We start from the raw sequence: 57,304 nt of genomic DNA on the forward strand, positions 1-57,304 counted from the left end.
CATGGCCAAACAGTTCCGACTCGATCAGATCCTTGGGAATGGCCGCCATGTTCAGGGCAACGAAATTCTTTTCCCGCCGCATGGAATGGCTATGCAGTGCCCGCGCCACCAGCTCTTTACCGGTACCGGACTGGCCATTGATCAATACGGTGACGTTGGAATGGCTGAGCCGACCAATAGCGCGAAACACCTCCTGCATGGCCGGTGCTTCACCGATAATCTCAGTGGACTCTTCCTCCACCGCGGCCGGCTGTTCACCACGGGATTCTTCCCGGTGCTTGATGGCGCGGCGCACCAGCGCTACCGCCTCATCCACATCAAACGGCTTGGGCAGGTACTCAAAGGCCCCGCCCTGGTAGGAGGCCACCGCCGAATCCAGATCGGAATGGGCGGTCATGATGATCACCGGCAGGTCCGGATTCTTGCGCTGCAGGATCTTGAGCATGCGCAGGCCATCAGTACCGGGCATTCGCACGTCACTGATCAGCACCTCCGGCTCCTGCGCTCCCTCTTCCAGGGTATTCAGCGCCTCATCGCCATCTTCGAAACAGGTTACCGCGTATCCTTCCTGGCTCAGTGCCTTTTCCAGCACCCAGCGAATGGAGCGGTCATCGTCGACTACCCATACGGTTACGCTCATGACCGGCCTCTCCCTGGATTTTCACTGTTGTCGTTACTCACGGCTACATAGGCGCTCATGACTGTTCGCTCTCCGTTACTTCCGGCTGCTCCATTGGCAGCAAAATACTGAATACGGTTTTGCCCGGTACGCTTTCGCACTCGATCAGCCCCTGGTGCTGGCTGATGATGGACTGGGCAATGGACAATCCCAGCCCGGTACCACTGGCCCGGCCACTGACCATGGGATAGAACAGGGTCTCCTGCACATCCGGAGCTATGCCCGGGCCGTTGTCGATAATATCCACCCGCAGCACCAGGCGGTGGCGCAGTGAGCCGATGGTGAACTGCCGCAACACCCGTGTGCGCATGATGATGCGGGCATCCTCGGTGTGCGATTCCAACAAGGCCTGGGTGGCGTTGCGGATAATATTGAGCAGCACCTGGATCATCTGATCCCGGTCGGCGATCACATCCGGCAGGCTGATATCGTAATCCCGCCAGATGGACACACCCCTGGGATGTTCCGCCAGCAACAATTGCCGCACATGCTCCAGGCACTCATGGATATTCACCGCCTTGAATTCCGGCGGTTTGCGCGGACCCAGCATACGGTCTGCCACCGTGCGCAACCGGTCCGCCTCATCAATGATGACCTTGGTGTACTCGGTCAGATCCGGGGTCGGCAGGGCTCGCTCCAGCAACTGTGCAGCACCGCGGATGCCGCCCAACGGATTCTTGATCTCGTGTGCCACACCGCGCACCAGCGCCCGGGTGGCCTGATGAGCATGGATCAGCGCCTCTTCCCGGGTAATGCGCAACAGCCGGTCCAGCGGTTGAAGTTCCATCAACAGACACAGCGTCTGCCCCGGCTCATTGATCGGGCTGACTGAGTAATCCACCGTTATTTCATAGCCGGGGGACACTGCCAGGCGGGCTTCCCGACGGGTAAACGGATGCTCGTCCCGAATGCACTGGCGCAGGGCAGCACGGGCTTCCTCATCATCAAAGAAATAGTCCGGTAACGGCTGACCCATGGCACGGCTGGCACTGGTCGCAAGCAGCATTTCCGCCGCCGGATTCAGGTAGCGGACCTGCAGATTGTCATCAAGCATGATCACTGCGGTACGCAGGTGATCGAGTAAACGTTTGTGCAAGGTGACACCACCCATCAACTGTTGGCCCATAACAGGGCATAAGCAATTATCAGGCCACTTGGGCTGGCACCTATAATGCGTACCTAACAGGCACTACAACCCGACAGGACTCAGAGCCTATAATGAGTTTAGGGGATGGCAAGGCAGAATTGCACCAAAGCAGTGCTTTAAGGGCGGGCCGAATAGGGGCGCAGCGGCTGAACAGGGCGCTGCGATGTGCCAGGACGTATGGCGGTATCACCCCCGTTCGAGGGCTGCTGCTGCCGTTTGATATCCCCCACCGTTGTCCTGTGGATATAGATCTCAACAATTTCAGATTCGATCAGGACCTCACCCTCGGCACTCAAAATCCGAGCCTGAATTTGATGCGCGCCTCGCTCTGGCCGATCCAGTGAAGTTCCTTCAAGAACCTGACCATTATGCGTCAACTCCAGCCGATCGCCTGGTTGTAGCTGTGGCTTGATGGCCACTTCAATGGGTATCGACTCCACCGGGTTACGGATGGTCGCACCCGGCTCAGGACTGGAGACCGCCAGACCGGCATACTCCTGCCGGGAAACTACCGGAGGCGCACTTTTCCGTAGCTCGCTGTCCACCGGGCGCACTGTCTTTTTCGCACCCTCCACAGTGTTCACACTACGGATATCAACGGGCTCTGCCCCTGAAGACAAAGGCTTATCCGTGAACTGCACCGAACCGTCCGGCATCGTCTGCTTGTAAATTCTGGATTGCGCGGCGGAAGCGCCCTCTTCGTCGACAATCCCGTCTTCAGCCTGCAACACAACCGTCATAAGCAGCACGGCAATACCCGCTATCAACCTGAGCATCTGGACACCTCCCTCTTTCTTTCGATTCTGAACAGCCTCTGGAAAGATGAAAAGGGCAAAATGCACAAAACACCATATGCATTACCGTCTTTCTTCAGACAAAAAAAGCCCCCGACTAGCGGGGGCCTTCTTTCTGCGAGCTTTCCCAGGGGAAATCAGCAGGAGTAGTACATATCGAACTCCACCGGGTGCGGGGTCATGTTGAGACGTTCAACCTCACCACGCTTCAGGGCGATGTAGCCTTCCAGCATATCCTTGGAGAACACGTCGCCTTCGGTCAGGAAGTCCATATCGGCTTCCAGGCAATCCAGCGCCATGGTCAGGGTATGCGCCACGGTCGGGATGTCCTTGGCTTCTTCTGCCGGCAGATCGTACAGATCCTTATCCATGGCATCGCCAGGGTGCATCTTGTTCTTGATGCCGTCCAGGCCAGCCATCAGCAGAGACGCGAAACACAGGTACGGGTTCGCAGACGGATCAGGGAAACGCGCTTCGATACGACGCGCCTTGGCGCTGTTCACAAACGGAATCCGGATGGAAGCAGAACGGTTACGGGCAGAGTAGGCCAGCATTACCGGGGCTTCGAAGCCGGGCACCAGACGCTTGTAGGCGTTGGTGGACGCATTGGTGAACGCGTTCAGGGCACGGGCGTGCTTGATGATGCCGCCGATGAAGTACAGCGCTTCGTCGGACAGGCCTGCATAGCCGTCACCCGCGAACAGGTTTTTGCCATCTTTACCCAGGGACACGTGAACGTGCATACCGGAACCGTTATCACCGATCAGCGGCTTGGGCATGAAGGTGGCTGTTTTGCCGTAGGCGTGAGCCACGTTGTGTACGCAGTACTTGAGAATCTGTACTTCGTCAGCCTTGGCAGTCAGGGTGTTGGCGCCAACGCCGATTTCACACTGGCCCGCAGTACCCACTTCGTGGTGATGCACTTCGATCTGCAGACCCATCTGCTCCATGGCGGAACACATGGCGCCACGCAGGTCGTGCAGGCTATCTACCGGCGGAACCGGGAAGTAGCCGCCTTTCACGCCCGGACGGTGACCGATGTTGCCACCTTCGAAGTCTTCGTGGGATACCCACGCTGCTTCTTCGGAGTGAATATTGTACATGGAACCCTGCATGTCGGATTTCCACTGCACGGAATCAAATACGAAGAATTCCGGCTCCGGACCGAACAGTGCGGTGTCAGCAATACCGGTAGACTTCAGGTATTCCTCGGCACGACGGGCAACGGAACGCGGATCACGCTCATAACCCTGCATGGTGGACGGCTCGAGGATGTCGCAGCGCAGGTTGACGGTCGCCACATCAGTGAACGGGTCCAGTACGGCAGACTCGTCGTCCGGCATCATCACCATGTCGGACTCGTTGATGCCTTTCCAGCCAGCGATGGAAGAGCCATCGAACATTTTGCCATCCTGGAAGAAATCTTCGTCGATTTCGCCCACGGGGAGGGTTACGTGCTGCTCCTTACCACGGCTATCGGTGAAGCGCAGGTCCACCCATTTCACATCATTTTCTTTAATCAGCTTGAGGGTCTTTTCAGACATTGTCGTGCGTCCTCCTAAGGAACAGCGGGTTTGTCTCTGGCTCATGGCCCCGCCCCGCATCAGGGCAGAACAGAGAGCCGGTATTCTCGGCCACCAGGCCTGCTTTGCCAATAGGGAGGCAAGTTCCATGCCAGCCCTTTTTTAGCGCATTTGACGCTAAAATACAGAATCAGGGGAAAGATAGCACCTCATAGTGCATTATTGTGGTGCGCCGCACCATTTTATGGCACTAAAATAGTGCACCATTGTCTTCGCCGACCCGCAGGACCACAAACACCTCGTTGCCCGCCTCGCCGGTTTCCAGCACCTGATGCCCGTTGATACGGCACCAGGCAGGGATATCGCTTAGCGCTCCGGGGTCCGTGCATACCACACGCAGGCAATCGCCGGTGGCCAGAGTGCGCACCTTATTCTGCGTCTTGATCACCGGCATGGGGCACAACATGCGGCGCACATCCAGTTCATGAACAGCTTCGGTCATCAGGGATCCCTGGGTTCTGGGTTCTGGGTTCTGGGTTCTGGGTTCTGGGTTCTGGGTTCTAGCTTCTAGCTTCTAGCTTCTAGCTTCTAGCTTCTAGCTTCTAGCTTCTAGCTTCTAGCTTCTAAAGAGGGTGCCGCGCCCCAAACGAAGCACAACCCCAGCAGCACTTTTTTGTTTTCCTCGCAGCCAACAGCTCATAGCTGCCTTTACCCCACATTCCAGGCCAACGGCACTGCATCCGGGTGAAATGGCTCTACAGTGACCTGGCGCGCCACACCATCCGGGCTGCGCACTTCCAGGGTAACCTCATCCGACGAACGCCCCTTGGAATAACGGGCCACGATCGCCGCCGCCTGCTGCATTTCCTCATCATTCTGGAAATTGCCATCCACCAAGGCCAAAGGCCCCGGGCAGCTCACTGTGGTAATGCTGGTAAACTGGTAGCGATACCCCTCCAGGAAACGGTTCTCGCCTTCCTCCCGGCTGATGATCAGCTTTAAATGGGGCTGCGGACGTATATGACGCCCCACCTTTAACAGCATGATGTCATCAAGCTCGTAGCGACGCTCGTTGCGGGACTTCCACAGATCCGCCAACTTGTTGGAATAGGATTCGTCGGTAAGAAAGCAGCAACCACCGGCAGGCTGGGCAAAGTCATCCAGCCCGAACTTCTTGGCCAGGGCCATTTGCGGCTTACGGCTGCGGCCGGAAAAATCGTGCAGGGATTCCCGGTCTACCCAGCCCTCACGTTCGGGCAGGGTAGCTGGCAAGTTCTTCGCGCATAGCGGCCGCAGCAGACGCTCGTCCGCGCCGGATTCCGCGCTGATAATCGGCATGGTTGCCTTGCGCTGGCTTTTCGGACGCTGGCCGATCACCTCGCCAGTGACGATAAAATCAAAACCCCTATCGCCGGCCAACTCCCGGGCCTTGTTGATCATCAGGGTGGCCTGGTTAACCATGAAAATCTTGCAGTCCAGACAAGGGTTGAGGTTGGCCCCGTAGCCATGTCTGGGGTTGAGCACCACATCTTTGTACTCCTCGGAGATATCAATGATGTGCATCTTGATGCCCAGCTGTTCGGCCACCCACAGGGCGTTATTACGCTTTTCCTTGTCCTTGTCCTTCTTGCGGATGGCATGGGTATGGCCTTCCACACAGAAACCGGTGAAGAAATTGACGCCCTCCACCTCAATCCCCTGCTCCTGCATCACCTTCACTGCCAGCATGGAATCCAGCCCGCCGGACACCAGTGCGATAGCACGGCGCTTAATCGGTTGGGTTGACTCAGTTACAGAAGACATCATGTGAAAAAACCTGCTGCCTTGATCGGCGCTCAAAAAATGGGCGGCGCAGTATAGCAATCACGCGCTCCTGACGCACCCTTCACCCCGGCCTGGCTGTCACCTGAAGGGCACGCAGGGCTCCTCAAGACAGGCAGCGTCCGTGCATAATCGGGGAATCAAAATGCCAAAACCTGGCCGGAGGGCACAGCACCAATCACTGATCCAAGCCCCGCTACAACTAATTTGAGCAGTGGCCTGAGCCTGTGAATTGAACCGGGTCTTTCCGCACAACCCCACGGTCAACGGCAGCTACCGCCTCTACTGTGTGCGAGGAATCCCAAAGACCTGCTGATCTTCAGCTATGGGAGGCAGATCAGCGCGCTCAGAGAATCAAGGCGTAACGGCGGGATCAGGTTCGCTAACCGGCACCGGTCCGGCCACGGCGAAATGCTTTTTGGAGAACGCGATACGTTCCGCCACCGGGCGACGGATATTGCCGAGGCTGTCCAGGTGGTCCTCAATAATACTGCAGCGACGCAGCAGACCATCATCCATGGCGATCTGGATGTTCAACCCTGGTCGGGCATTCAGCTCCAACATCATCGGCCCGAATTCCCGGTCCATCACCAGATCCACCCCCAGATAGCCCAGGCCGGTCAGATCATAACAACGGGCGGCCAGCTCCAGACACTCTTCCCAGTCCGGCACGGTCAGGCCGGCCACCGCATTGGCGGTGTCTGGATGGCGCTCGATTCTCTGGTTGTGCCAGGTGCCACCCAGAGTCACGCCGCTGGACAGGTCCAGACCCACACCAATAGCACCCTGATGCAGGTTGGCCTTGCCCTGGGATTGGCGGGTAGGCAGACGCAGCATGGCCGCCACCGGGTAACCCTGCAGCACGATGATGCGAATATCCGGCACCCCCTCGAAACTGATGCGATTGAACAGCTCGGTGGACCGCACCCGGTATTCAATCAGGGCCTGATCACGGTGGCCGCCCAGGGAATAAATACCGGAGATAATCCCGGAAATATGATGCTCCAGCTCCTCGGTAGTCACGATGCGCCCGGAGGCGGAACGGAAATAGTCCTCGAAGCGATCGGCAATCACCATGATACCGTCACCGCCCGCACCCTGAGCCGGCTTGATGACGAAATCCCGATGGGTTTCCACCACCCGGTGCAGGGTGCTGATTCCCTGTTCGGTGGCGATGGCACCGTACAGCTCCGGCACCCGAATGCCCGCATCCAGCGCCATCTGCTTGGTCTGCAGCTTGTCGTCCACCAGCGGATACAGACTGCGCTTGTTATAGCGGAGGATGTAATCACCGTTGCGCTGGTTAATACCCATTACGCCACGGGCACGCAGGGCCTTGCGGGTCTTGGACCAGAACATGTCAGCGCTCCACCATCGCCCGGAAGCGCATCAATTCAGTGAGGCGGTAGCCACGGTAATGCCCCATCAACACCATCACTGCGGACATGCACAACAGCACACCCGGGAAGGTAAAGACGAAATAGACCAGCGGCGGCCATACCATAAGCAAATGACACAACACCGCAGCCACTAGGGTACCCAGCGCCACTTTCAGGGACTGGGTTCCACCGCGCTCTTCCCAGACAATGGAAACCCGCTCGATCACCATGGTCAGAATCACCATGGGGAACAGTGCCACCGACAACCCTGATGACACACCCAACTTATAGCCAAACAGACTGATGACTGCCATCAGGATTACCACAAAGGTGAGCACAATGGACAGCCGCGCCAACAGCTGCAGTTTCAAATGCTCAAGATAGGAGCGCACCGACAGGCCAATAGCGGTGATGAAGGTAAACAGCAGCACCCCCCAGATCACCTGGGTTTCCCGGAACGCCAAGGCAATCAACACTGGCGTAAAAGTGCCCAGAGTTTCCATACCCACCAGGGAACGGATCAGCAGGACCAGCAGTACGCCCACCGGGATCATCATCAGAATGCGGAATAGCTGCTGAGAGGGCAGCGGCAACTCGTACAGGGAGAAATCGATAAAGCTGCTGGCATCCTGCAGCCGCAGGGACCGAGCCAGTTGCAGGGCACTCATTTCATTACGGTGCACGCTCAGTGTCATATTCGCCGAGCGCCCGCCTTCGACATTCAGCAACGACTCACTGCCGCTCCACCATACCACTCGGTCATCCGGCAAACCCTGCTGGCCATCCAGCGGGTTGAAGTACAGCCAGCGCTTTCCGTTATAGGTCCGCAACCACAGTTCGGGCTGCTGTTCCTGACTTTCCACCAGTCGCAGGGTATGCACCGGCTGAGCAGGAATATGGGACATGGCAAGCAGCAGATCCACTACCTGGGCTCGGTTTTCCGGACTCACATCACCGCCGAGCAACAACTGGACGTTGTCGTTTTCCAGTTCATTCACCCGCTTGATGGTTTCGCCAATGAAGGTTTCCACATCGGCGGAATGCTGACGGATCGGCTGCAACAGCGCTTCGGCCGCCAACTTTTCCGCTCCGTCCAGCACCGGGGCCGGCCGGAACTGGGGGCCCGGCTCATTCTCGCGGGTTTCCGCAAAACGGGGGGTAAGCATCAGCCGATAGTAAAGATACTGATTACCCTCGGCACGACGGGCGGACCAGGTGACCTGTCGGTTGCCCTTCTCCACATTGACGTTTACGCCATAGTTATTGGAGATAAAGCTTTCGTTGAGGGTGGTGTAACCGGCCCCCTGTGGCGGCACGAACATGCGCACCTTGATCGGTTTGTTGGCCCTGGCAGTAAAGCTGACCTGGGCATCGACCACCCACACCGGGTCCTTCTCATCCTGAGTCAGCGGCACCTTCTGCACTAGCAACTGGTAAGCGATACTGCCGCCACCCAGCAGCAAGAGAAACACGGCCAAAATCCGTGCCTGTAGTTTGACAGACCCCATGTTAATGCGCCCCGGCAGCCTCCATCATCAGTTCATCCTCCTGATCCTCCCGGCAGCGTGGCGCGCCCACAGACATGGACAACGACGGGTCTACCAGGGCTCCCAGGCCCATCAGGGCATCCGCACCGACCAGAAGCGGGTAACGAAACTCGCTCCGGTCTGTCAGATTGACATCTATTTTCTGCTCACGATCGCCCATGCATATCGTCAACGTCACCATTGGCCGGCGGCTGAAATCCCGCTCGCCGTCCTGAACACTCTCTGCCCGGCGCTTTATCCGCACATGCCCGGCCAGTGGCAATTCCACGTCATCCCACTGATTCTGCTGGATGCCCCACTCTTCACGGTCATCCCTGTCGATGGCTATATCAAACTCAACCATTTTCACCCCGTCACGCTCAAAGGTCTTTATGTAACGGGCACTCAGGGAGGCGGAGTCCGCCCCGGTGTCCAGCTTGGCCGGCACCGTAATACCCAGTTCACCGACATGCACGCTTTCGTGCAGACCATAGATTCTCTTGTTGACTGGTGGCACCTCAGACAGGGCCACGGCAGGCACCAGCGCCCCTATCAGCACCAAGGGGATTCGCATCATAACAACCTGATTATAAAAGCGTTATTGCCGAATTTTCGGCACCGACAACGGAAAAAGACGGTGAGTCTGACCCTTCTCCGGGGAAATGGTTGCGCCATTCTAGGCGATCCGCAGCCCACTCGCAGGAACAACCGTAAATTTTTGAATCTTTTCACATTCGCAAATGTTACGCGAAAGCCTGACCGACGGGCTATCACCTGCGCCCAGCGCTGGTATAATGCGCGCCCCCGCGGGATGCCAGACCCTTTTCAACGCCCACTACGTGGCTGCGTACAGGTCGAGATCAGGCACGAGCGTCATCCCGCCCATTTCTTAACGGAGCTACATCTGTGATTGAACGTCTGCGCAATATCGCCATCATCGCCCACGTTGACCACGGCAAGACCACCCTGGTGGACAAGCTGTTGCAACAATCCGGCACCCTGGGAGATCGCGCTGGCGATATTGAGCGGGTAATGGACTCTAACGATCTGGAGAAGGAACGGGGCATCACCATCCTCTCCAAGAACACTGCCATCCAGTGGAATGAATACCGCATCAACATCGTCGACACCCCCGGCCACGCCGATTTCGGTGGCGAGGTAGAGCGGGTCATGTCCATGGTGGATTGCGTATTGCTGCTGGTAGACGCGGTGGATGGCCCCATGCCGCAAACCCGCTTCGTAACCCAGAAAGCCTTTGCCGCCGGCCTCAAGCCGATCGTGGTAATCAACAAAATCGACCGCCCGGGCGCGCGACCGGACTGGGTCATGGATCAGGTATTCGACCTGTTCGATAACCTTGGCGCCACCGACGAGCAACTGGATTTCCCGGTCATTTACGCGTCAGCCCTGAACGGCATTGCCGGTCTGGAAGCAGACAACATGGCCGACGACATGACCCCGCTGCTGCAGACCATCGTCGACAAGGTGGACTACCCGAACGTGGACGCGGACGGTCCGTTCCAGATGCAGATTTCCTCCCTGGACTACAACAGCTACCTGGGCATCGTCGGCATTGGCCGGGTCAAGCGCGGCAACATCAAGGCCAACAGCCCGGTGAAAGTAATCGGCGCCGATGGCAATGTCCGCAATGGCAAGATCCTCACCATCATGGGCTATCACGGTCTGGAGCGTGTTGACGCCCCCACTGCCTCTGCCGGCGAAATCGTCTGCATCACCGGCCTCGACCCGCTGAACATTTCCGACACCCTGTGTGATCCGGCCAGCGTGGAAGCGTTGCCGCCGTTGAGCGTGGACGAGCCCACCGTGAGCATGTTCTTCCACGTGAACACCTCGCCGTTCGCCGGCCAGGATGGCAAATTCGTCACCAGCCGCCAGATCCGCGAACGCCTGGAAGCGGAGCTCAAGCACAACGTGGCCCTGCGCGTGGAAGAAACCGGCAGCGCCGACCAGTTCCGCGTCTCCGGCCGTGGCGAGCTGCACCTGTCCGTGTTGATCGAGAACATGCGTCGCGAAGGCTTCGAGCTGGCCGTTGGCCGCCCGCAGGTGATCATCCGTGAAGAGGATGGCGTCAAGCAGGAGCCCTACGAAACCGTGATCGCCGATGTGGAAGAGCAACACCAGGGTGCCATCATGGAGCATCTGGGTCTGCGTCGTGCGGAAATGACCAACATGGAGCCGGACGGCAAGGGCCGGGTACGCCTCGAGTTCCTGGTGCCCAGCCGTGGTCTGATCGGCTTCCGTAGCCAGTTCCTGACCCTCACCTCCGGCACCGGCATCCTCAACAGCACCTTCAGCCACTACGGCGAATACAAGGCCGGCGACATGGCCAAGCGCATCAACGGTGTGCTGGTGTCCATGGTCAAGGGCAAGGTGCTGGGCTTCGCCCTGTTCAACCTGCAGGAGCGTGGCCGGATGCTGATCGATCCGAACGTGGATGTGTACGAAGGCCAGATCATCGGCATCCACAGCCGCGGCAACGACCTGGTGGTCAACCCCACCAAAGGCAAGCAGCTCACCAACATGCGCGCCTCCGGCACCGATGAAAACATCGTCCTGACTCCGCCGATTCGTTTCAGCCTGGAGCAGGCACTGGACTTCATCGAAGATGACGAGCTGGTGGAAGTGACCCCGAACTGTCTGCGTATCCGCAAGAAGCTGCTTACCGAAACCGAGCGCAAGCGCGCCGGACGGTAAACGCAACAATGGTCGCGGGGAGGAATGCGCAAAGCGAATTCCTCCCTCTAAGCCAACGTTTGACACAAAAAAGCCGGGCGATGCCCGGCTTTTTTGTGTCCAACCTTTTTCAACGCAGCAGCATCAACATCACCACCGCGCCGATCACCATTCCCAACAACAACCCCTGGGTGAAAGAGCGCTGCGCCTCCGGGCGAGCCGCTTGCACGGTGTCTGCAGGCTGACTGGTCTCAAACTCGGCGATCACCTCGCGAGCTCTCGACTCATCGCTTTCCGCCACCCACACCGACGCCAGGCCCGCCGCAGGCAGCTCTCCTACGGCTCCCTGCAACATGTCGCCCTGAACCTGCGCCATGATACCCACCTGATCCAGCAGGTCCGCCAGCATATGCGCTTCAATACCGTCGCGGGCATGGAAAACACACTTCACGGCAGTGCCCTCTCATTCATCAGGGGTTGACCGCTTCCTTGCTCACCACCTCCAGCAGGGTGTAACGCAAGCTGCTGCCGTCTGCTGGCGGTGACGCCACTTCCTCTATTTTTACTCGCAGCGTATAGCGGTGACCGGGCTCGAACTCGAAACCATCGATATGATTATAGAAAAGCTGAAAGTTGGCTTCGTCATCACTGCGCACCCTCAGACAATCCATTGGCCCCGCACCGATACAGGCAGAAGAATAAGGAGCAACATGCAGAATATCGCCGGGCTTGTCTTCTTGTTCACCACAAGCAACCAGTAAAAACAGCGCCGCAAACAGCGTGTGTTTCAGTATCATGGTACCAGCCTTGTTATTTTTTCCCTCACAGGTAACAAGCAGTACCATGCGCGGCCCACCAAGGCAAAACATAAGCGCCATACACCGCCGCAGTACGAACGGACGAAAAATTCGCTTCCGGCACGGCTGCCACTAGACTTGAAACAGGTTCCCATGCTCCATATCGCACTGTTCGAACCGGAAATCCCCCCCAACACCGGTAACATCATCCGCCTGGCCGCCAACACCGGGGCCCACCTGCACCTGATAGAGCCACTGGGCTTTTCCCTGGAGGAAAAGAAACTGCGCCGCGCCGGGCTGGACTACAATGAACTGGCCCACCTCACCGTGCATGCAGATTTTGTCGCTTTTCTGGACGCAATGGAGGGTAAACGCCTGTTTGCCCTGACCACCCGGGCCAGCCAGCCACACAGTGATGCGGTGTTCGCAGACGAGGATGTGCTGCTGTTCGGTCCGGAAACCCGCGGCCTGCCCACCGACATTCTCGACAGCCTGCCACCCACCCAAAAACTGCGCCTGCCCATGGTGGCGAACAGCCGCAGCCTCAATCTTGCCAATGCGGTGTCGGTGACGCTGTATGAGGCATGGCGGCAGCTGGACTACATAGGGGCAATTGATAATTGAGAATGGATAATTGATAACTCGCGGGAACGGACATCAAGTCCTGAAACGCAAGAGGCCGCGTCCAAGCGTTTGGACGCGGCCTCTTGCATTTAAAGACAATAGCAACGCCAATCCGTGGCGTTATCAATTATCCATTTTCAATTATCAATTCTTACTGAACCGTCTCACCCTCAGCTTCAGCCTGCGCTTTCGCCTGCTGCTGGCGTTGCTGCTGGTACAGGGCATCGAAGTTGATCGGTTGCAGTACCATTTGCGGGAAGGAGCCCTTGGCGACCAGATCCGAGACCACTTCGCGCACATAGGGAAACAGCAGGTTCGGGCAGTAGGCACCGAGCAACTGGGCCCGCTCTTCGCCCTCCACACCCTTCACGGTAAAGATACCGGCCTGCTTCACTTCTGCCAGATAGAAGGTTTTCTCTTCCTTCTCGTCCTTGGCGGTAACCGTGACAGTCAACTCCACTTCAAATTCATCGGTCTCGCCAATGCGGCGGGCGCCGTTATTGAGCTGCACATTGACCTTGGGTTTCCACTCTTCCAGGAACACTTCCGGCGCCCCCGGGCACTCGAAAGAGGCATCTTTCAGATAAATACGCTGCAGCTGGAAAACCTGTTGTTGTTCGGCCATGGTTTTTCTCCTGTTACTTTGTTCCCGACTCCCCCGAATTGGCGCCGAGCAGCGAATCCAGCTCCCCTGCGCGCTCCAGAGCATAAAGTTCATCACAACCGCCGATGGGGCGATCATCAATAAAGATCTGTGGCACCGTACGAGCCCCGCCACGCTGCATCATCACCGCACGTTGATCAGGCTGTCGATCCACATCCGTATCGTGGTACGGAATGTTTTTGCTGTTCAGCAACTGCTTGGCGCGAACGCAAAAAGGGCACCAACCTGTGGTATAAAGCTCCACTTTGGCCATATTCACCTCCTGCCTAGTCTTTAACCACAGGCAGGGAAGCCCCGCGCCAGGCGTTAAGTCCGCCCTGGATGCGATACAGCTCGTCAAAGCCCTTACCACGCAGCTGACGACCGAGATGTGAGGCCTTGGCGCCCATATCACAAGTCAGAATAATGGGTTTGTCCTTGTATTTTTCCAGTTCTGCAATACGCTCAAGGGCCTGGCTGGCAGGGATATTGATGCTGCCGGCAATATGTCCGGCACGAAACTCATCGCTATCGCGCAGGTCAACAATCACCGCATCCTTCTGGTTGACCAGATTGGTGGCCAGCTGAGGACTCAGAGCCTTGCCGCCACGGCGGGACTCAAGCACAAAGAAAACGGCCCACAGCAGAAAAAAGGCGGACACCAGAAGGTAATGGTTACTGGCAAATTCAAGCAATTGGCTCATTGGAACCCCGAATCAGTGGCAATGGCCGACGCTGTGCAGATAATTGGACAGCCCCGCGCCGATGGAAAATCGGCGCCAAGTATACACACCCGCAAGGGGGTAAGGTAAAACCATGCGCCCCGGATTACTGCTGCTATTACTCCTGCCCGCCCTGGCCTGGGGCGAAAATACACCGTCAAAGGCCCAACTGGCGCAGCTCAAGGACCGCATCAGCGAGCTCAGTGCCGCCCAGAACCGGGAACTGCGCGAGCGGGATTCAGTTCAGGCGGATCTGCGCGAAGCCGAGCTTCGCATCAGTCGCCTGTCCCGTGAACAACGCAATCTGGAACAACAGGCCGGCGAGGCCCGCCAGCGACTGGCCAAACTGGAAAAGGAACAGGCTCAGCTGGCCCGGGAAAAGCAGACCCAGCTCGACTGGCTGGCCAAAACCGTCCGCGCCAGTTATCAGGCCGGCCGCCAGGAACGCATCAAACTGCTGCTGAACCAGGAGCAACCGGACCAGATTGCCCGCCTGCTGCGCTACCAGGAATACTACCAGCGCGCCCGCAGCAATCGCCTGCAACAGGTCAATGGTGAGCTGGATGAACTGATGGCTGTCAGCCTGCGCGTGGAGCAGGCCCGCCAGGCACTGCTCGACAAGCGCAGTGACGTACAGCGCCATGCAGACAAGTTGCAGGGGGCCCAGAAAAGCCGCCAGCAGACCCTGGCCAGCCTGAACCGCTCCCTGGATGACCGCAGCTCCAGCCTCAGCCAGCTCAGGCGAGACCAGCAGCAGCTGGAAAAATTGCTGGCAGATATGCAGCGCAGTCTGAACGATATCCCCGCCGACCTGGGCGGAACGCCCTTCGGCAAGCTGGCCGGCAAACTGCCATGGCCTCTGGACGGAAACATTGGCACCAGCTACAACAGCGCCCGCGAAGGGGCGCTACGCTGGCAGGGCGTGATTTTGAATGCGTCTGCCGGCACGCCGGTGCGGTCGGTATACGCCGGTCGCGTCGTGTTTGCAGACTGGCTGCGCGGCTACGGCCTGCTCACCATTGTCGATCACGGTAACGGCTACCTGACCCTGTATGGCTATAACCAGAGCCTGTTGCGGGAAGTCGGCGAGTGGGTCTCCGCCGGTGACAGCCTGGCACTGGCCGGCAATTCCGGCGGCAATCGTGCCAGTGGTCTGTACTTCGAGATACGTCATCGCGGCAAGGCGGTGAACCCCACACGTTGGTGTAATCACCGTGTTACACTGCCGCCACTGGCCCAAAACACAAATGATTGAAGCACGCGCATTGATCTCGCGTGCCTGCCGGGGATACTGAATGCCAACGCCAACCTTGTCCTTTCTGCGCACAGCTGTGGTGACGGCACTGCTGTCCGCCGCTCCCTTCGCCAGCCTTCATGCCGAAGACCCGGCGCTGGATCAACAGGCCCGCCAGCAGGGCATACCGGTGGATGAACTGCGTGCCTTTGCCGAAGTCATGGAGCGCATCCGCGGCGCCTATATCGATGAGGTTGATGACCGCGAACTGCTTGAATCAGCCATTCGCGGCATGCTCTATGAACTGGACCCGCATTCCAGCTACCTGACCCCGGACCAGTTTGACGACCTGCAGGTCACCACCACCGGTGAATTCGGCGGCCTGGGTATCGAAGTCACCATGGAAGACGGCTTCGTCAAGGTGGTTACCCCGGTGGACGGCTCACCGGCCAGCAAGGCCGGCATCCAGGCCGGCGACCTGATCCTGAAAATCGACGAGACCTTTGTGAAAGGTCTGAGCCTGGGCGAAGCCGTAGAGCTGATGCGCGGTGAGATCGGTTCGGAAATCGAACTGATGGTGCTTAGTGACGGGGATGACAAACCTCACCAGGTCACCCTCGAGCGCGACAAGATCCAGCTGCACAGCGTCAAATCCCGCATGCTGGAGCCTGGGCTGGGCTATTTGCGCATTTCCCAATTCCAGAACAATACCGGCGACGATGCCCGCAAAGCCCTGGACAAACTCGCCAAGGAAGATACCTTGCGTGGCCTGGTGCTGGACCTGCGCAACAACCCCGGCGGTGTACTGGGTAGCGCCGTGGAAGTGGCCGACCTGTTCATGGACAACGGCCTGATTGTTTATACCCAGGGCCGCGAGAAAAGCAGTCGCAGCGACTTCAATGCCAAACCCGGCGACCGCCTGAATGGCATGCCCATGGTGGTACTGGTCAACGGCGGCAGCGCCTCCGCCTCGGAAATCGTCGCTGGCGCCCTTCAGGATCAGGGCCGCGCCATCGTGGTGGGTAATCGCACCTTCGGCAAGGGCTCGGTACAAACGGTGCTACCGCTGAGCAAGGACAAGGCCCTGAAGCTGACCACTGCCCGTTACTACACACCCGATGGACGCTCCATTCAGGCCGAAGGCATTGAACCGGATATCGCCGTGGACGTGGTTACCAAATTCGAGGTCCGTGAAGACATGCAGGTACGAGAGGCAGACCTGCCTCGCCACCTGAACAACGAAAACGGAGAAACCCGCGACGACGGCAAGCGCCAGTCTCTTGCCCAGGAAGATTACGCCCTGGCACAGGCCCTGTCCGTGCTGAAAGGCGTAGTACTGGCTCGCAACAACGACAGTCGCTAATGCACCGTTTCGCAATCGGTCTGGCGCTGTTGCTGGCCACCGCCACTGCCACAGCCCAGCCGCGCATTGCCATCATCATTGATGATCTGGGGTATCACCGCCAGAACGGCCAGGCCATTGCCGATCTACCTGCACCGGTGACCTGCGCGGTGATCCCCTATTCCCCTCACGGACGCAAACTGGCCGAGCGCGCCAGTCGGGCCGGCAAGGAAGTGCTGGTACATCTGCCCATGGACGCCGGCCAGCATATTCGCCTGGATCGCGGCGGACTCCGGCAGGGCATCAGCGAAAACGAACTGCTCGATACCGTACGCCAGGCACTCAGTCAGATCCCCCAGGCACGGGGCCTCAACAACCACATGGGTAGTGCACTCACCGAACAGGACGAACCCATGGGCTGGCTGATGTCAGAACTGAAAGCCCATCAACTGTTCTTTGTGGATAGCCGCACCAGTGGCCGCTCAGTGGCACAGCAGGTGGCACGACAACAGGGGCTGGCCAACGCCGGACGTGACATCTTTCTGGATAACGAGCGTGATCTGGTCAAGATCAACGCCCAGTTCAATAAACTGATCCGGCTCGCCCGTCAGCGCGGCCAGGCGATTGCCATCGGCCACCCTTATCCGGAAACCGTTCATTATCTACAGCAGGTACTACCGCTGATGGACGATGCCGGCATTCAAGTGGTGCCAGTTTCTTCGCTACTGGACACCCCGGCGCTGGACACTGCCACTACGGGAAATAGCACCCACGCCGGGTCCTGAGTCCGGTTATTCGGAAACCGGAGCGGGCTGTCCCCGGCCGATACCGGTGAGCCTGGCATAGCCGATCATCAGGAAGCCGAAGACAAACATCAGCACCCCGTACACCGCTGACGGCACCGACATGGCTTCGGAGTGCAACAGGGTCAGGGTCACCATCAGCCCCAGGGTGCCATTCTTGATGCCCAGCTCGATGGCCACGGTAAAGGCCTGGTCCCGGCTCAGGCCAATCAGGCGCCCCCCCACCAAACCCAGCACCAGGCCGGCAATGTTCAGAATTACCGCCGACAACCCTGCCTTGCGGAACAGATCCAGCGCTTCTTCACCCAGCTCTACCATCAGCAACGCAATCACCGCCACCAACACCAGCAGACCCAGCAAGCCTACCGCCTTCTCGCCCTTTTCCGCCCAGTCCTGACGGAAATGGCGAATCGTCATGCCCACTGCCACCGGCAGCAGAATGATCACAAACAGAGTAATGATGGTGCGCAGCACCGGCAGCTCCAGCACCTTGTCCGCATCCTGAAAGCGCTCCAGCGCCCAACCGGTAAATGCCGGCAGGGTAACAATGGTGATCAGGCTGGCCAGCACTGTCAGTACGATGGACAGGGCCACATCACCACGGCCCAGATAGACGAAAAGATTGGACGTTGTACCACCCGGACAGGCGGCAATCACGATCAGCCCCACCGCCAATGCAGGGGACAACTCCAGCGCCAGGGCCACCCCCAGGGCAATGAGCGGCAATAAAAGAATCTGGGCCAGCAGGCCGAAGAAGGTGCCGCGCGGGGCGATGGCGACTTCGCGGAAGTCCTTGGGAGTCAGGGTCATGCCCATCCCCACCATGATCAAAAACAGCGACACCGGCAGGCCGATATCGATTAGCGCATTGGAACCCATTGCCACTCTCCCGAGGTTTTATTCTTGGTAACGTCTCGAGAGTAAAACAGGATTTCACTGACAGCCAGTACAAAGCGGCTGTCTTGCCACATCTGCGACCCCGGTCTGATATACCTGTTGGCGCTTTGCTCGCAAAGCGAAGGGTAAAGGCAACCGAAAGATTCGTGTTGCGAACAAAGCGCCAGCGGGTCGACTCAGTAGCGCGCCGCTGAAATATAACGGCCGCTAGCCCAGTCGCATCTCCACCCCGGCCGCCTGCATGAACTGCTTGGCCTCCTGCACGGAGTATTCGCCGAAGTGGAAAATGGAAGCGGCGAGCACCGCATCGGCACCACCCTGAACCACGCCGTCCACCAGGTGCTGCAGGTTACCAACACCGCCAGAAGCGATCACCGGCACCGGCACTGCGTCGGCAATGGCCCGGGTCAGGGCAATATCAAAGCCGTTCTTGGTACCATCCCGGTCCATGCTGGTGAGCAGGATTTCACCGGCACCGTAGTCGGTCATCTGCTTTGCCCAGGCTACCGCATCCAGCCCGGTGGGCTTGCGGCCACCATGGGTGAAGATTTCCCAGCGATTGGACTCGCTCTCGGCACTGACTTTCTTGGCATCAATGGCAACCACGATGCACTGGGACCCGAAACGCTCCGCCGCTTCGCGCACAAATTCCGGATTGTGCACCGCCGCCGAATTGATACCGACCTTGTCAGCACCGGCATTGAGCAGATTACGGATATCTTCCAGAGTCCGTACGCCGCCGCCCACGGTGAGCGGAATAAACACCTGGCTGGCGATCCGCTCCACGATGTGCAGGGTGGTGTCACGCTCCTGGTGGCTGGCAGTGATATCCAGAAAGGTAATTTCGTCAGCGCCGGCGTCGTTGTAGCGCTTGGCAATCTCCACCGGGTCACCGGCATCGCGGATGTCCACGAACTGCACGCCCTTGACCACCCGGCCGGCGTCCACATCGAGACACGGAATAATGCGTTTGGCTAAGCCCATAATGCGTCCCCGTCAGGCGCCGATCAGTTCGTCGGACAGTGCCTGGCCTTCGCCGAAGTCCAGGGTATTCTCGTAGATGGCGCGGCCGGTAATGGCACCACTGATGCCCTTATCCGCCACTGCACACAGGTTACGCACGTCATCCAGATTGGTGATACCACCGGAAGCAATCACCGGGATGGACATGGACTGGGCCAGGCGCACGGTGGCGTCCACATTGACGCCCTGCAGCATGCCGTCACGGCTGATATCGGTATAGACGATGGCGGAGACGCCGTCGTTCTCGAACTGTTTGGCCAGATCGATCACATCCACATCAGTGACATTGGCCCAGCCATCGGTGGCGACCTTGCCATCCTTCGCATCCAGACCAACGATGATGTGGCCGGGGAACTGCTGGCACATTTCCTTGACGAACTGCGGCTCGTTAACCGCCTTGGTGCCGATAATCACCCATTGCACCCCGGCATCCAGATAGGCCTGGATGATTTCCGGGCTGCGAATACCGCCGCCAATCTGGATCGGTAGATCCGGATGCGCCTTGGCAATTGCCTTGACGATATCACCATTCACCGGCTCACCGGCAAAGGCACCGTTCAGGTCCACCAGGTGCAGACGACGGGCTCCGCGCTCCACCCAGTGGCTGGCCACAGCCACCGGGTCATCGGAAAACACCGTATCGTCTTCCATACGCCCCTGCTTCAGGCGTACACATTTACCGTCTTTCAGGTCGATGGCGGGAATCAAAAGCATGTCAAAATCTCAAAAGCTGGGTTTACGCTTGCGCGGGGAATAACGACGTTAGTAGTGACATTACTGTCGGCGACCCACTGCAACGGTCAGCGACTTCACGGCTGCCAGCGCAGGAAATTTTCCAGCAGGGTCAGGCCGGCATCTGCGCTCTTCTCCGGGTGAAACTGCACCGCAAAGACATTTTTTCGGGTAGCCGCAGCGGCAAAGGACAGGCCGTAGTCGCAACGACCCGCCACTTCCTCATCCACCAACCCGGTGACGCAGTAGCTGTGCACGAAGTAGAACCGGGTGTTATCGGCAATGCCTGCCCACATGGGGTGCGCCATACCCTGTCGCACCTGGTTCCAGCCCATGTGCGGCACTTTCAGGCGGCCACCGGTATCATTCTGCAACTCGCCGAAAAAGGTCACCTGACCGCCGAACACGCCCAGGCAATCGACGCCGTTGTTCTCCTCACTGCGCGCCATTAGGGCCTGCATGCCCACACAGATGCCCAACACCGGCTTGCCGGCGGCAATCACATCCAGAATGGCCCGGTCCAGGCCGGTGTCGCGCAGCACTGCGATACAATCGCGGATGGCACCCACACCAGGGAACACCACCCGATCGGCCGCCCGCACCTGATCCGGGTCACCGGTGATGACGATCTGCTGGCCACTGGCTACCTTTTCCAAGGCCTTGCCGGCGGAGTGCAGATTGCCCATGCCGTAATCAATGACGGCTACTACTTCACTCATAAGCTGTGATTACTCGCTTTCGCTCAGGGTGCCCTTGGTGGACGGGGTAATGCCGCTCATGCGCGGGTCCGGCTCCACCGCCATGCGCAGGGCACGACCGAAAGCCTTGAACACAGTCTCTGCCTGATGGTGGGCGTTCTTGCCACGCAGGTTATCGATGTGCAGGGTGATCATGGCGTGGTTCACCAGGCCCTGGAAGAATTCGTAGAACAGGTCCACGTCGAAGCCGCCGATGCTGCCCCGGGTAAAGTCCACGAACATTTCCAGGCCGGGACGGCCAGACAGGTCCAGCACCACGCGGGACAGGGCCTCATCCAGTGGCACATAGGCATGACCGTAACGGCGCACCCCTTTCTTGTCGCCAATCGCCTTGGTAAAAGCCTGGCCTAGGGTAATGCCGATGTCTTCCACCGTGTGGTGGGCATCGATGTGCAAATCCCCCTTGGCCTTGATCTCGATATCCACCAGACCATGGCGGGCCACCTGGTCCAGCATGTGCTCCAGGAACGGCAGGCCGGTATCCAGTTTGCACTGGCCGGTGCCATCCAGATTGATGGAGACCTGGATCTGGGTTTCCAGGGTGTTGCGCTCAACAGTGGCGCTGCGCTTGCTCATCTATATCTCCAGGGGTTACCCAGGGCAGTGGGCCGGTTATTATACGCACCCTGACAGAGCCTAACCAGCGGAGCAATTTCATGCCGATCAGTGCTGAATCCCACCCTTTATCGTCGGAACAGGCCGCTACCTTCGATCAGGTGCTGCGCGATGACCCGCAATACCGGGAAAAACTGGACGCGGCGGTGGCTGCCGGCGGCAAACGCCTGTTTGCCGCCCATTTCAACGGCAAGCGGGTGGCAGTGGCGCTGGTAGAAGAAAATTGCCCCGAGCTGGACTGGGTGGTGGTACACCCGGCCACCCGGGGCCGGGGAGTGGGCAAGGACTTCCTGCGTCTGATCGGCCAGCAACTGGGGGCAATCCTGGCCCTGCCCCGCAAATGCGACCCAACACGCTGATATCGACCCCCGCGCGGTAACGGTTATGCCCGCGGTGCCTGCATGTCCGAGAGCGGCAGGCGAATATGCAGGGTAAAGCCCCGCCCGGGCCCCGGGCTTTCCGCCCATAGCTGGCCATCCACCTGTTCGATCATCACCCGGGCCATGGCCAGTGACAGACCGAAACCTTCCTCGTGGTGGCGCGAGCCCATCACGAAGAAGGGCTCAAGAATATGCTCAAGCTGCTCCGCCGTGGCGCCCTTGCCCTCATCCCGGATGCGAATCTCCGCGTAACCGCCGGGCACATCCACTTCACTGGAAATGTCCACGCTGTCGCCTTCAGCACTGAAGCGCAAGGCGTTATCCAGACCGATGGACAACACTTCCTGCAGCTCCCCTTCACTGGCGTTGACCCGCAGGTTCGGTGATACACGGTTACGCACGGCGATGCCGCTCTGCTCAATCCGCCCGGCTTGCTCACGCAAAATCCCATCCAGCACCCACATGGGCTGACAGTTGCCCACCGGTGGCGGCTGATTGCGGTCTGACAAATCAAAATAACGCAGCGAGGTGCTGACGATACCGGTCAGCCGCCGCTGGCCCTTGCGCACCATGGCCCAGACATCCACATCCTGGTCACCCTGTGAATCCTGGCCCAGGGAGTCAGCCGCGCCGATCCAGTTAATCGGCGTATTCAGCTCGTGACTGATGTACTGCAGGAACATGGATTTGTCCTGGTTCATCTGCTCGATATCTGCCAGATGCCGCTCCAGATTCTGTTGCGCTTCAAGGGCCAGCTGTTTGCGCTCGGTCTCCAGAAAGCGAATCCGGTCGCCCAGCGCCAGCGACAGCATGACTACCACCCACAGGGCGCCAAAATGCGGCAGATAAGGCACGAACACGCTATAGGGCATCAACCCAAGATTGCCCAGGGCGAACAGGAAGATAGTCAGCAGAAACACCGACCAGGCCAGTACGTAGAGCCGCGCGACCCGAAACCCCTGCCGCCAGACCATCCAGCCCAGCCAGCTGAACAGCACGATGGTCATCAACGCAATCACCGTGGAAAGGTGATAGGTCCAGGGGGGCTCCATGAGCCACTGCAGCACAAAGGCGCCGCCAACCATCATCAGGTAATGTTTTATCAGCCGATCATAGCGGGGAAAACGTTGCGCCAATTGCAGAAACTGGCGGGAATACAGGGCAAGGGCCAATGTAATCACATAGGTACTAAGCCAGAAGTATTCATTGATCTTGGGCGTTTCCGGCCACAGGTATTGCAAGCCAAAGCCGCTGACATTGATGTTGAAAAAAATTATCCCGCCCAGAAACATCACGAAGTGCAGATGCACATTGTCGCGCAGAGACAGGTAGAGCAGCAGGTTGTAGACCAGCATAATCACCAGGGAGCCGTAAAACAGGCCCTGCATCAATTGCTCAAGGTATGTGAACTCCACCAGCCCCTTGGCACTATAGAGCGCCGGCATCATGTTCAGGGCACCCTTGCCGCGCACCTTGAGGTAATACTCCTTCACCCCGGGATCGTCGGTTTCCAGGCCAAATACAAAGGCCCGATGCTTCATGGGCCGCTGGTCAAAGTTCCGAGTATCCCCCACTTCCAAAGCACGATAATTGCCCTCCCCGTCAGGCGCATAAAGAGTCAATTCATCAAGGATCGGATGACGCTCCACCAGAAACCAGCTTCCGTCCACACCGGTGGAATCCACGGCAATACGTAACCAGAAAGTGCTGCGGGTGAAGCCGAAGTTCAGGGTACTGCTTTCGCTGTTGCGAAAGCGGCTGGCAAACTGGTCACGGACCTGATCCAGAGTCCAGTCTCCCTCCGGATCTTCCAGTATCTGCATGTACTCGCCCAGCAGCACTTTCTCCTTGGCATCAGCCAGTGCCACCGTCCTTCCCTGGGCAGCCGTGGCCAGGCCGCACCACACAAGCAGAAGCGTCAACACTGAAAATTGGAACTTTTGCAAAGGTCCTTCCCCTAAACTCACACGATCAATGCTAAGTTATCAGTCAGTCATTTCTGACTGGTATAATCCGGGTCCATCGTCCAACACGCAAGGAGAGCTCCATGGGACGCTTGATAAAAATTTTGCTGATCACAATTTTTGCCATCATTCTGCTATTGGCTATCGCGGTTTTTGTGATCACACAGGTGATTGATCCCAACGAGTTCAAACCGGAAATTGAAAAACAGGCCAGGGAGCAGGCCAATCTGACTCTGGATATCCAGGGCGACCTGGCATGGCAATTCTGGCCATCGCTGGGCGTCAGCCTGGGCCGCACCGAGGCCCGCATCGCGGATGAGGAGGAGCTGTTTGCCGCTCTCAACGCGGCCAGCGTCAGTGTTGCAGTACTTCCCCTGCTGTACGGTCAGGTGGAGATGGACGGCATCACGCTGGCAGGCCTGGATGTAAACCTGATCGAGGAGCCGGATGGCGCCAACTGGGAGCAGATCGGCCCGCAAACTGCGGCGGAAGAAACGCCGGAGGAGGCAACCACCGCCGCTGACGAAGAAGGCAGCAGCAGCCTGGATATTCCCCTTACCATTCCCAGCGTGGCCGTCACCGACGGCAAGGTGCGCTATCGCAACACCAGCGACGGCACCGACATCGTGGTAGAGCATTTCAACCTGAACGCCCAGGACGTCAATCTGGATGAGGCTTTCCCACTGCAGATGTCACTGCGTTATCAGGACCAGAGCGACATGCGGGTGGACCTGAATCTGGACACCACTCTCACCACCGATCTGGATGCCAACCACTTCATCCTTGACCCGATGACCCTGGACGCCAACATCGCCGGCGCCACCACCATGCCAGTGGATGTGCACCTGGAACAGAAGCTCGACGTGAACCTCAACGAGGACACCGTCTCTATCAAGGATCTGCTGCTCACCGCCGCTGGCACCGAAACCCGCGGCAACATCGACATCGCCGCCCTCACTGGCGACATGCAGCTCAGCGGTAATCTGTCCACCGCCCCCTTTGACGCCAACAAGGTACTGGAAGCCATCGGCGAAGCCCCCATCGAGACCACCGACAGCAAGGCGCTCAGCAACATCGCCATGGAGACCACTCTGGCCGGCGAGCCCGGCAGCGTCATGGCCAACCCGCTGAAGATCACGCTGGACAGCAGCACTCTCAGCGGCAGCGCCGGCCTGGCCAGCCTGGAAAGCGGCAAGATCATTTTTGACCTGGCGCTGGACCAGATCACCCTGGACGGCTACATGCCGCCATCCTTGGATGAGCCGGCCACCGCTGCTGCCGGCGGCGGCAAGGACGGCGGCACCGCCAACCTGTCCACCGCGGAACTGATTCCGGTAGAAGCTCTCCGCCCCCTTGTCATGGATGGCAAACTGCGCATCGGCAGCCTGAAGTACGACACCATCGACGCGAGCAATCTGAAATTTGCAGTCACTGCCAACAACGGCATCCTGCAGCTCACTGAAGCCCGCGGCGACACTCTCGGTGGCAGCTTCAGCGCCAAAGGGAAGCTGGATGCGTCCGGCAACACTCCACGCATCACCGCCAGCAACACCGTGACCAGCATGCAGATCCAGCCACTTGTACAACTGGCGCTGGAAGACGACCTGGCCAAGGGCATTTTCGCCATGAGCGGCAGCTACAGCGCCAGCGGAAATAGTGAAAAAGCACTGATGGATTCCGCAAAAGGCACTATCGACATGTCACTGGCCGATGCCACCGTGCGCGGCCTCAACCTTTACCAGACCCTGGTCGGCGGCGTAAACGATATGCTTGGCCAGTTCCAGGGCCTGGCCACAGCACTGATCCCCAATCAGGAATCCGGCAAGCTGCCCAGCGCCCTGTCCGAAGACACCAAGATCGTGGACCTGACCACCAAGGCGCGTCTGGACAAGAACGTGGCCTACCTGGACAGCCTGAATGCGGTACTCAGCAAAGGTGAGATCACCGGTAACGGCTGGATGAATATCCTCAATCAGGATTTCGACCTGAAAATCGGCATGCAGTCCCCGGAACTGGGTACCTCCAAGTACCTGGAAGGCACCACCTGGCCGCTGCGCTGTGAAGGCAATCTGGGCGGCAGCCCCGCCAAATGGTGTGGCCCGGACAAATCCGGCTTCAAGGACATTGGCAAGCAAGTGGCCGCCAAAGCCGCTCAGCAAAAGATCAAGGACAAGCTGGGCATCGACGGCGAAGGCGACACCGCCGAGGAAGTGATCAAGGATGCCGCCAAGAAAAAGGCCAAGGAAGAAGTGGACAAACAGCTCAAGGATGGCCTGAAAAAGTTGTTTAACTAACGCCACACGCGGCACGCCTCACGCTACACGCCACGCCGGCTTCGTCACCGGCGCAAGGCGTGAAGCGTGTTGCATGCCTGCGTCTTCACAGGTACAACTCGCCGCATGCGCAGTCCTTCACCGATCCCCCCTCCACCGTCAGCGATGCCGTGCTCGCCTGGTACGACCAATACGGTCGCCAGAGTCTGCCCTGGCAGCACCCCCGCACACCCTATCAGGTGTGGGTTTCGGAAATCATGCTACAGCAGACCCAGGTCACCACGGTCATCCCCTACTTCCAGCGGTTCATGGAACGTTTTCCGGATGTACACAGCCTGGCCAGCGCCGCCCAAGATGAAGTTCTGCACCTGTGGACCGGCCTGGGCTACTACGCCCGCGCCCGTAACCTGCACAAGTGCGCGCAAACGCTGGTGGCGGAACATGCGGGCGACTTCCCGCATACCGTGGAGGAAGTCGCTGCCCTGTCCGGCATCGGTCGCTCCACCGCCGGCGCTATTCTTGCCCAGAGCCGAGGGATCCGTGCCGCCATTCTCGACGGCAACGTGAAACGGGTACTGGCGCGTCTGCATGCAGTGGAAGGCTGGCCCGGCAAGAAACCGGTGGAAAACCGCCTGTGGGAACTGGCAGAACATTACACCCCTCACCAGCGATTGGCAGACTACACCCAGGCCATGATGGATCTCGGCGCCACCGTCTGCACCAGGGGCACGCCCAATTGCAGCGCCTGCCCGATACAGCCCCACTGCCAGGCCCACGCCAATGGCAATCCGCAGGACTATCCCGGACGCAAACCGAAAAAAACAGTGCCGGTGCGCACCACCGTGATGCTGATCCTGCGAGATACACAAGGCCGGGTGTGGCTGGAACCCCGGCCATCATCTGGCATCTGGGGTGGCCTGTGGTGCTTCCCGCAGACAGATGATGTCGATCTTTTCGACGAAGCTCTGGCCCAGCGAGCGCTCAGCACCAGTGACACACCACAGCCCCTGCCAGGCTTTCGTCATACCTTCAGCCATTTCCATCTGGATATCACGCCGCTGGAGGTCCGGGTACACACCGTCGGCACCCGAGACAGCAACGGCCGCTGGGTGGACCCGGCAGCCCCGGGCGAATTGGGGCTGGCCGCCCCGGTCAAAAAACTGTTGAGCCGGCTCGACCATCCACAGCAGACGAGCATGTTATAGTCCCGCCATACCCATTCCGCACCATGGAGACGTTATGAGTCGCACGGTTTTCTGCCGCAAATACCAGAGCGAACTGGAAGGCCTGGACCGCCCCCCTTCCCCGGCCCCAAGGGGCAGGACATCTTCGATAATGTATCGCGCAAGGCCTGGCAGGAGTGGCTCCACGAGCAGACCATGCTGATCAACGAAAAACACCTGAACGTGATGGACCCACAGGCAAAAGGGTTTCTGGACGAACAGCGCGATCGTTTTTTGAACAACGAAAACTACGAAAAAGCCGAGGGTTACGTTCCCCCTGCTCACGATGCGAACAAATAGCCGCTGATCACTTGACGCCTCCGGCTCGAGCCGCTTTAATACGCGCCCTGATTGCCCGGATAGCTCAGTCGGTAGAGCAGGGGATTGAAAATCCCCGTGTCGGTGGTTCGATTCCGCCTCCGGGCACCATCTTGAGAAGCCCCGCTCAAACGAGCGGGGCTTTTTTTATGCTGCAGAATCGCCTGCCCCGCCCAAGGGCTACCACTCCTATCGGCTTCCCCCTTATCCTGACACTGCACTCACCGCAGGACAGCCCATGAAGACACGCCTCCTTCTGCTTGCCACCCTGATACTGATCAGCGGCTGCGACAAAACTCCAACCGGTCGCGACCAATTAGCGCTGGTACCCGGGTCGATGATGGCCCAGTTTGGCAGCCAGGCCTTCCTGCAGATGCAGCAACAGATTCCGGCCAGCGAGAATACGACCCGTAATGCCCGTGTGCAGTGCATCGCCAGGGAAATCCTGCTGGAAGTGGGCAATCGCTTTCCCGGCACCCCCATGCCGGACACCTGGGAAATCGTGCTGTTTGATGACCCCACGCCCAACGCCTTCGCCCTGCCTGGCGGCAAGATTGGCGTGAACCAGGGTTTGCTGGACGTGGCCGACAACGACGCCCAACTGGCCGCAGTCATCGGCCACGAGGTGGCCCATGTGCTGGCTCGCCACGGTAATGAGCGCCTGACCCAGGAACTGGGTATCAAGGCGGTATTGTTACTGGTGGGGTTATTCAGCGAGGGGGACGGTGATAGTGAACGAATCATCCAGGCACTGGGACTTGGCGCCCATCTGGGCATTGCCCTGCCCTTCAGCCGTGCCCATGAGGAAGAAGCCGATGTAATGGGACTGGAGTTGATGGCCAGTGCCGGTTTCGATCCGCGAGAGAGCACCCAGCTGTGGCGCAATATGGCCGCCGCGGGGGACGGGCAACCGCTGGAGTTCCTTTCTACCCACCCAAACCATGAATCGCGGATCGAGGCACTGGAACAGCGGATGGACGCAGCGCTGCCACTGTATCAGCGCACCACTCCGGTGGATTGCGGGAGCCCGTGAGTCTTGCCGTAGGAACGCTCCGTGACATCTACAAAGCCGCTGCAGGAACGGAGCGTAGCGGAGTAACGCACGTAGTTCCGTGCGGCCCGAAGGGGAGCGCAGCGAATACCCCTCTTGAGGGACGAATCCGAGCCTGAGCGAGGAAGCATGCTCCTGATCGCCCTACGGCGATGTCCACGCTGATGCGTGGTTCGTCCCTCAAGAGGAACTCCCGGCATAAACGTGTGACTAGCGCCGCCAGCGACACGCCTACGGATAGGCCAGCCTACCTGCCCAATGACGCCTTCGCCGTAGCCGGCACCACCGCCGGCTGCCAATCGTAATCCTTCATGTTCACGCGCCAGGTACGGGCCATGAACTGGAAGGTGGCGTGGGGCCACAGGGCGGTATTGCGGCCATCCGCCTGCTGATACCAGCTCATGCAACCACCGTTCTGCCACACCGTGCCTTTCAACTCTTCCTGCAGCTTGTCGTTGTAGCGATTCTGCACATCTTGTTTCACGTCCAGCCAGGCATCGCCGCGCTGATCCAGCTTGCTGATGGCATCAATGACATAACGCACCTGGCTCTCGATCATGAAGATGATCGAGTTATGGCCCAGCCCGGTATTCGGCCCCACCAGCTGGAACATATTCGGGTAACCGCTGACGGTGGTCCCCAGGTAGGCCTCCGCGGCGTCTTTCCAGTCATCCTGCAGACGGTGACCCGGCAAGCCGGTGATCTCGAAATCCTTCATGTAAATGCGCGGATCGACGATAAAGCCGGTGCCCAGCACCAGACAATCCGCCTGCTGCTCAGTACCATCACTGAAGACAATGCTGTTCTCGCGGATTTCCTTCACCCCTTCGGTGACCAGCGACACATTGTCCCGGTTGAAGGTGGGGTAATAGTTGTTGGAAATCAGGATGCGCTTGCAGCCCAGGGTGTAGCTGGGTATCAGCTTGCGAGCGGTCTCCTTGTCCTTTACCTGATAACGGATAAACGCCTTCAGGGCCGGCTCTGCCAGCTTGGCCAGGCGCGGTTTGAAGATCGGCACCACACGGGCTTCGTTACTCAGATACAGACGCAGGCGGTGCAGCTTGCGCAGGGCCGGGAAGCGGCGAAACATCCACTTACTCAGACCGGAATAGGCGCGTTCGTCACGGGGAATAATCCATGGCGGGGTACGTTGCACCACGGTGAGATGTTCCGCCTCTTTGGCTACGTGCGGCACATACTGAATGGCGCTGGCGCCGGTGCCAATGGACACCACCTTCTTGCCCGCCATGTCGTAACCGTGATCCCACTGGGCCGAGTGAATGATCTTGCCCTGGAACTTGTCTATTCCCTTGAAGTTGGGGAAGGAAGGGACATGCAGGGGGCCGCTGGCCAGCACCCAGTGCTGACATATCACCTGGGAGCCATCTGCCAGGTCCAGGGTCCACAGGGCAGCCTTGTCATCAAAATGCGCGCCGGTCACTTCCGCATTGAAACGGGTGAACTGGCGGATGCCGTGCTTTTCAGTGACCCCATTGATGTAGCTGTGGATCTCCTGCTGGCCGCTGTAGCGGTGACTCCAGTCCGGATTGCCCTCAAAGGAAAACGAGTACATGTGCGACTGCACATCACAGGCTGCACCCGGGTAGCTATTGTGATTCCAGGTACCGCCCACATCGTCGCCCTTCTCCAGCAGCAGAAAATCATCGATGCCAGCTTCTCGCAGCTTGATGGCCATACACAGACCGCCGAAGCCACCACCGACGATGGCCACCTTTACGCGACGGGTTTGTACATTGATCCGGGCCTGACTTGTCATCGTTATCCTCCATGGACAGCACCGCTGTCATTCGTCATTGGCGATTACTCTAGCCATGGTTGGCGTCGGTGAATACGTGTTAACCTGAGCTGAAAATTGATAATTCCGGCCAAGGCTTTATCCCATGTCCGCTCGCTCGATCCTGGCACTGATCTACACCGTGGAACTTCTGGAAACAGAGAAAGGACTGGATTGCGCGCCGGTGCTGGCCCGCCATGGCCTGGACAAGGCCAGCCTGGACCCCAACAGCGAAATCGGCCGGGACCGGGAGCTGCTGATCTTTTCCGAGCTGCTGCCCCGGGTGGATGACCCGATGCTGGGTTTCGAAATGGGCAGTCGCTTCGGTTTTGCCGGCTATGGCCAGCTCACCATGCTGCTGATGACCAGCGAAACCGCCTTTCAGGGCTTCCAGTTCGGCGTGAAATACCAGGCGCTTACCTATCTCTACGGCGAAATCGCCCTGACCCCGGGGGAGCACAGCACTGCCCTGGATCTGTACCCCATCTCACTGCCGCCGGAGCTGCGCCGCACCCTGATCGACCGGGACATGGTGGGCACCTTCAAGCTGGTCAACGATATCCAGACCCAGCTCAATCTGGACCTGAAACCGGCCGAGGTCTGGATGCCCTATGCCCGCCCACCGGAGGAACAGGTACGGAGATTCGAGGACTATTTTGGCTGCCCGATACGCTATGACCAGCCCCACTGCCGAGCGCTGATTCGCAATCAGGACCTGGCCGTACGCCTGCCGGGCTACAACAAAATGGCCCAGGACATGTACCGCGACCAGTGCGACGCCATGCTGGCCCGTCGGGAGATTCCCACCGACAACCTGGCCACCCGGGTGGCCAGCTACCTGCAGCTGTTCGTACGCAGCTACCCCACTGCCGAGCAGGTGGCCCGGGCCTTCGGTATCCCGGAACGCAGCTTCCGGCGACAGTTAAGCAGCGAGCAAAAGCCCTTTCAGAGCATCATGGATCAGGTGCGCGAAGAGAAAGCGAAACGGTACCTGGCCGATTCAGAGAAAAGCGTGGCGCAGATCGGCGAGCTGTTGGGTTATAGCGAGTCGGCGGCCTTTGTAAGAGCGTTTGAACGATGGACGGGGATGACGCCGGCCCGCCATCGCAAAGAGGACAGGGATGGGCAGTAGGAGCGCCGCTTGAGGCGCGAACAACACCATTTCGAGTTACGAGAAACGAGTTTCGAAAACCAACACATCCGACCAGGCAGGTTTTGCCTTTCACAACTCGCTTCTCGAAACTCGTTACTCGCTAACGCTCGTTTCGCGCCTCAAGCGGCGCTCCTACGGAGGCTTCGTAGAAAGATCAGTCTTGCCGAATGCGCTCCACAATCTTCGTCGTAGAGATATCGTCGATAAAATCGAGCACCTTCACTTCACCGCCATAGCCTTGCACAAACTCGTGCCCAACCACCTGATCCACACTGTAATCGCCACCTTTTACCAGCACATCCGGCTTGATGGCTTCCAGCAGTGGCTCAGGGGTATCGGTATCGAAAGACACCACCCAGTCCACTACCTCAAGGGCCGCAAGAACCGCCATGCGGCGCTCCAGGGGATTGATGGGACGGCCCGGTCCCTTCAGGCGACGGATGGATTCGTCGCCATTCACCGCCAGAACCAGGCGATCACCCTGACGGCGGGCGGAATCCAGATAGCCCACGTGACCGGCATGAATAATATCGAAACAGCCATTGGTAAAGACGATCCGCTCGCCCTGGGCGCGGGCATCTTCGATGGCAATCAACAACTGATCTTCCGTCATCACACCACGGCCCAAGCCACCTTCCTGATGTACCGCCCGGCGCAATTCCGGGGCAGAGACCACCGCGGTGCCCAGCTTGCCGACCACGATACCAGCGGCGATATTCGCCAACGCCACCGCGTCCGCCATGTCGGCACCGGCGGCCAGCGCCACCGCCAACACCGAGATCACCGTATCGCCGGCGCCGGTCACATCGAATACTTCACGGGCACGGGCAGGCAGGTGCAGCTCCGGCTGACCATCGCGCAGCAGGGTCATGCCCTTTTCGCTGCGGGTTACCAACAGGGCCTGCAGGTCAAGATCCCGGATCAGTTTCTGGCCCTTGGCAATCAGATCCTGCTCATCTTTGACCGGGCCGGCCACCGCTTCGAATTCACTGAGATTGGGCGTAAGCAACGTCGCGCCACGGTAATGACTGAAATCCGTTCCCTTCGGGTCCACCAGTACCGGCACGCCGGCTTCCCGGGCCAGGGCAATCAGACCGGGGCAATCACGCAACGCCCCCTTGGCATAATCGGACAACACCAACGCCCCGCAGTGAGCCAGTTGCTCCTTTACCTTGCTGGCGAAAGGCGCCGGATCCTGGTCGTGGAAGGCTTCTTCGAAATCCAGGCGCAGCAACTGCTGCTGGCGACTGATGACACGCAGCTTAGTAATGGTGGGGAGGCCATTCACCTTCTGAAAATGACAATCCACTTCCGCGGCACCGAGGCGCTCCTCAAGGATAGAGGCGGCCTCGTCATCGCCGGTAATCCCCACCAGCTCGGCCCGGGCGCCAAGGGCGGCCATATTCAGGGCCACGTTGGCCGCGCCACCAGGACGGTCCTCCAGCTCGGTCACCCGCACCACCGGTACCGGCGCTTCCGGCGAGATTCGCCCGGTGGGGCCATGCCAATAACGGTCGAGCATGACATCACCTGCCACCAGAACACGGGCCTTGCCAAAAGCAGGAATATGCGGATTGTGCATAGGTTCTCCAAAACACAACAGAGCCGGATTTCGAGGCAGTGTAGCATAGCCGGATACTTAGCTAACCTGCTGAAAGTGTTCGAGGAAACACCGAAACGCCAGGGACACAGACAAAACCCGGGAAGCCGGATAGGCAGTAGATGCCGCGGGCTCTGGGCAGTACACTTTGCCGCCGCTACGCATCCACCGGTCAGACGGGTATCATGTCCCCCAACCGAGAGAATCCAGGGAGCCACAGGACCATATGCCGCCATTACCCCCCAACATCATGCAAGGTCGCTGGCTGCGCTGGTGGCTGACCCTGTCTTTTGCAGTGATGTTCAGCGGTACCTTCCTGTTCAATTCCCGCATTGGTTTTCTCAATGTACTGGACGTGCTGTTCTTTCTGCCGGCACTGACCTTGCTGACCCGGGCCGTGGTGAGCGGTGACTACCGTTTGATGACGTCGCCGTTGTTGGCGCCGCTGTATCTGTTCATCGGCTGGGCAGCCCTGAGTTTCGCCTGGGCCGAAGAGCCCAACACCTCGCGCGCCGTTCGCGGCATGGTGCAGCTCATCGTCATGGTTGGCATCTTCCGCTGGCTGCACCTGTATTTCCGCAACACCTTCAAACAGGCTCTGGCCAATGGCGCCCTGTGCTGCATGGTCGTTGCCACCATGGTGATGATCAGTTACTACACCACCCAACCGCTTAGTAGCCCCCTGTTCAGCGAGCCGGCCAATCTGATCTTTCACCTGCCATCCCTGGATCCCAGCGTTGCCCTGATGGCCATGGTAGCCCCTACCTTTATCCTGCTCGCCCAGGGCATGGAAGAAGGGGTCAGTGGCAAGGGCGGGCGTCGCCTGGTCGGTGCTGCTGTGGGCTTTGCCTTTCTGTGTCTGACATCACTGCCTCTGGGCCTGATGACGGTAATGCTGGGGCTGAGCTGGCTGGCCAGCCGGCGGCGACGCTCCTGGTTGGCGGTAATTCCCTTGCTAGCCGGGGTCTATCTAATGCTCGAAGGCCGTAGCGACTTCACCCTGAGCAACTATTTCCTGCATCCGCTGATTGGCAATGGTCTCAATCAGGAGACCCTCAACAGCGTTCTTGCCGAGGACAATAACCGCCTGCTCAGCCTGGCGCATCCACGCAACCTGTTCGTGTTGTTGATCCACAGCGTCGGTCTGGTCGGCCTGGTTCTGTTCCTGGCCAGCTGGATAAGCCCTTTCACCGCCCTGTTACAGCGCCAGATCAACTGGCATGAGGACGCGGCCTATTCAATCGCTGTGCTTCCTGGCCTGTTCATGGCATTCGCAGCCGGTGCCTACCTGCTGGTGCCTTTTCATGCCAGCTGGCTCAGTGTCTGGTTGCCATTGGCCCTGCTGCTCGCCCGGCTGAGTGAGCGCCCCTCTATCCGCCCTAACAGCCGTTAAATTTGTCTCGAGATTTGCATGGGAAAACGTAATAACCGCCCCACCCGATTGTCTGATCCCAGGCTATACCCTAGCTGGATCGGCGTGGGCCTGTTCTGGCTGATCGGTCAGCTGCCCTGGCGCCTTTTGCAGGCCATAGGCAGAGGCTTGGGGCGCCTGGCGTGGCATCTGGCAAAAAAACGGCGCCATATTGCCCAGACCAACATTCGACTTTGCTTCCCGGAGCTGACGCCGGAAGAACAGGACGAGCTGGCCCACCGCAGCGTCATCAGCACCGGCGAGGCGATCCTGGAGATGGCCGGCAGTTACAATAATCACCGCATCGACCTGAATAAGAATCTTACCGTGACGGGCATGGAGCACATCGAAGCCTGCCAGGCCAGGGGCGAGGGCGTATTGCTGCTGGGAATGCATTTCAACACCTTGGATACCTGCTCAAGGATGCTTGCCACCCTGGTGGATATCCATGCGGTCTATCGCCCCAATGACAACCCGGTCATCGACCGGCTTATCGACCGGGGGCGCCGCCACTACGTTCGCAGCACCGTCGACCGTACCGATATCCGGCAAATGCTGCGCCTGCTGCGCAGTGGCGAAATTGTCTGGTATGCGCCGGACCAGGACTACGGCACTGCCCACGCTGTGTTCGTTCCGTTCTTCGGCATTCCAGCAGCCACCATCACCGCCACCAGCCGCATCGCCAAGATGGGCAAGGCTGCGGTGATCCCGTGTGCGCATTATCGCTTGCCTGGGGGGCGGTACGAGATCGAGTTCGGACCAGCACTGGAACATTTTCCCGGCGGCAACGAAGCGGCGGATACCGCCCGCATCAATCAGACTATCGAACACTATGTCCTCAAGCATCCCGAGCAATATTTGTGGGTGCATAAGCGGTTCAAACATCAGCCCGAAGGTCGGCCCTCTCCTTACAAGAAATTATAGGCCTGCCATTACCAAAACCACATCATCGCCGCCGCTATCAAAGACCTCCACTACCCGAAGTGACACTCTGTTCTCGTCAATCAGGCGCTCCATATCATCACGGTCGACCAACCAGACAAGGAATTCTCCACTAGCAACCGCATCAGGCTGTTCCATTGGCGACATGAAGTAAGTTCTTCCAGCATAAAAACTGATCCGGGGATCATTGAAATACACTACGGGGGAATTCTGCTCTATCAACCAGTGCCCAGCCTGAACAAGGGACATCTTTTCCCGGGCAGAAGAACTGTAGGAGCCGGTCAACGCCATCATCGCCAACACAAAAACGGCCACGGAACGCCACTTTGCAGATCCGTTTTCATAACCCTGTGCAAAACGCAGAAATAACCAGGGCATGACCACAAGAGCAAGCAGTACCACATAGCGAGATGAGAGCAGAAAATAGGCAGTGAGAAAAACCACCAATATCAGAAACCAGATCACAAAGACTGTGCCGTAAATCCGTTTCTCCCGGTCAGGCAAGGTCGCCTTACCCATGAAGAGCGCCAGCAAATAAGGTCCCAACAGTGCCAGTAATTGGGCCGGAATAATACTGACCAGGCCCACGAACAATACCAAGCCGCCGTATTCCCGAGAGTACTCATGAATGAAGGTGTCAGCGAATTTCTGGGAGATGGTCATGAACTCCTGATATCGGGCGACCACATCAAGAGCATCCAGGTAAAGTCGGATGCGCTCACCAAAATCGCCCTCAAAGGCATACCAGAGCCCGACCAGCATCGCCGTCACCACCAGGCTGCCCAGCACAAGTAGCTTGCGTCTACCCCCCTTCAGCCCCCAAGCCAAGCCCAAAGCCATACCAAGACCCGCCACCTCAAGCCGGCAAAGCATGCCCATCAGCAGCAACGCCACCCCGGCCAAGGCATAACGCCAGCGCAACGTCTCATCAAAGCGGATAACAGCGTAAATGGCTCCCAGGGAGAAAAACCAGGCAGGCCAATCCCGTAAAATCTGAGCACGATTATCGTTGAACCCCGGAAAAGCCAATGCAACAAGCACAGCAAGAAACACAAACCGCTTTGCGGTCATTGACCCCAGCAGTACGGCCAGCAACGCCGTAGCCCCGGCAGAAAATAGCGATACCACCATCATGCTGGTTACAGTATCGCTGAAGGGGCTGATGCTGATTACACCAGCCAGAAAATAAGAAAAGAAAGGCCAGTTAAATTGCTCTACATTCCCGCCATGCTCGGCAATACTCCGGGCCATATCAATGTAGAGCATGCCATCACGATTAATGACCGGATCACTGTAAAAGGCGAGCAGGGACAGAATCAGGCTCCCGAGAAAAGCCATCACGGCCGCCTGTTTTTGTTGGCTCAGCGTCTCCCACCCCTCAAGAATTCGCACGAAATTGCTCCCAGTTTTTTTCAAATCGGAGTCGGTCCTTCTTGTTACCGCCTTGTCCCAGCAGTCCGCCGTCCCGGACGGAGGCCGCATCCAGATCAATAAAACAGATTTCACCCCGGGCACTCACAAGAATATTCTGGGCTTTCATATCACCATGACTCAGCCCCGCCCACTGGAACAACGCCAACCACTCCCGGACCTTGTCAGCGACAATAGAAGCATTATTTCTGTGCGTTTCCATGATTTCACTCAACCGGATACCGGAGAATTTGGGGCAGACAATGATGCTTTGTCCCGCTTGTTCTCCCTGAGTAAACTCCACCAACAAAACTGGCTCAGGAGTGGGAACCCCCAATAAACTCCAGGTTAGTCCTCGCCGCCAGCTGGTCATTCCGTGAGACAGCCCCAGCTTCTGACGCAGACGCCCTTTCCAGCCCATGGAGTGATAATGTTTGACCACCCACTGATCGTTTCCGGTGACGCGCACACGCCGCCCTTCCTTTATCAGCGACAACCCGGACGACCGCTCACAAAGTGCCAGTAGCTCGTCAGCCTGCTCGCGCCATTGCCGGTTCAGATACACAGTGCGGTCCGGCTGCAACTCCACGGATACCGCCGTACAGTTACGCGTCCATTTTCTGTCCGCCTTGATCACACGGCGACTCAGCAAACGCTGACAGGAGGCATCAAACCCCTCGCTGTTCAGCCCCCAACCCTCCATCGCTTTTTTGATCTCACGGATCAGAGGCTGCTGGAAGGGGAGTTGAAACTGTACCGCCAACAAGGCCAGGTTGTTCTTCAGGGCGCGAGGGTCAAAAGACACCACTCGTTTCATTTCTCCGGCATCGATACAGTAAAGCCCCGCCTCTGACACCATGAAATTTCCGGGGTGAAGATCCTTCTGAACCCAGCCAAGCCGGAACAACTCCCAGACCAAGTTGAGCATCCGGCCAACCAGCTCCGGATCAAAACCGGCACCCAGTACGGTTTGCAGATCAGAGCCCGGCAGTTTTTCCAGTAACAGGACAGCGTGGGGGCCCTGTTGATACAGCTTGAGCACACCGGGTACCGGCATCGCCTGCTCGGCGAGCATGGCCAGCGTCTCGGACTCAGGGCGGGCATGCTGGCCACCGTCATTAAAGAAAATCTTGGCAACAACCGGTTGTCCCTGCCAGGTCCCGGAGGCCACCAGGCGCTTGCCCGGAACCAGGCGCAAAACCTGCTCACCGTCGAAGGTCGCGCCAGCTACCGTAACCTGAAACGGCGAGTCATCCTCCCACTGCCGCGTCGACAACGTCTCGATATTCATGACAGCCACAGGCTCCGAAGAAAGCGACGCAAGTAACGGGGACTTAATGCCTGCAGGGGGGATACCCGGAACAACTGCCGATAAAGGCGACCCACATCCTGGTAGCGGCCCGCCCGTTCACACAATTTGATCAGGGAGATCAGTCGGCGAGCCCGGTAAGATTTGCGCAGGGCTTCCGCCCATTGCGGCAGACCATTATCGTCGAAGATTTTTGCTTCCAGAGAGAGCCCCACCTTGAGCGCGGCATCCACATCGTGACGCATGCTGCCCGCATGCTTGTGAATCATCGCCACCGGCGTGGAGAAACAGGCCACATCGTAATTCGCCAGAATATGAGCAAAGACCGGCAGGTCTTCGGTATGACGCAACGCCGGATCATAACTCACCGATTCAAACAGCGATCGGTGCATGGCACAGGCGCCGTTGGAAATGGTCAACTTCTTGTTCAGATAGTTGGCAAAGTTCAGCTTGCGCTCAGCGCTGGCCTCCAGCGGTGCGATAGATGTCTGCCTGTCTGTCGTGGCAGACACATGACCTCCGATCAGCAACCGCGCCGAAGGGCAAGCCGTCGCACACGCCTGATATGCCTCCAGCGCGCCGGGACACATCTCGTCATCCGCATCCAGAAAGACTAACCATGGGTAGCGACTTTCTTGCAGCCCCCGGTTGCGAACCGCCGATAACCCCTGGTTCGTCTGGGAGATATAACGCAGACGCTGATCCCCCAGCGCCACCAGTCCCCGCATCACTATATCGGTGTCGTCCGTGGAGCCGTCGTTGACAACGATTACCTCCAGCGCCGGGTATGACTGATCCAGCACTGAGCGCACGGCGCGTTCTACACAATGGCCGTAATTGAAAACCGGAATGACCACTGAGAAACCCTGGTTCATATATCTTTTCCCGGATGATCATTGTATTGCAGCGGAAACCCCGGCGGCTTCTCGTAATACCGACGGTAGATTTTCTCGCCTTCCCGGCGGCTGGCATTGAGCAGTCTGGCGTGACGCTTGAGCACAGCCCGCAGGTCATCACCGAAGTACACCTTGAGAAAGCGCAGTACGTCCCGCCGCGTCATCCCATAACGGGCAGTGGAAAAATACAAACCACCCAGGTCCTTCACTTGCCAGCGCCAGGGCACACTGCGACGCACCTGAGAACGATGCAGATCAATCAGGTACAGCGGACCAGTAGCGTCGTGCTCGACCGCCGCATTCTTCGGTATCAAAAAATGGGCGATATAGAAATCACGATGGTTGATCCCGGCCCGGTGCATGCGCCCGGCGATATCTGCCACCCGGCAGATCAGCTGGCGCTTGAAGCACACCGGCACCGTCCCCTCTTCCAGCCAAGACTCGCCCAGATCCTCCAGGCTCAGGGTGTGCACCAGATCCTCGGTGACGATAAAGGACTGCAGACTGGCCGGGTTGCGTCCCCGAGCCCCGTAGCCAACCACGGTCATGGTATCCAGCCCCGCCGACCGCACAGCATCCACCGCGTTGACTTCCTGCATGGCGCCCAGCACCGGCAACTTGGCCTGGGTCAGGTTCTTGATGATCTCCCGCCAGCCGATACCACCATGGTATTTGAGAAAGTAACTGGTCTCGCCCACGTGAAAACGTAAAGTTCGGCGCCCTTCCCGCTCACGGAAAATATCCCCCTGCTGACACGCCGCTTGCTCGAAAGGGTCTTTGCCTTCCCAGGCGCTAGCCAGGTCATCGCGCAGAAACAGTTGCATGTGGATCCCTTTGTTATGCCTTGTCCGCACGGCCTTCCAGCGCCCGCACGGCATGCTCCACCAGATCGTAGATATCACCGGTACGTGAAAACGCCCGGCCTTTTTCACGCCAGGAATCCCTGGCAGTGTCGAGCAGCACCTGAGCAGCGTCAGCCAGTTCTTCTGCGCTGACGCCGTCGGCCATGACCCGCCCCATATTGGCCTGTTCAATGTAGGGGGAATAGCCACAGGCCCGTGTGGTGAGTACCGGCAAGCCGGCAATCGCGGCTTCCAACAGTACGGTACCAGTGTTTTCGGCGTAGGCCGGGTGTAGCAGCAAGTCCGCTGACCATAGCCAGTGCGGCACATTATCCTGACCGCCCATGAAATGCACCCGGTCCGCCACGCCAGCGCGCCGGGCAATACGATCAAATCGCGCCTTGCGATCATCGCCGACAATAAACAACTGCCCACGCCCCAGCGACGCTATCATTTCAATGGCCCGGTCCAGTCCCTTGGTCCGGAAACCAGACCCCACGAACAACAGCATGGGTTCATCGTCGTCCAGGCCCAGATTCGCCCTGAACGCCTCCCGCAACGAGGCATAATTCTCCGGCAACACCCGGTCACGGCGGATGCCCGGAGGCAGCGACACAAAGCGGTTTTCCGGTGTGCGGTAATGTTTTATGAACAGGGCCATCTGCGGTGGAGAGATGGAAAGAATCCGGGTAGGGCTGTGTTCCGAAAACACTGCTCGCTCCATAGCCAACTTGCTGCCGTAACGAGGCAGCAGACTGCGGGGAAAATGATAGCGTTCGGCAAGACAGCCATCAGCCGCATAATACCAGTCCAACCCAGGCATCTTGTTGAAGCCCACCCGCAGGTCGAATTTATCCCAACGCTGACTCACAACCTCCGCGAAGGCTTTGTCACGGCCATGATTACTGGACGCAGTGACCGGAAGCAGCTGCACTGCTATCCCCTCTGGCGCAGGGTCGCCCTGCCACTGGCGCGCAAAAACAGTCACCTGGTGCCCTTTTTCCACGGCGCGTCGAGCAATGGAAAGCATGTCCCGTTGCAACCCGCCGTAAGGAAAATATTCAAACAAGGCAAAAGCCATCTTCATGCAGTGCATCTCCGCAATTCGAGCCACACCTGCCTGGGCTTAAGACTGCTGAAACAGGGCGGCTCCACGCCCTTGCCCAGTTCACCGCGATAGGTGCATTTTTCCTGCACGCAGGGTGCACACGGGAAATCCGCAGCCAACGAATGGGCCTGGATGCCGCGCACCCCGGTTAATACCGGGTCTGTGGGACCATAGAGCGCCACTCCAGGCAAGCCGGCAGCAGCAGCCAGATGGGCCAGGCCGGTATCCACGGCGATAAACGCATCCCATTCGAGGAATTTATCGGTGAGTTCATCCAGTCCCATTTTCGACAGGACCTTTGCCTGACCCAGGCCCTCACTCAGGCGTTCGGCACGGGCTTTTTCCGCCTCGCTGCCCCAGGGTAGGAAAACCCGATGGCCTTCACTGGTAGCCAATTCCAGCAACTGGCGCCAGAAGGCTTCCGGATAATGTTTGGTCGGCCAGGTGGTGCCATGGCAAAACACCAGTTGTGCCGGGCGGCTCAACGGTGTGGGCACATGGCTGCGCGGCAGGCCGTAATCCGGGGCACCATCGGGCAGGTCGTACGACAGCGCCAGCGAAAACAGTTGCCGCACCCGGTCGATGGCATGCTGCCCCTTCGCCACCCGCAGAGGGTGATCGAGAGCCTTGGCAGACAAGCCTTCCCGTGCGGACTGTTTATCCAGTCCGAATTTTTCTCCGCGCGCCAAACGGGTCACGAAGGCGCTCTTGATCAGGCCCTGGGCATCGATCACCGCATCATAGGACATTGCCTGAATGGCGGACTTGAAGGCAGACCATTCACCGGAGCGGCGAGCCTTGAAAGGATGTTTGCGCCAGCGGCGCAGGGCACATGGGAAAACCTGATGGACCGCGGGGTGGCGACGGGCCAGGTCGGCAAAGCCCTCTTCCACCACCCAGTCCACCTGCAGATCGGGAATGGCCGACAGCGCATCGGTCAGTGCCGGCAAGGTGTGGATCACATCCCCCATGGAGGAGGTCTTGATCAGCAGCACTCGCATGGATTAGCTACCCGCTAGAGCCTTGGACTTCCTTTCCAGGCGACCGAGTAATGAGCGCCCCTGAGTGCCCAGCTTGGGCTGTACCATATAGTGATGGAGGAAACGGATTTTATCACGGGCAGAAAAACCTTCAGAGCGCCGCGCCAAGCTATCCAGGTCCCGCAATCTGGGACGCAATGCATGATAATGAGGCCGACAGCGTTCCATATCGATAAAGCGAGCATCAAAACGCTGCATCGCCTCCGACCAAGACACAAACACATGCTTGGGGTAAAGATTCTGATGAACCAGGCCCCGCTCATGAAGCAGACGCACTACAGCGGCAACATCCCGAATCAGGGCAAACCGGCGAGCCGTAGACAACTGATCCAACGCCACCTGATCCAGACTCTGGAACCCAGCAAGATCGAGACTCACCAGCATGGCTTCCCTGTCTCCATTAAGGTTGCTGGCAGCAAAGAACAAAGGCTCCGCCACCGGCACCCCAGCTTGCCAGCAGCCCATCAGTGCCTTGTATTCCTGATATAAGGTAGCCTGCCCAGATAGCGGATGCAGCAAGCTACGGCGCACATAATTACGCTGGTGCTTGATATAGACTGTTGCCTCACCACCCCATGGGTCACTCACGCGCGCCCGAAAAACCTGACTGATACCACGCCCCCTATGGTTAGGTTCATCAATCAGAGTCTTATCCAGAGCCAACCAGTCACTAATCGTTTTCAGTCCATGTCCCTGCAGCGCCAACCGCCAGTGAGGATGGAAATAGCTAGCCTTCAATTCTGTTTCGATTACTCACCTCCCACCAGTTGCTCCAAAGCATCAACCACAAGTTGCGGCGGCAGTTGGCGCAAACAGTTCAGATGCCCCAGCGGGCACTCACGCTCAAAACACGGGCTGCACTCCAGGCCTAATCGCACTACCGCTACACGATCACCCAGCGGTGGCGTAAACCCCGGCGAGGTGGAACCGTACACTGCTACCAGTGGACGCTTGAGGGCGGCGGCAATATGCATCAGCCCGGAATCGTTGCTGACCACCGCGGTGGTGGCCGACAACAGATCCACCGCCTGCTCCAGGGAAGTATTACCCGCCAGCACCACGGCATGCTCATCCGCACTGTTATCCAGCATCTCGACGATGGTATCAGCCACGGGCTGATCCTTGCCGGAGCCGAAGATCCATACCTGGCCACCGTGCTCAATCCAGTGCTGTGCTACCGCCGCGTAATGATGCTCCGGCCAGCGCTTGGACGGACCGAATTCGGCACCGGGACACAGGCCCAGCACCGGCCGTTGCGTATCAAGGCCATGTGTCGCGATAGCGTCTTGAAGCGAGTCTTCACTGACTTCCAGGTGCGGCGCAGTAATGGTATCCAGTTTCGGTGCCGGCGCATCCGGTGACAGCGCCAGCGCTACAAAGCGCTGCACCATCAATGGGTGGCCTTCCTTGTCCAGCTTGCGCACGTCGTTCAGCAGGCCGTAACGCATTTCCCCACGCCACCCGATACGCTGCGGGATCTTTGCCGACCAGGGCACCAACGCAGACTTGAGGGAATTGGGCAGCACATAACTCTGCTGGTACTGACCACGCAGGGATTTGCCCAGCGCATGTCGCTCACCCAGCTTCAGGTCGCCATGATCGAAAGGCAGCGATAGCGCCTCGCGCACTTCCGGCATGCGCGACAGCAACGGCCGACACCAGGCCGGCGCCAGCACATCGATGGCACAGTCCGGGTATTGGCGACGCAGTTCGGAAAAAAGGGTCTGGGCCATTACCATGTCGCCGACCCAGGACGGGCCGACGACAAGGATGGCGGAGGGCGAGTCGGACAAGAATGCCGGCATGCGCCTGCTCAGCTCACGTAAGTGAGCCAGTCTCCGTAGTTTTCATCCTGTTTGCCGCGCACCAGGTCGAAATACACCGCCTGCAACTGCTCGGTAATCGGACCACGCTTGCCTGCGCCAATGATGCGTCCATCCAGCTCCCGAATCGGCATGACCTCTGCGGCGGTACCCGTGAAGAAAGCTTCATCGGCGATATACAGCTCATCACGAGTAATGCGTTTCTCACGCACCGGATAACCTCGCTCTTCGGCCAACTGAATGATGGTTTTGCGGGTAATGCCGTCCAGACAGGACGTCAGCTCCGGGGTGTAAAGCACGCCGTCGCGAACCAGGAATACGTTTTCACCGGAGCCTTCTGCCACATAGCCTTCGTTGTCCAACAACAGCGCCTCATCGGCACCGCCGGACAGGGCTTCATTAAGGGCCAACATGGAATTCATGTAATTGCCGTTGGCCTTCGCCTTGCACATGGTGATGTTCACGTGGTGACGGGTGTAGCTGGAGGTTCGCACCTTGATGCCCAGCTCCAGGGCTTCCGGAGACATGTAGGACGGCCATTCCCAGGCTGCCACCATGACATGCACTTTCAGATTGTGGGCGCGCAGGCCCATCCCTTCGCTGCCATAAAACGCCATCGGGCGCAGGTAAGCGTGGGGCAAATTATTTTCCCGAATAGACGACAGGTGCGCCTCGTTGATCTGCTCTTTGGTGAAGGGCAGTTTCATGTTGAGGATATGCGCACTGTTGAAAAAGCGGTCGGTGTGATCCTGCAGACGGAAAATCGCCGGCCCTTTTGCCGTCTCATAGGCGCGCACACCTTCGAACACACCCATGCCATAGTGCAGAGTGTGCGTGAGCACGTGAACCTTCGCGTCCTGCCAGGGAACCAGTTCGCCATCCAACCAGATAAAACCGTCTCTTACAGCCATCGACATGGCAGTGATACTCCCAGAGCTAAGGACCTGCAGAGTGTCAGCCCTGCAGGTCGAACCAGTGCTTCCAGATCGCTCGCACGCCTTCACGCAAATCGCGGAATTGAGTGTCGTCGACAATGGATTTCTCTTTGCGCAACGAGGCGCGATGAGCCGCGGATCGGTAAGCGAGGTACGCTTCCCGCAGCAGGCCGGCATCCTGTGCCGACATAATATCCAGTGCAGCCAGTGTTTCGAGCAGCCGCACATTATCGGTGAAGCGGGTCAGTTCACCGTGGGAGGAGGCCCATCTCAGAACCCCGTATTGCACCATAAATTCGATATCAACGATACCACCCGGATCCTGCTTGAGATGGAAGCGCTCCTCCCCTTTCTCCCCCAGGTGGTCAACCATCTTGTCGCGCATGGCCAGGACATCTTCGCGCAGCTTGTCCAGGGGACGCTCGGCGCACAGCACCTGGTGGCGGATCGCATCAAAGCGCGCCCGGGCCCGGTTGCAACCGGCCACCACGCGGGCACGCACCAGGGCCTGATGCTCCCAGGTCCAGGCTTGATTGAGCTGATACTTCTCAAAGGAATCCATGGAACTCACCAGCAGACCGGCACTGCCGGAAGGCCGCAAGCGGGTGTCCACTTCGTAGAGCTGACCGCTCATGGTACGGGTGGAAAGGATGTGGATGATGCGCTGCCCCAGGCGAGCATAGAATTGCTCGTTGGACACCGGCTTGTCGCCATCGGTCACGCCGCCGCTGGCTGCATCGTGCAGGAATACCAGATCCAGATCGGAGTTGTGGCCCAACTCGATACCGCCCAGTTTGCCATAGCCCGCCACCACGAAATCCGGACTGCAGGGCTGGCCATCGGTCCGCGAGGGGCGGCCGTGGCGCTCCACCAGCGGCTCCCAGGCGAGCATCACCACCTGGTTAAGAATGCTTTCCGCCAGCCAGGTCAGATAGTCACTGACCTTCATCAGTGGCAGCACTTCGGTCACTTCCGAGGCAGCCACCCGCAACAGATGGGCCTGCTTGAAGTTACGCAGCACCTCCATCTGCTGTTCCAGATCATCCTCGGCCACGCGCAGCAACTGCTGACGCAGCTCGTCGTCCAGCTCTGCCCGCTCCGGTGGCGAATAGAGAGTGCGCACATCCAGCAATTCGTCCAGCAGCACCGGATGCAGAGTGAGGCGCTCGGCAATCCAGGGGCTCGCGCCGGACAGCTTCACCAGCTGGGTCAGCGCACTGGGATTTTCCACCAACAGGGCGATGTAGGCACTACGGCGCAGTACCGCTTCCACAAAGGCCAGCAGCCGCACCACGGTGATTTCGCCATGGCCCTGATAACCCAACGCCTCCAGCAGCAGAGGCATCAGCCGGTCCAGACGCTCGCGGCCGATCGCCTGCATGTTCTGCACCGAGCGACCTTCACGGAAATTATTCAGATGGGCGTAGACCTTGTCGCCCTCCTGCACGCCGATGGCTGCCAGTTGGGCCGCAGCCTGGGCCTCATCCAGCTCGCCCAGCCACAGATCCAGCAACTCCTGATCAGCGCCCTGGGCGGCATCGGTTTCCTGCTCCGGGTCTGCAATCACCTGGCTGAAATGATGACGCACGCTTTCCCGGCAGCGACGCAACTTGCGCTCGAAGGCGGCCCGGGCGGAAAAGCCCATGGCGAAGGTCAGACGCTGCCAGCCAAGCTCGTCGTCCGGCAGGCGCTGGGTCTGCTTATCGGCTACTCCCTGTAATCGATGCTCTACGTCCCGCAGGAACAGATAGGCTTCGGTCAGCTCATCCGCCACGTCCTCGGGCAGCAATTCCAGCTCCACCAGTTGCGGCAGCACCTTGATCAGGTTCGGTTCCCGCAGGGCCGGCAGCTGGCCACCACGGATCAGCTGGAACGCCTGAACGATAAATTCCACTTCACGGATGCCGCCGGCACCCAGCTTCACATCCGCCTGCATGCCCTTGCGGTTCACTTCCCGCTCGATCAGGGACTTCATCTCACGCAGGGAGTGGAAGGCCCCGTAGTCTATATAACGACGATAGACGAAGGGATTGAGCCGCTTGATCAGGCGTTTTCCCGCCTGCAGATCACCACCCACCGGGCGCATCTTGATCAGCGCATAACGTTCCCACTCGCGTCCCTGGGTCTCGTAGTACCCTTCCATGGCATCGAAACCAATGGCCAGTACGCCGCTCTTGCCCCAGGGGCGCAGGCGCATGTCCACCCGAAATACGAAACCGTCGGCGGTGGGCTGGTCCAGGGCCTTGATCAACTGCTGGCCCAGGCGCACGAAAAACTGGTGATGGCTAAGGCTGCGTCGCTCACCCTCGATTTCGCCTTCATGCTCATAGGCGAAAATCAGATCAATGTCCGAGGACAGGTTCAGCTCCCGCGCCCCCAGCTTGCCCATGGCCAGCACCACCAGCTTCACCGGCTTGCCATCCGGCCCCACCGGGGTGCCACTTTTCTCACAGGCCCAGCCGTGCAGCACGGTCAGCGCTTCCTGTATCAGGGTATCCGCCATCAGCGACAGATCCGCCACAGTGCTGTGATAATCCCCAATCCCGGCCAGATCCCGCCAGATGATGCGCACCATATGGCGGTGGCGCAGACGGCGCAGGGCACGCTTGAGTTCATCCTCGCTGTGACAGGCGGCCAACTGCTCCTGCACGGTCTGACGGAGCGAATCCTCAGCCAGGGCGCCACTCGGATCACTGTCCTCAAGCCACTGGCCCAGGCCCGGATCACGCTGAAACTGCTGCGCCACATAGTCGGAGCCCGCCCACACCCGGGGCAGGTCATCAAGCAGGGCGTCGGGGATACGGTGACCGGATTCCACAAAGTGCTGCCAGTGCTGGCTGACCAGCACCGACAGTTCATCCGGCAGAGCGTGATATTGGGGTTCTTTCATGGGCGGCTATTGTCGTACGGGAGGGAGAGAAAGGCTAGAGGGCAGGAAGGAGTTGCACGTTGAAAGTTCAAAGCTGAAAGGCGCGGGAAGAGCCTGGACCGCTTAACTCAGGCCGTGCCCGCGATTCACGATCGCAGGTTCGCCATGCAAGCAAGCTCCTACAGCGGCCTAATGAGTCATGCTCACAGACGGGACAGCCATGCCGCGCGAAGCGCCGCCTTTCCCGGGTGCCGCCAATCCTTTCTTCGCGCCTTTCAACTTTGAACTTTCAACTTGCTCATTTTCTATCCCAGCAAAATATCCTGGGACGGCGTCACCCGCATTACCTCTTCAATGGTGGTCAGCCCCTTCGCCACTTTCATGGCGCCGCTGATGCGCAGGGGCTTCATACCATTCTTGAGCGACTGACGGGTGAGGGTTTCCAGTTCGGCGCCCCGGGAAATCTGCTGTTTCAGGGCGGTATTCAGGGGCATGGTTTCATAGACCCCCACGCGACCCAGGTAGCCGGTATCCCGACATTCCAGGCAGCCCACCGGCCGATAGATAACTTCCGGCGGCTTCATCTTGAAGGGGCGCACCAGCTCCTCCCAGGCCTGCACATCGGTCTCCGTGGCTTGCTTGCAGTGAGGACAAAGGGTGCGGATCAGCCGCTGAGCCATCACCCCCAGCACCGTGGCGCTGATCATGTAGGGCGGCACCCCCAAATCCACCAGCCGGGTAATGGACGACGGCGCATCGTTGGTATGCAACGTGGACAACACCAGGTGACCGGTAAGTGCCGCCTGAATCGCCATGTCTGCTGTAGCCAGGTCACGGATCTCGCCGATCATGATGATATCCGGGTCTTGGCGCAGCATGGCCTTGACCCCCTGGGCAAAACTCACGTCGATATTGGCCTGCACCTGCATCTGATTGAAGCTGGACTCCACCATTTCGATGGGGTCCTCAATGGTGCAGACATTCACCTCGCTGGTGGCCAGCTGCTTTAGGGTGGAATACAGGGTGGTGGTCTTGCCTGAACCGGTGGGCCCGGTGACGAAGATGATCCCATGGGGATGCGAGGTCATCCGCTGCCAGGACTCATAGTCCTCCGAGGTGAAGCCCATCTGCTCGAAGCTGCGCACCAGGACATCCGGGTCAAACACCCGCATCACCATCTTTTCCCCGAAGGCAGTAGGCAGGGTGGAAAGTCGCAGCTCGATCTCATCCCCCTCCGGCGACTTGGTCTTCAAACGGCCATCCTGGGGTTTGCGCTTTTCCGCCACATTCAGGCGACTGAGAATTTTCAGTCGGCTGGTCACCGCCGCCATGATCGCCGCCGGCAGTTCGTAGACATCGTGCAGTACGCCATCGATACGGAAGCGCATCTTGCCGGTTTCCCGGCGCGGCTCCAGGTGAATATCGCTGGCCCGCTGGGAAAACGCATACTGCAGAATCCAGTCCACAATATTGACGATGTGCTGGTCATCCGCGTCATGATGCCCCTTACCCACTTCCAACAACTGCTCGAAGTTGGTAATGCCGGACATTTCCTGGCCGGTTTTGCCGGAAGCACCGGCGATGGAACGGCTCAGGTTGTAGAACTCAACGCGGTAGCGGCGCAGCTGCTCCGGGTTGGCCAGCACCACCTCCAGCTCCCGGTCGCGCAGCACCTGCTTGAGGTGGGCCTGCCAGTCACGAACAAAGGGCTGATCGCAGGCCACCACCACCTTGTCGCGCAGCACTTCCAACGCCACGATGCCGTGGCGCTCGGCAAAGGCGTAGCTCATCACATTGGTGACCTGGTCCACATGCACCTTGAGTGGATCAATATGGCAGACCCGGATACCTGCCTTCTCCCCCAGCCAGCGAGTAAGAAATTCCACATCCAGCAACTGATGGGTATTACTGCGATCGGTAAGCCGATACTTGGCCAGCACCTGGATCGGATGCCAGTTCAGCTCCTTCTTTTCCCGCGGCGTGGTGGAAATGACATTGAAGTCCTCCTGACTGACGCGCCCTTCTTCCAGCAACTCGCGCATCAGCCAGCGCACATCAATCAGCAGACCATCCAGTTTGGCGGGGTTGGCGGTGGCGTTCACTCAAGACTCTCCGGTTTGACCAACGGGCCGTCCTGCGGCCTCATTATTTTGTCCTAGTACTGTAACCCTATCATTGAACCCCTGACAGCCCCGGCGGCTTTGACTATACTCGCGACCAGTTTCATGACATGTCTGTGACAGACGCACGGTCGTGCCATGACCCGAGCCCTCTCCCTACTGGGCGACCGCCCGGGAAAGTGGGACACTGATTCCACCTGAAGCCCCTGCTTCAGGTTTTACTCTGACTCTGGATCCGAGGCGCCTATGTCCTTTGGAAGCTCCATTGCCGGCCTCTTTGGCCGCTCCCCCATCAAGCCCCTGCAGCAACACTACGACACCGTTCACGATTGTGCCCGCACCCTGGCAGATTTCTTCGCCGCCGTTACCGACGGTGACTGGGACAAGGCACGCGCAGCCCGCAAGCACATCGCCGAGCTGGAAAACCAGGCCGACGAACTGAAAAAAGAGTTCCGCCTGAACCTGCCCAAAAGCCTGTTCCTGCCCATGCCTCGCACCGATCTGCTCGATCTGATCAGCGTGCAGGACAAGGTCGCCAACAAGGCCAAGGACATTTCCGGGCTAATGCTGGGCCGGCAAATGACCATTCCACCGGTGCTGGCCGATGTGATGCGCGACTATGTGCAGGGCGCCATCGACACCTCCGCCCAGGCCCAGAAAGCCATCAACGAGCTCGATGAACTGATCGAGACCGGCTTCAGCGGTCGTGAAATCCAGATCGTGGAAGAGCTCATCGAAGAGCTGGACCGGCTGGAGCGCAACAACGACGAGCAACAAATCACCATCCGTTCCACCCTGTTCAAGCTGGAAAGCGAACTGCCCCCGGTGGATGTCATTTTTCTCTACAAGATCATCGAATGGGTAGGCGATCTCGCCGATCGCGCCCAGAAAGTGGGCGGCCGCCTGCAGATGTTGGTCGCACGCTAGGAGCTATCTTATGGAGTGGATGATTGAACACAGCTATTTGATGCTACTGCTGGCCGGCGCCTTCGGCTTCCTGATGGCCTGGGGCGTGGGCGCCAACGACGTGGCCAACGCCATGGGCACCTCGGTGGGCTCCGGTGCCCTGACGGTGAAACAGGCGGTGATGATCGCCATCGTCTTTGAATTCTGCGGCGCCTATCTGGCCGGTGGCGAAGTGACAGCCACCGTGCGCAAGGGCATCGTCGATGCCGGCGTCTTTGCCGAGTTCCCCCACTATCTGGTCTACGGGATGATGTCCGCCCTGCTGGCCGCCGGTATCTGGCTGATTGTTGCCTCCTGGTTCGGCTGGCCGGTCTCCACCACCCACTCCATCGTCGGCGCCATTGTCGGCTTTGCCGCCGTGGGCGTGGGCATGGACGCGGTCAACTGGGGCAAGGTGGGCAACATCGTCGCCAGCTGGGTCACCTCGCCCTTGCTGGCCGGCTTTATCTCCTTTGCCCTGATCAAGAGCGTACAGAAGCTGGTACTCAACCAGGATGATCCCTTTCAGCGGGCCAAGCGGGTGGTGCCCTTCTACATGTTCCTGGTGGGCTTCGCGATTAGCGCCGTCACCCTGCTGAAAGGCCTCAAGCATATCGGCCTGGAAATCAGCTATGGCGCCAGTCTTGGCTGGTCCGCCGTTGGCGGTCTGGTGGTCGCCGTGATCGGCGCCGCCATTCTCAGCCGCATCCAGCCCAACCCGGAAGCCGACAAGGAATTCCGCTTTCACTCCGTAGAACGCATCTTTGCCGTACTGATGATCTTCACCGCCTGTGCCATGGCCTTCGCCCACGGCTCCAATGATGTGGCCAACGCGGTGGGACCGCTGGCCGCCATCAACAGCGTTATCGTCAACGAAGGCGTGATCGGCGGGGAAGCCGCCATGCCTGGCTGGATTCTGCTGGTGGGCGCCATGGGCATCGTCTTCGGTCTCGCCATTCTCGGCGCCAGGGTAATGGCCACGGTGGGCAAGAACATCACCGAGCTGACCCCCAGCCGCGGCTTCGCCGCCGAGCTGGGTGCCGCCGGCACCGTGATCCTGGCCTCCGGCACCGGCCTGCCCATCTCCACCACTCACACCCTGGTCGGGGCGATCCTGGGCGTGGGCATGGCCCGCGGCATCGGCTCCCTGAACCTGCGCGTGGTCAGCACCATCTTCACCTCCTGGGTGGTGACCCTGCCGGCCGGGGCCCTGCTGTCCATTCTGTTCTTCTACTTCTTCAAGGGCCTGTTCGGGGCGTAGCAGCACTGACAGGCTTCACGAAGCACACTGACGCCGCCCTCCGGGCGGTGTTTTTTTATTCGCGGTCGAACGACCGCTCCCACGGGAGCCAGAACCCACCTTTGTGGGAGCGGTCGTTCGACCGCGATTACCCACATCTGGCATCCCACCACAGCCGCTGGCTATACTGGCCTGTCAGCCACCAACCGCCGAGACACGCCGTGCCCAGCACCACCCCCGACAATCAGGTCCACTGGTTCCGCAACTCGTCCCCGTACATTAACGCCCATCGGGGCCGTACCTTTGTGGTCATGCTCTCCGGCGAACTACTGGACGGCCCGCGCCTGCCTACCCTGATCCACGATCTGGCCCTGCTCAACAGCCTGGGCATCAAGCTGGTACTGGTTCACGGCGCCCGCCCGCAGATCAGCGCGCGGCTGGCGGAGTCCGGCATCGAATCCACCTTCGAACAACACATGCGCATCACAGACAGTGCCGCCCTCAACGGCGTCATGGCCGCCGTGGGCGCCCTGCGCCTGAAGCTCGAAGGGCTGTTCTCCATGGGGCTGGCCAACTCCCCCATGTACAACGCCGGCATCCGCCTGATCAGCGGCAATTTCGTGGTCGCCAAACCGGTGGGCGTACGCAACGGTTTCGACTACCAGCACACCGGCGAAGTGCGGCGCATCGAAGTGGATGCCATCCGCCAGCAACTGAGCAATGGCAATGTGGTGCTGCTGTCTCCGCTGGGCTGCTCGCCCACCGGCGAACTGTTCAACGTGAACGCGGAAGAAGTGGCCTCCACCGCCGCCATCGCCCTGGGCGCCGACAAGCTCATCCTGATGGGTGATGACCTGCGCCTGGCCGACCCGGAAGGCAACCTGGTCCGCGAACTCAGCCCCCAGCAGGCAGGCAAATTGCTTGCGGGTGACCAGTACCAAGACAACGGCGTGGATCGACAGCTCACCGCCGCCTGCCACGCCGCCAGCAACGGCGTCGGCCGTGCCCACCTGATCGACGCCAACGACGACGGCGCCCTGCTCAAGGAACTGTTCACCCGCGACGGCTGCGGCACTCTGGTCACCCGGGAAACTTACGAGACCCTGCGTGGCGCCCGCATCGACGACGTGGGCGGCATTCTGGAACTGATCGAACCCCTGGAAGCGGACGGCACCCTGGTGCGTCGTTCCCGGGAACTGCTGGAAAACGAAATCCAGCGCTTCGCCATCATCGAGCGCGACGGCATGGTCATCGCCTGCGCCGCCCTGTATCCCTTCCCGGACGACAAGACCGGCGAACTGGCCTGCGTGGCGGTACACCCCGGCTACCGCAAGGGCGAGCGCGGCGCCCAGCTACTGGGCTACCTGGAACGGCGGGCAAAAGAGCAGGGGCTCACCAGCCTGTTCGTGCTCACCACCCTGACCGCGCACTGGTTTCAGCAGCAGGGGTTTGAACTTGCTGGGGTGGAAGCGCTGCCGGGGGCCCGGAAGTCGCTGTATAACTGGCAGCGTAACTCGAAGGTGTTTGTGAAAAACCTATAGCCACTCAATCAAAAATTAACATCAAGGGACATCCTCACTATTTATGTCGACTTCTAACGATCAAAATAGCTTAGCAAACCTTTTTTTAAAGCCAAAAGTATCTAGCCTCTGGTACAACCAAAAAGAAGTAAAACTAGACGGCTATACTTTCGAGACATGCAGATTTGACAACTGCGTACTAATAGTCACTACTGCAAACTTTGAGCTTATAAACTGCTTTATAGGTGACAACACATCTTTCAGGTTTGGAACGGAGATATCCAACCCAATAAGACTTTTTAACCATGGAGACGATCGCGTTTACAATAAAAACCCTTTTTTTGCGCCCATCAGGAATGCAGATGGAACAGTAACGATTAAGGCTCATGACAATGATTAATCGTGCAAGCGCAAAACTGTCCGCAGATGTAAAGATCGTTGCCCAAAAAAGTCAAGCAGCCCCATTGGCCCTCTTAGGTCTTTGCGCACTCTCTTTGATAGGCGGTTTCTTTTTCTTGTGGCATCAGCCTGAAAGATCATGGATCTGCTTTCTATTTAGTTTTCTTTTTTTAGCTGTAGGGACCATTTGCTGGTGGCTCTCACATAAGAGAAGCGACCTCGACAGCGGAGCCCCAACGATTATTGACAGCAAAAAAACAGGATTAAGCCTAACAACAGATTCTCGATTACTTGACAGCAAGTCATCCGCAGAAACCCTTGCCAGACTTATCACAGAAATAGCACACAGAGAGCCTCTTCCAGAACCTGATGGCATGATTGACGAAAACGGGATACCAAATCCCGAGAGAAAAGCTGAGGCAAAAAAAATAGTAGACGAAGCAAACGAGGAAGCTCACAAAGCTGCACTATCCCTTCAGAATACCCCAAGCGAGACCAGAACCATTTCCTCCGCAGCAGCAAGTACTCATACCTCGACACTTGGCAAACCCCACTCTTAAACAATGCCGCATAGATCGCCGCCAGGCAGTGGGCGAGCATCTACAGCCCAACCAATCTGTAGGTTACAATGCGACCCCTTACGCCCTGTTTGCTGAAATCACGAGGTTCCCATGCCGCAGTATCGCTCCCGTACCACCACCCATGGCCGTAACATGGCCGGCGCCCGTGCCCTGTGGCGCGCCACGGGCATGAAGGACGGGGACTTCGGTAAACCGATCATTGCCATCGCCAACTCCTTTACCCAGTTCGTGCCCGGGCACGTGCACCTGAAGGATATGGGCCAGCTGGTGGCTGGCGAAGTGGAGAAGGCCGGCGGGATCGCCAAGGAATTCAATACCATTGCGGTGGATGACGGCATCGCCATGGGCCACGACGGCATGCTCTATTCCCTGCCCAGCCGCGACATCATTGCCGATTCCGTGGAGTACATGGTCAACGCCCACTGCGCCGACGCCATTGTCTGCATCTCCAACTGCGACAAGATCACCCCCGGCATGCTGATGGCCGCCATGCGCCTGAATATTCCGGTGATCTTCGTGTCCGGCGGCCCCATGGAAGCGGGCAAGACCAAGCTGGCAGAGGGCAAGCTGGACCTGGTGGACGCCATGGTGATGGCCGCCGATGACAGTGTGGACGAAGAAACCCTCAACGAAGTGGAGCGCTCCGCCTGCCCCACCTGCGGTTCCTGCTCCGGCATGTTCACCGCCAACTCCATGAACTGCCTCACCGAAGCGCTGGGCCTGTCTTTGCCCGGCAACGGCTCGCTGTTGGCCACCCACGCGGACCGCCGCGAACTGTTCCTGGAAGCCGGCCGTCGCATCGTGGATGTGGCCAAGCTGTATTACGAACAGGATGTGGAGGCGGTGCTGCCACGCAACATTGCCTCGGTGAAGGCCTTCGAAAATGCCATGAGCCTGGATATCGCCATGGGCGGTTCCACCAACACCGTGCTGCACTTGCTGGCGGCGGCACTGGAGGGCGAGATCGATTTCACCATGGAAGACATCGACCGGCTGAGCCGCAAGGTGCCGTGCCTGTCGAAAGTGGCCCCGGCCACCCAGAAGTACCATATGGAAGATGTGCACCGCGCCGGTGGCGTCATGGGCATTCTTGGTGAACTGGACCGGGCCGGCCTGCTGCACCGGGACATTCCCATGGTCCATTCCGCCAGCGTGGCGGAAGCGCTGGAGCATTACGACATCATGCGCACCAGCGATTCAGGGGTGAAAAAGATGTTCACCGCCGGGCCGGCGGGCATCCCCACCCAGACCGCCTTCAGCCAGGACACCCGCTGGGACAGCCTGGATGACGACCGGGAAAACGGCTGCATCCGCAACTACGAAAACGCCTACAGCAAAGACGGCGGCCTGGCGGTGCTGTACGGCAACATCGCCGAGCGCGGCTGCATCGTGAAGACCGCCGGGGTGGATGACTCCATCCTCACCTTCACCGGTCGCGCCCGGGTGTTCGAATCCCAGGATTCCGCCGTGCGCGCCATCCTCGGTGACCAGATCGTCGCCGGCGACGTGGTGGTAATCCGCTACGAAGGCCCGAAAGGCGGCCCGGGCATGCAGGAAATGCTCTACCCCACCAGCTACCTGAAATCCAAGGGGCTGGGCAAGCAGTGCGCCCTGCTCACCGATGGTCGTTTCTCCGGCGGCACCTCCGGCCTTTCCATCGGCCATGCCTCCCCGGAAGCGGCGGAAGGCGGCGCCATTGCTCTGGTGGAAGAAGGCGACACCATCGCCATCGACATCCCCAACCGCTCCATCAACCTGGACATTTCCGACGAGGAACTGGCCCATCGCCGCAGCAAGATGGAAGCCCGCGGCAAACTGGCCTACAAGCCCATGGAAATGCGCCCACGCCGGGTATCCACCGCCCTGAAAGCCTATGCGGCCCTGACCACCAGCGCCGACCGCGGCGCCGTGCGGGATCTCAGCCAGCTCAACAAGTAACCGACTCGGGCGGCTTTCGGGCCGCCCTTTTCGTTGGCCCCGCTTCCCATCCGCCCCTGCCGGTTTCATGACCGTTGCCGCACCCCGGTAGACAGGGTGTTGCCACACGGCGCTTTCTGAACAAGTATCTAAGGGCCTGCTCCCACTACCGAAATGGCGTCTGTAAGCCCCAAAACTCGCCGATCTAGGCATAAGGAGCGACGTTTGGTCTCTCCAAATGAGTGACGAATAACGACGAGTGGCGGATTTTGGGGCTTAACCCGCAGGGCTGACACCTTTTTCCGCCCAGCAGCGCCATCCGCTGTTTATGTAGAATGACTACACGACACATCGGCTGACACTACTGGGCGAAAAAATGCATTCAGCAGACGCTATTTCGGTAGTGGGAACAGGCCCTAGAAACCCTGACCGGCGCCGACGCGTTATCCCCTCGGCGGTCCCGGCTTGTGCCCACTACGAGGAGCAC

General features: G+C 59.0%; 50 protein-coding genes, 1 tRNA gene and 1 pseudogene (1 of these 52 only partly in view). 19 read left to right on the forward strand and 33 right to left on the reverse strand.

The genetic code is table 11. The features are described from left to right. The 9 genes from glnG to ACMG4M_RS15195 all read right to left on the reverse strand — a co-directional run. Positions 1-640: the beginning of a nitrogen regulation protein NR(I) gene (gene glnG, locus ACMG4M_RS15155; protein WP_035245163.1), read on the reverse strand. The gene continues 794 nt to the left of window position 1, outside the view; 640 of the gene's 1,434 nt are visible here — the first part of the coding sequence; it begins with the start codon at positions 638-640; its stop codon lies off the left edge, out of view. Between the two features lie 55 nt (positions 641-695). Continuing rightward, complete coding sequence (gene glnL / locus ACMG4M_RS15160) at positions 696-1,805, reverse strand: nitrogen regulation protein NR(II) (protein ID WP_035245165.1); 1,110 nt, start codon at positions 1,803-1,805, stop codon at positions 696-698. Between the two features lie 137 nt (positions 1,806-1,942). Continuing rightward, complete coding sequence (locus ACMG4M_RS15165; protein ID WP_414430320.1) at positions 1,943-2,668, reverse strand: hypothetical protein; 726 nt, start codon at positions 2,666-2,668, stop codon at positions 1,943-1,945. Between the two features lie 89 nt (positions 2,669-2,757). Next, on the reverse strand, positions 2,758-4,164 hold the full coding sequence (gene glnA, locus ACMG4M_RS15170) for a glutamate--ammonia ligase (RefSeq protein ID WP_035245168.1): 1,407 nt from the start codon (positions 4,162-4,164) through the stop codon (positions 2,758-2,760). A gap of 229 nt (positions 4,165-4,393) precedes the next feature. After that, a complete protein-coding gene (locus ACMG4M_RS15175) occupies positions 4,394-4,645 on the reverse strand; it encodes a sulfurtransferase TusA family protein (RefSeq protein ID WP_035245170.1) in 252 nt (83 codons plus the stop codon). A gap of 206 nt (positions 4,646-4,851) precedes the next feature. After that, the gene (locus ACMG4M_RS15180; protein ID WP_414430322.1) at positions 4,852-5,949 is read right to left on the reverse strand and encodes a tRNA (5-methylaminomethyl-2-thiouridylate)-methyltransferase; all 1,098 of its coding nucleotides are present in this window, start codon (positions 5,947-5,949) and stop codon (positions 4,852-4,854) included. Between the two features lie 369 nt (positions 5,950-6,318). Next, positions 6,319-7,323, reverse strand: coding sequence for an alpha-L-glutamate ligase-like protein (locus tag ACMG4M_RS15185; RefSeq protein ID WP_414430324.1), 1,005 nt, complete (start codon positions 7,321-7,323; stop codon positions 6,319-6,321). A 1-nt stretch (position 7,324) separates the two neighbouring features. After that, a complete protein-coding gene (locus ACMG4M_RS15190; RefSeq protein ID WP_272962135.1) occupies positions 7,325-8,851 on the reverse strand; it encodes an inactive transglutaminase family protein in 1,527 nt (508 codons plus the stop codon). 1 nt (position 8,852) lies between these two features. After that, on the reverse strand, positions 8,853-9,446 hold the full coding sequence (locus ACMG4M_RS15195; RefSeq protein WP_035245174.1) for an ATP-dependent zinc protease: 594 nt from the start codon (positions 9,444-9,446) through the stop codon (positions 8,853-8,855). A 329-nt stretch (positions 9,447-9,775) separates the two neighbouring features. On the opposite strand from ACMG4M_RS15195, the gene typA reads away from it, so the two are divergent. Beyond that, complete coding sequence (gene typA / locus ACMG4M_RS15200; protein ID WP_035245175.1) at positions 9,776-11,584, forward strand: translational GTPase TypA; 1,809 nt, start codon at positions 9,776-9,778, stop codon at positions 11,582-11,584. A 109-nt stretch (positions 11,585-11,693) separates the two neighbouring features. Here typA and ACMG4M_RS15205 read toward each other — a convergent pair whose 3' ends face one another. Further along, on the reverse strand, positions 11,694-12,014 hold the full coding sequence (locus ACMG4M_RS15205) for a DUF2007 domain-containing protein (RefSeq protein WP_272962134.1): 321 nt from the start codon (positions 12,012-12,014) through the stop codon (positions 11,694-11,696). Between the two features lie 19 nt (positions 12,015-12,033). Beyond that, entirely contained in the window at positions 12,034-12,360 is a 327-nt protein-coding gene (locus ACMG4M_RS15210) for a DUF4377 domain-containing protein (protein ID WP_052042467.1), read from the reverse strand. 153 nt (positions 12,361-12,513) lie between these two features. On the opposite strand from ACMG4M_RS15210, the gene trmL reads away from it, so the two are divergent. Beyond that, the gene (trmL, locus tag ACMG4M_RS15215; RefSeq protein WP_414430325.1) at positions 12,514-12,984 is read left to right on the forward strand and encodes a tRNA (uridine(34)/cytosine(34)/5-carboxymethylaminomethyluridine(34)-2'-O)-methyltransferase TrmL; all 471 of its coding nucleotides are present in this window, start codon (positions 12,514-12,516) and stop codon (positions 12,982-12,984) included. A gap of 151 nt (positions 12,985-13,135) precedes the next feature. On the opposite strand, the gene secB is transcribed toward trmL, so the two are convergent. The 3 genes from secB to ACMG4M_RS15230 are packed head-to-tail and all read right to left on the reverse strand — an operon-like array spanning position 13,136 to position 14,331. After that, positions 13,136-13,609 (reverse strand): protein-export chaperone SecB, encoded by a 474-nt coding sequence (secB, locus tag ACMG4M_RS15220; RefSeq protein WP_035245181.1) that lies wholly within the window; start codon positions 13,607-13,609, stop codon positions 13,136-13,138. A gap of 13 nt (positions 13,610-13,622) precedes the next feature. Then, positions 13,623-13,901, reverse strand: a complete 279-nt coding sequence (grxC, locus tag ACMG4M_RS15225) for a glutaredoxin 3 (protein WP_272962133.1) — start codon at positions 13,899-13,901, stop codon at positions 13,623-13,625. 13 nt (positions 13,902-13,914) lie between these two features. Further along, positions 13,915-14,331, reverse strand: coding sequence for a rhodanese-like domain-containing protein (locus ACMG4M_RS15230; RefSeq protein ID WP_035245184.1), 417 nt, complete (start codon positions 14,329-14,331; stop codon positions 13,915-13,917). 112 nt (positions 14,332-14,443) lie between these two features. Between ACMG4M_RS15230 and ACMG4M_RS15235 the strand changes: the two genes are divergently transcribed. From ACMG4M_RS15235 to ACMG4M_RS15245, 3 genes are read left to right on the forward strand one after another with little or no spacing between them, the layout of a single operon-like run. After that, positions 14,444-15,604 (forward strand): murein hydrolase activator EnvC family protein, encoded by a 1,161-nt coding sequence (locus ACMG4M_RS15235; protein ID WP_414430326.1) that lies wholly within the window; start codon positions 14,444-14,446, stop codon positions 15,602-15,604. 40 nt (positions 15,605-15,644) lie between these two features. Then, the gene (locus ACMG4M_RS15240; RefSeq protein ID WP_414430327.1) at positions 15,645-16,946 is read left to right on the forward strand and encodes a S41 family peptidase; all 1,302 of its coding nucleotides are present in this window, start codon (positions 15,645-15,647) and stop codon (positions 16,944-16,946) included. Further along, positions 16,946-17,710, forward strand: a complete 765-nt coding sequence (locus tag ACMG4M_RS15245; protein WP_414430328.1) for a divergent polysaccharide deacetylase family protein — start codon at positions 16,946-16,948, stop codon at positions 17,708-17,710. Before ACMG4M_RS15240 ends, ACMG4M_RS15245 begins: the two co-directional genes overlap by 1 nt. A gap of 6 nt (positions 17,711-17,716) precedes the next feature. Here the strand turns inward: ACMG4M_RS15245 and ACMG4M_RS15250 are convergent, their stop codons facing one another. From ACMG4M_RS15250 to hisB, 5 genes are all read right to left on the reverse strand, one after another. Further along, positions 17,717-18,607, reverse strand: coding sequence for a bile acid:sodium symporter family protein (locus ACMG4M_RS15250; RefSeq protein WP_035245189.1), 891 nt, complete (start codon positions 18,605-18,607; stop codon positions 17,717-17,719). A gap of 225 nt (positions 18,608-18,832) precedes the next feature. Then, positions 18,833-19,609: an imidazole glycerol phosphate synthase subunit HisF gene (hisF, locus tag ACMG4M_RS15255; protein ID WP_035245191.1), complete on the reverse strand. Its 777-nt coding sequence runs from the start codon at positions 19,607-19,609 to the stop codon at positions 18,833-18,835. 12 nt (positions 19,610-19,621) lie between these two features. Beyond that, positions 19,622-20,362, reverse strand: coding sequence for a 1-(5-phosphoribosyl)-5-[(5-phosphoribosylamino)methylideneamino]imidazole-4-carboxamide isomerase (gene hisA, locus ACMG4M_RS15260; protein ID WP_414430329.1), 741 nt, complete (start codon positions 20,360-20,362; stop codon positions 19,622-19,624). A gap of 95 nt (positions 20,363-20,457) precedes the next feature. Then, positions 20,458-21,099 (reverse strand): imidazole glycerol phosphate synthase subunit HisH, encoded by a 642-nt coding sequence (gene hisH, locus ACMG4M_RS15265; RefSeq protein ID WP_414430330.1) that lies wholly within the window; start codon positions 21,097-21,099, stop codon positions 20,458-20,460. Between the two features lie 9 nt (positions 21,100-21,108). Then, positions 21,109-21,714 carry an imidazoleglycerol-phosphate dehydratase HisB gene (gene hisB, locus ACMG4M_RS15270; RefSeq protein WP_035245197.1) on the reverse strand — a complete coding sequence of 202 codons (606 nt, stop codon included), beginning with the start codon at positions 21,712-21,714 and terminating at the stop codon, positions 21,109-21,111. Between the two features lie 80 nt (positions 21,715-21,794). Here hisB and ACMG4M_RS15275 point away from each other — a divergent pair, with 80 nt between their 5' ends. Then, positions 21,795-22,112 carry an acetyl-CoA sensor PanZ family protein gene (locus tag ACMG4M_RS15275; RefSeq protein WP_414430331.1) on the forward strand — a complete coding sequence of 106 codons (318 nt, stop codon included), beginning with the start codon at positions 21,795-21,797 and terminating at the stop codon, positions 22,110-22,112. 23 nt (positions 22,113-22,135) lie between these two features. Here the strand turns inward: ACMG4M_RS15275 and ACMG4M_RS15280 are convergent, their stop codons facing one another. Continuing rightward, complete coding sequence (locus ACMG4M_RS15280; protein ID WP_414430332.1) at positions 22,136-24,001, reverse strand: 7TM diverse intracellular signaling domain-containing protein; 1,866 nt, start codon at positions 23,999-24,001, stop codon at positions 22,136-22,138. Between the two features lie 179 nt (positions 24,002-24,180). Between ACMG4M_RS15280 and ACMG4M_RS15285 the strand changes: the two genes are divergently transcribed. The 5 genes and pseudogenes from ACMG4M_RS15285 to ACMG4M_RS15305 all read left to right on the forward strand — a co-directional run bounded on the left by ACMG4M_RS15285 (position 24,181) and on the right by ACMG4M_RS15305 (position 28,944). After that, positions 24,181-26,391 (forward strand): AsmA family protein, encoded by a 2,211-nt coding sequence (locus ACMG4M_RS15285; protein ID WP_035245203.1) that lies wholly within the window; start codon positions 24,181-24,183, stop codon positions 26,389-26,391. Positions 26,392-26,540: 149 nt separating this feature from the next. Next, positions 26,541-27,575, forward strand: coding sequence for an A/G-specific adenine glycosylase (gene mutY / locus ACMG4M_RS15290; protein ID WP_414431144.1), 1,035 nt, complete (start codon positions 26,541-26,543; stop codon positions 27,573-27,575). Positions 27,576-27,609: 34 nt separating this feature from the next. After that, positions 27,610-27,893: pseudogene (locus tag ACMG4M_RS15295) on the forward strand (oxidative damage protection protein). Positions 27,894-27,946: 53 nt separating this feature from the next. Further along, positions 27,947-28,022: transfer RNA gene (locus tag ACMG4M_RS15300), tRNA-Phe, on the forward strand. Between the two features lie 127 nt (positions 28,023-28,149). Continuing rightward, positions 28,150-28,944: a M48 family metallopeptidase gene (locus tag ACMG4M_RS15305; protein WP_035245209.1), complete on the forward strand. Its 795-nt coding sequence runs from the start codon at positions 28,150-28,152 to the stop codon at positions 28,942-28,944. 265 nt (positions 28,945-29,209) lie between these two features. Here the strand turns inward: ACMG4M_RS15305 and ACMG4M_RS15310 are convergent, their stop codons facing one another. Next, complete coding sequence (locus ACMG4M_RS15310; RefSeq protein ID WP_035245211.1) at positions 29,210-30,739, reverse strand: flavin-containing monooxygenase; 1,530 nt, start codon at positions 30,737-30,739, stop codon at positions 29,210-29,212. 124 nt (positions 30,740-30,863) lie between these two features. On the opposite strand from ACMG4M_RS15310, the gene ACMG4M_RS15315 reads away from it, so the two are divergent. Continuing rightward, positions 30,864-31,889: an AraC family transcriptional regulator gene (locus ACMG4M_RS15315; protein WP_035245213.1), complete on the forward strand. Its 1,026-nt coding sequence runs from the start codon at positions 30,864-30,866 to the stop codon at positions 31,887-31,889. A 175-nt stretch (positions 31,890-32,064) separates the two neighbouring features. Here ACMG4M_RS15315 and hldE read toward each other — a convergent pair whose 3' ends face one another. Then, positions 32,065-33,492, reverse strand: a complete 1,428-nt coding sequence (hldE, locus tag ACMG4M_RS15320) for a bifunctional D-glycero-beta-D-manno-heptose-7-phosphate kinase/D-glycero-beta-D-manno-heptose 1-phosphate adenylyltransferase HldE (RefSeq protein ID WP_414430333.1) — start codon at positions 33,490-33,492, stop codon at positions 32,065-32,067. A 244-nt stretch (positions 33,493-33,736) separates the two neighbouring features. Here hldE and ACMG4M_RS15325 point away from each other — a divergent pair, with 244 nt between their 5' ends. Together ACMG4M_RS15325 and lpxL are read left to right on the forward strand one after the other, a co-directional pair. Next, entirely contained in the window at positions 33,737-34,903 is a 1,167-nt protein-coding gene (locus ACMG4M_RS15325; RefSeq protein ID WP_414430334.1) for a hypothetical protein, read from the forward strand. An 18-nt stretch (positions 34,904-34,921) separates the two neighbouring features. Further along, positions 34,922-35,845: an LpxL/LpxP family Kdo(2)-lipid IV(A) lauroyl/palmitoleoyl acyltransferase gene (gene lpxL, locus ACMG4M_RS15330; RefSeq protein WP_414430335.1), complete on the forward strand. Its 924-nt coding sequence runs from the start codon at positions 34,922-34,924 to the stop codon at positions 35,843-35,845. Here lpxL and ACMG4M_RS15335 read toward each other — a convergent pair. The 11 genes from ACMG4M_RS15335 to ACMG4M_RS15385 form a co-directional block, all read right to left on the reverse strand. Continuing rightward, positions 35,840-37,255 carry an ArnT family glycosyltransferase gene (locus tag ACMG4M_RS15335; protein ID WP_414430336.1) on the reverse strand — a complete coding sequence of 472 codons (1,416 nt, stop codon included), beginning with the start codon at positions 37,253-37,255 and terminating at the stop codon, positions 35,840-35,842. The genes lpxL and ACMG4M_RS15335 overlap by 6 nt on opposite strands. Beyond that, the gene (locus tag ACMG4M_RS15340; protein WP_414430337.1) at positions 37,242-38,564 is read right to left on the reverse strand and encodes a lipopolysaccharide kinase InaA family protein; all 1,323 of its coding nucleotides are present in this window, start codon (positions 38,562-38,564) and stop codon (positions 37,242-37,244) included. Before ACMG4M_RS15340 ends, ACMG4M_RS15335 begins: the two co-directional genes overlap by 14 nt. Further along, complete coding sequence (locus ACMG4M_RS15345; protein WP_414430338.1) at positions 38,561-39,457, reverse strand: glycosyltransferase family 2 protein; 897 nt, start codon at positions 39,455-39,457, stop codon at positions 38,561-38,563. Before ACMG4M_RS15345 ends, ACMG4M_RS15340 begins: the two co-directional genes overlap by 4 nt. Further along, entirely contained in the window at positions 39,454-40,302 is an 849-nt protein-coding gene (gene rfaP / locus ACMG4M_RS15350) for a lipopolysaccharide core heptose(I) kinase RfaP (protein WP_414430339.1), read from the reverse strand. Before rfaP ends, ACMG4M_RS15345 begins: the two co-directional genes overlap by 4 nt. 13 nt (positions 40,303-40,315) lie before the next feature. Further along, complete coding sequence (locus tag ACMG4M_RS15355) at positions 40,316-41,407, reverse strand: glycosyltransferase family 4 protein (protein ID WP_414430340.1); 1,092 nt, start codon at positions 41,405-41,407, stop codon at positions 40,316-40,318. Beyond that, the gene (waaC, locus tag ACMG4M_RS15360; RefSeq protein ID WP_035245231.1) at positions 41,404-42,429 is read right to left on the reverse strand and encodes a lipopolysaccharide heptosyltransferase I; all 1,026 of its coding nucleotides are present in this window, start codon (positions 42,427-42,429) and stop codon (positions 41,404-41,406) included. Before waaC ends, ACMG4M_RS15355 begins: the two co-directional genes overlap by 4 nt. Before the next feature lie 3 nt (positions 42,430-42,432). Next, entirely contained in the window at positions 42,433-43,206 is a 774-nt protein-coding gene (locus tag ACMG4M_RS15365; protein WP_198030607.1) for a lipopolysaccharide kinase InaA family protein, read from the reverse strand. A gap of 11 nt (positions 43,207-43,217) precedes the next feature. After that, positions 43,218-44,273, reverse strand: coding sequence for a lipopolysaccharide heptosyltransferase II (waaF, locus tag ACMG4M_RS15370; RefSeq protein ID WP_035245235.1), 1,056 nt, complete (start codon positions 44,271-44,273; stop codon positions 43,218-43,220). 8 nt (positions 44,274-44,281) lie between these two features. After that, entirely contained in the window at positions 44,282-45,208 is a 927-nt protein-coding gene (locus tag ACMG4M_RS15375; protein ID WP_035245237.1) for a branched-chain amino acid transaminase, read from the reverse strand. 37 nt (positions 45,209-45,245) lie between these two features. After that, positions 45,246-48,116, reverse strand: coding sequence for a bifunctional [glutamate--ammonia ligase]-adenylyl-L-tyrosine phosphorylase/[glutamate--ammonia-ligase] adenylyltransferase (gene glnE, locus ACMG4M_RS15380; protein ID WP_414430341.1), 2,871 nt, complete (start codon positions 48,114-48,116; stop codon positions 45,246-45,248). Positions 48,117-48,400: 284 nt separating this feature from the next. Continuing rightward, positions 48,401-50,137 (reverse strand): GspE/PulE family protein, encoded by a 1,737-nt coding sequence (locus ACMG4M_RS15385; protein ID WP_273010198.1) that lies wholly within the window; start codon positions 50,135-50,137, stop codon positions 48,401-48,403. A gap of 324 nt (positions 50,138-50,461) precedes the next feature. Between ACMG4M_RS15385 and ACMG4M_RS15390 the strand changes: the two genes are divergently transcribed. The 5 genes from ACMG4M_RS15390 to ilvD all read left to right on the forward strand — a co-directional run bounded on the left by ACMG4M_RS15390 (position 50,462) and on the right by ilvD (position 56,838). After that, on the forward strand, positions 50,462-51,142 hold the full coding sequence (locus ACMG4M_RS15390; protein WP_414430342.1) for a TIGR00153 family protein: 681 nt from the start codon (positions 50,462-50,464) through the stop codon (positions 51,140-51,142). Between the two features lie 10 nt (positions 51,143-51,152). Continuing rightward, complete coding sequence (locus ACMG4M_RS15395; RefSeq protein ID WP_414430343.1) at positions 51,153-52,421, forward strand: inorganic phosphate transporter; 1,269 nt, start codon at positions 51,153-51,155, stop codon at positions 52,419-52,421. A gap of 200 nt (positions 52,422-52,621) precedes the next feature. Continuing rightward, positions 52,622-53,941 (forward strand): amino-acid N-acetyltransferase, encoded by a 1,320-nt coding sequence (argA, locus tag ACMG4M_RS15400; RefSeq protein ID WP_414430344.1) that lies wholly within the window; start codon positions 52,622-52,624, stop codon positions 53,939-53,941. A gap of 365 nt (positions 53,942-54,306) precedes the next feature. Further along, positions 54,307-54,879 carry a hypothetical protein gene (locus ACMG4M_RS15405; protein ID WP_414430345.1) on the forward strand — a complete coding sequence of 191 codons (573 nt, stop codon included), beginning with the start codon at positions 54,307-54,309 and terminating at the stop codon, positions 54,877-54,879. A gap of 111 nt (positions 54,880-54,990) precedes the next feature. After that, a complete protein-coding gene (gene ilvD / locus ACMG4M_RS15410) occupies positions 54,991-56,838 on the forward strand; it encodes a dihydroxy-acid dehydratase (RefSeq protein WP_414430346.1) in 1,848 nt (615 codons plus the stop codon). The last annotated feature ends 466 nt before the right edge of the window (positions 56,839-57,304 follow it).

It is taken from the genome of Alcanivorax sp. IL3, from assembly GCF_047495465.1.
GTDB classification, from domain to species: Bacteria; Pseudomonadota; Gammaproteobacteria; order Pseudomonadales; family Alcanivoracaceae; genus Alcanivorax; species Alcanivorax jadensis.

What these genes read in the sequence shown, in the direction of transcription:
- ACMG4M_RS15230 (WP_035245184.1), bottom strand. Translation starts at nt 14,331, where the DNA reads ATGAGCCAATTGCTTGAATTTGCCAGTAACCATTACCTTCTGGTGTCC.
- ACMG4M_RS15210 (WP_052042467.1), bottom strand. Translation starts at nt 12,360, where the DNA reads ATGATACTGAAACACACGCTGTTTGCGGCGCTGTTTTTACTGGTTGCT.
- ACMG4M_RS15180 (WP_414430322.1), bottom strand. Translation starts at nt 5,949, where the DNA reads ATGATGTCTTCTGTAACTGAGTCAACCCAACCGATTAAGCGCCGTGCT.
- ACMG4M_RS15390 (WP_414430342.1), top strand. Translation starts at nt 50,462, where the DNA reads ATGTCCTTTGGAAGCTCCATTGCCGGCCTCTTTGGCCGCTCCCCCATC.
- hisF (WP_035245191.1), bottom strand. Translation starts at nt 19,609, where the DNA reads ATGGGCTTAGCCAAACGCATTATTCCGTGTCTCGATGTGGACGCCGGC.
- waaF (WP_035245235.1), bottom strand. Translation starts at nt 44,273, where the DNA reads ATGCCGGCATTCTTGTCCGACTCGCCCTCCGCCATCCTTGTCGTCGGC.
- ACMG4M_RS15355 (WP_414430340.1), bottom strand. Translation starts at nt 41,407, where the DNA reads ATGAAGATGGCTTTTGCCTTGTTTGAATATTTTCCTTACGGCGGGTTG.
- rfaP (WP_414430339.1), bottom strand. Translation starts at nt 40,302, where the DNA reads ATGCAACTGTTTCTGCGCGATGACCTGGCTAGCGCCTGGGAAGGCAAA.
- ACMG4M_RS15275 (WP_414430331.1), top strand. Translation starts at nt 21,795, where the DNA reads ATGCCGATCAGTGCTGAATCCCACCCTTTATCGTCGGAACAGGCCGCT.
- ACMG4M_RS15185 (WP_414430324.1), bottom strand. Translation starts at nt 7,323, where the DNA reads ATGTTCTGGTCCAAGACCCGCAAGGCCCTGCGTGCCCGTGGCGTAATG.
- hisA (WP_414430329.1), bottom strand. Translation starts at nt 20,362, where the DNA reads ATGCTTTTGATTCCCGCCATCGACCTGAAAGACGGTAAATGTGTACGC.
- ACMG4M_RS15395 (WP_414430343.1), top strand. Translation starts at nt 51,153, where the DNA reads ATGGAGTGGATGATTGAACACAGCTATTTGATGCTACTGCTGGCCGGC.
- grxC (WP_272962133.1), bottom strand. Translation starts at nt 13,901, where the DNA reads ATGGCCAAAGTGGAGCTTTATACCACAGGTTGGTGCCCTTTTTGCGTT.
- ACMG4M_RS15250 (WP_035245189.1), bottom strand. Translation starts at nt 18,607, where the DNA reads ATGGGTTCCAATGCGCTAATCGATATCGGCCTGCCGGTGTCGCTGTTT.
- glnL (WP_035245165.1), bottom strand. Translation starts at nt 1,805, where the DNA reads ATGGGCCAACAGTTGATGGGTGGTGTCACCTTGCACAAACGTTTACTC.
- ACMG4M_RS15340 (WP_414430337.1), bottom strand. Translation starts at nt 38,564, where the DNA reads ATGAATATCGAGACGTTGTCGACGCGGCAGTGGGAGGATGACTCGCCG.
- ACMG4M_RS15325 (WP_414430334.1), top strand. Translation starts at nt 33,737, where the DNA reads ATGCCGCCATTACCCCCCAACATCATGCAAGGTCGCTGGCTGCGCTGG.
- trmL (WP_414430325.1), top strand. Translation starts at nt 12,514, where the DNA reads ATGCTCCATATCGCACTGTTCGAACCGGAAATCCCCCCCAACACCGGT.
- ACMG4M_RS15315 (WP_035245213.1), top strand. Translation starts at nt 30,864, where the DNA reads ATGTCCGCTCGCTCGATCCTGGCACTGATCTACACCGTGGAACTTCTG.
- ACMG4M_RS15245 (WP_414430328.1), top strand. Translation starts at nt 16,946, where the DNA reads ATGCACCGTTTCGCAATCGGTCTGGCGCTGTTGCTGGCCACCGCCACT.
- hisB (WP_035245197.1), bottom strand. Translation starts at nt 21,714, where the DNA reads ATGAGCAAGCGCAGCGCCACTGTTGAGCGCAACACCCTGGAAACCCAG.
- ACMG4M_RS15375 (WP_035245237.1), bottom strand. Translation starts at nt 45,208, where the DNA reads ATGTCGATGGCTGTAAGAGACGGTTTTATCTGGTTGGATGGCGAACTG.
- ACMG4M_RS15305 (WP_035245209.1), top strand. Translation starts at nt 28,150, where the DNA reads ATGAAGACACGCCTCCTTCTGCTTGCCACCCTGATACTGATCAGCGGC.
- ilvD (WP_414430346.1), top strand. Translation starts at nt 54,991, where the DNA reads ATGCCGCAGTATCGCTCCCGTACCACCACCCATGGCCGTAACATGGCC.
- ACMG4M_RS15345 (WP_414430338.1), bottom strand. Translation starts at nt 39,457, where the DNA reads ATGAACCAGGGTTTCTCAGTGGTCATTCCGGTTTTCAATTACGGCCAT.
- ACMG4M_RS15235 (WP_414430326.1), top strand. Translation starts at nt 14,444, where the DNA reads ATGCGCCCCGGATTACTGCTGCTATTACTCCTGCCCGCCCTGGCCTGG.
- glnE (WP_414430341.1), bottom strand. Translation starts at nt 48,116, where the DNA reads ATGAAAGAACCCCAATATCACGCTCTGCCGGATGAACTGTCGGTGCTG.
- secB (WP_035245181.1), bottom strand. Translation starts at nt 13,609, where the DNA reads ATGGCCGAACAACAACAGGTTTTCCAGCTGCAGCGTATTTATCTGAAA.
- hisH (WP_414430330.1), bottom strand. Translation starts at nt 21,099, where the DNA reads ATGAGTGAAGTAGTAGCCGTCATTGATTACGGCATGGGCAATCTGCAC.
- ACMG4M_RS15175 (WP_035245170.1), bottom strand. Translation starts at nt 4,645, where the DNA reads ATGACCGAAGCTGTTCATGAACTGGATGTGCGCCGCATGTTGTGCCCC.
- ACMG4M_RS15285 (WP_035245203.1), top strand. Translation starts at nt 24,181, where the DNA reads ATGGGACGCTTGATAAAAATTTTGCTGATCACAATTTTTGCCATCATT.
- glnA (WP_035245168.1), bottom strand. Translation starts at nt 4,164, where the DNA reads ATGTCTGAAAAGACCCTCAAGCTGATTAAAGAAAATGATGTGAAATGG.
- waaC (WP_035245231.1), bottom strand. Translation starts at nt 42,429, where the DNA reads ATGCGAGTGCTGCTGATCAAGACCTCCTCCATGGGGGATGTGATCCAC.
- ACMG4M_RS15190 (WP_272962135.1), bottom strand. Translation starts at nt 8,851, where the DNA reads ATGGGGTCTGTCAAACTACAGGCACGGATTTTGGCCGTGTTTCTCTTG.
- ACMG4M_RS15310 (WP_035245211.1), bottom strand. Translation starts at nt 30,739, where the DNA reads ATGACAAGTCAGGCCCGGATCAATGTACAAACCCGTCGCGTAAAGGTG.
- hldE (WP_414430333.1), bottom strand. Translation starts at nt 33,492, where the DNA reads ATGCACAATCCGCATATTCCTGCTTTTGGCAAGGCCCGTGTTCTGGTG.
- ACMG4M_RS15195 (WP_035245174.1), bottom strand. Translation starts at nt 9,446, where the DNA reads ATGATGCGAATCCCCTTGGTGCTGATAGGGGCGCTGGTGCCTGCCGTG.
- lpxL (WP_414430335.1), top strand. Translation starts at nt 34,922, where the DNA reads ATGGGAAAACGTAATAACCGCCCCACCCGATTGTCTGATCCCAGGCTA.
- ACMG4M_RS15240 (WP_414430327.1), top strand. Translation starts at nt 15,645, where the DNA reads ATGCCAACGCCAACCTTGTCCTTTCTGCGCACAGCTGTGGTGACGGCA.
- ACMG4M_RS15385 (WP_273010198.1), bottom strand. Translation starts at nt 50,137, where the DNA reads ATGCGCGAGTTGCTGGAAGAAGGGCGCGTCAGTCAGGAGGACTTCAAT.
- ACMG4M_RS15405 (WP_414430345.1), top strand. Translation starts at nt 54,307, where the DNA reads ATGACAATGATTAATCGTGCAAGCGCAAAACTGTCCGCAGATGTAAAG.